The sequence below is a fragment of the Sediminibacterium sp. FW305-C-49 genome, from assembly GCF_058231085.1.
Genome location: NZ_JBIQXS010000001.1, coordinates 1 through 51,322, shown reverse-complemented (window position 1 = coordinate 51,322; position 51,322 = coordinate 1). Strand labels below are relative to the sequence as shown.

The window sequence follows — 51,322 nt, the reverse complement described above, 5'->3', positions numbered from 1 at the left end:
CTGACATTTTGGATTTGCAAGTTAGCACTTTCCCTATATCTATATCAGACATCAGAGATCCTACATCCCACATCACTCCTCCACTCTGATCTTCATTCCTCCGGAGTTTGCTACAAATTCCGGTGCATACATACATTGTATACTAGCATTACCTGTAGAGAACACACCGGTATGGGTAATGAATACAGGATAATCAAACACATAAGTGCCTTTTCTGAGCTGACTGATAAAGAAATTGGTACTGGCATCTTTGGTGCTTTCATAATAGCCCAGTCCATCCTGCCATCTATATCCACTCAATACATTCACCGGCTCCATGGTGGAAGCCCTGGTGTCTTTGAGATGGAGGTATTCCATTTCACGATCGCTTTTGAGCGTTAAACGGATTACTACTTTGTCGCCGGGTTTCAGCACATTGTTTTCGCTAATGGGTTCCAGCACTTTACCGGTATTGCTGTTACGTTCAATGAATAATTGTTTGCTGATGGATAAAGGTGTGGCCGAAGGAGTAATCTTATCCATGTCTTCAAAATATTGCCAGTAAATACTGCCCCATGATGGACTTTGCACTTTCTCTATTCCTTTTGTTTGTACAGTTACGGTAATATTCCCCATGGCTGGTTGTACAAACCTGCCCTCTATTCTTTGCTGGAAATAACCTGTTCCTGCTTCAGTTTTACGATCCTGATTGCTATAACTGTTGTTGCCAAGTTGAATCCTGATATTTTTTTCTGTGTGCAAGAGATCTGAACCAGTCATGAGCAATGCATAACAGGCTTCGGCGGTGGCCATTGTTGTTTTCCAGTTGTTGCTTTGTTTATTGAGTAATAACCAGTTTCTCGCTTCATCAATCGATTTGTTTCCTTCAAACATGGGTTGTCCTTGTTGAAGTTCCTGTAAAAACTGCATCATGGTGGCCTGGTGTTCTATGGGTGTCTGGTACCATGAATAGCTGTACCGGTCTTTCCAATACAAAGTTGACTTTCCATCATCTCTTACTGCATTTTCAAGGATGGCGCTGCGCAGGTTTACGTTTACATAGCGAATTTCATTGTTACGGTAGTATACCAATCCTAGCAATGCACGATGGTAAATAGATTGTTGCTGTATCTGCAACTTACCCCGGTTGTAAAAAAAGTTATAGGCTTCTGCATATTTAGGTAAAGCAATATCTCTGTAGAAACTGCGCATGTAGAGATACTGGATATGTGTACCCGAAATAAGGGTACGTGTCGTATCGAGTTTTGATTTTTTCCAGTACTGGTATTCTTTATTGATGGCTTCATCAAGGAATGCGACAGATTTTTCAATCAAAGACTTGAGGCGAATGGCTACATCTGGTGTAAGTGCACCTATTCTTTTCAGTTTGCCAAGGCCGGTGATTACGTAGTTTGTCATATAACGATCGGCATAACCACCCTTGAACCAACTGAAACTTCCATCAGGCAATTGCATGTCCTGGAGTTTTTGTACCAGCTGATCGGTCTGCTGACTTAATCGGAATACATCAAATAACATGGCAATGTTTTTTTGTTGTTCTTCTTCACTCTGTGCAGCAAATACCCAGGGGGTTTCTTCCAGCATAATTTGTTTGAGTGATTCGTTCAACCGCAATTTGCTTTTGGCAGTAGCTGTATCTTTTAACCAGGATTCAAATACTTTTCTGATTTTCGGATCCCTGTTTACAATATAATTACCCAATGTATTTGCGTAAAAACGGTTAAAAGTCTGTTCCACACATTCATAGGGATATTCCATCAGATAGGGTAGGGCACGTATGGCTTCCCAGATGGGATTGCTTGTATAATTGATGGTGATGGCTTCATGTGTTAAACTCTGACTGCTGGTCTGTATCAGTTTTTCAAAACGGAAAGACTGTGTGGTATCTCTTGTGATCAGTATGGGCAGGCTTTCTGTAACCAGTTGTCGGTTTGTTAGTACCGGAATTGCATTTTCTTCTCCGTCACTATAATTATCGGCCCTGGCTGTAAGCCGCCAGGTAAGCGTTTTATTGAAACTGAATGGAACCTGTACGGGGAATTTAATGGCGGTGCTTTGTCCGGCTGCAGCCGTAAAATACTGTACAGGGAATACATTCTGAAACCATCCATCTACTGAAGTACCTGTAGCAGCATCCACCAGTTCGAGTGTAACCTGACCGGATAATTCTTTCTCACTAAGGTTTGAAATCTTGGCACTCAGTTCCATTTTGTCGCCTTCCCTGATAAAACGTGGAGCATTGGCCTGTACCATCAGTGTTTTTTGGGTGATGATATTAGTACTATTGCTTCCAAAAGCAAGGTCTTTTGTATGTGCAAGGCTCATCCATTTCCATCTCGTTAATGCATCGGGCATGGTAAAGCTGAAACTGTAATTGCCTGCAGTATCTGCATACAGGTGCGGAAAGAAGAAAGCGGTTTCATTGAAATTTTTGCGGATGGTAACAGGAGAAGCATTCTCTGAAGTTGTGATCAGAATGGCTCCATTGGCGCCTGCGGCTCCATATTTGGCTACTGCTTCTTCTCTGGATAAAATTGTTGATGATAAAATTTTATCCGGGCTAATATTGGGCGCACCTGCTATTATTTTTCCATTAACCACATACAATAGACCAGGCGTGTTTAAACTGGAATTACCTCTGATGGAAACATTCGTCATTCTGTCTGTATCATTCATAACTCCCCCAGCTTGTACAACAGCACCTACGGGCACGGGAGCAGCCATGCTTTTGCTCAATTCAGCGGAAACAGATGACCGTGCAACTGCTCTTTTATTATACTCGCCTTCTACTCTGCCGGTTTGAAAATTATACTCAACCACATTCTCCAGCATTTTCTCTACATGCTTTTTCAGTTTATCAGAAATACCTGCGCCTGCATAAGTAATCCAGTTCCTGATATTTCTTTCATAGAGATCATAATAACTTTCTGCTAGGCGATCATATGTGTCAAAAATTTCAGGCAGGTAATCCCATGCAATAATTGGATTATCATAAGCAGCTACACTGGTGAAATTTCTTCCTGCAGTAAAACCATTGGTCAGGTAATGAATGGGCCATAATGATGGGGCATTCAACTGATGGTTTTTGAACTGGTCAAGTGAAGCATCATACATCGTTGTAAGCAGTTCTGATGCCACCTGTTCATTTTTTTGTCCCTTCACCTGTACGGTCCAGGTTTCTTTACTGCCGGGTTCTGTTTTATTTCTATAACTGCTGTATTGAACTGTTAACTGTTTATTGGTCCAGGGAACTTCTATCCTTGTTTGATAACTATATAATCTGTTGTGTAAAACATAAGCTTCTGCTACGGCAAAACCTCCTCTGTCTGCTTCTTCAGCGATAAAACGATTATTTGTAAGTCCGTTTACTCTTTGCTCATAGTGAATGGTAGCTTTCTTATTTTTCCGCTCTGTTTTTTGAATCACAAAGAGGTCTTTTGCATCTGTACCACTGATATAACTGGCAGTATCACCTGGTTCAACTGTTGTTTTCTGATTGAGGTTTAACTGATAAGTTATATAAGGCAATTGGGCCAACTGGCTATTGAATACAGTTGTGTATTGGAAGGCTTTGAGTTCTTTACCATCTTTATCTGTAGTACTTGCTTCTATTTTATACTGACCCGCCGGAAGCGGCTGATTCAATGCCAATGCAGTTATTGTTTTGGTATTGATCGATGTTTCCAGTACCAGCTTTTGAACAGACCATTCTGTTATCTCCGTTTCAGATGCATATTCATCATGGGGAAACAATGCTGTAAATTCCTTTTCACTCATCAGGAACTGATCCGGTTTTTCCCAAAGCCTTTTACGGATAAGTCTTTCAGGTGCTCGTAAAGCATATATTTTTATCGATACAGCAGCCGGTTCTGGTTCATTACTAAGGTTGGTGGTTTTGATGCCGATCTCTTTCAGGTTCCTGCTGTCTGTTAGCTTCGGACTTTCTATGCTAAGTTGTAATGACTGATAGCCAATATTGATTTCAGAACTGGCAGTTCTGGTTTCTCCATTTGCATCTGTAACAGTGGCATTGATGGTGAAAGTAAAAAGGGTATTGGCATTTTCTTCTTTTGTAATGTCGTCAGCATTTGCTTTAAAACGAATGTTGAAATTGCCGGCTGCATCTGTTGTTATATTACCATTACCGATTTCACGGCTATTGTCTGTTCTTGAAGGCCCTCTGCGATACCAGGGATAGATGGTTCTTGTATAACGAGTAATATTGTACACCACTTTGGCTCCATCAATGGTATTACCTGCAAAAGCTTTAGCATTCCCTGTAAGGGTTATACTGTCGTTTAGGCGATAACTACCTTTGGGTTGTTCGAGTGAAACAGCATAGGTAGGACGTTTATATTCTTCTACCGAAAAATAAGAAGCTCCATTTTTTATACTGTTGGTATAAATACTGAAATAGCCAGTTAAAACTTTTGCAGGTAACTGAAATTTTCCACTGAATGAACCAAATTCATTTACTACATAGGGTAGGGAATCAATTCTCTTTCTGTTTACATCCTGTAAAATTACCCAGCCCGAATCTTTCGAAATTAATTTACTGGTTTTGTTTCCATAAGAACGTGTTACGCCTATTCCTTTGAAATACACTGTTTGTCCGGGTCTGTAAATGGATCTGTCAGTAAAAAAGAAAACCTGTCTGGCATCTTTTTCATACCTGATTTGTTGCTCCATATCCGGTTCGATGCTTTCTTCATTTGATACAGAATTTAAATATTCATATTCCCCTTGCTGAAACCTGAGCTGATCATTTTTTGTTTCAAAAAAATAACGGAACAAACCACTGTTGTTTTTTTCTGTGAAACTGAAATATCCGTTTTTATCTGTTGTGGGTTTACTGACAGTCTGGTATTCATTTTTGCGGGTAACAGTATTGTATGTCTGACGTTGTATGGTAACCTGCACATTCGGTAATGGTTTGCCGGTTTCCCTGTGTACAACAAAAAAATCGGAGCCATTTTTTATGTAACTGATATTGGATACAATGAAGGGTAAATACCTGAGATGGCTAAGGCTGTCATGAAAAGACAAATCATTTGAACTAAGCAACGCATAATTACCTGCAGCTAAGCCAGGTAAAGCTATTTCTGTGGCGTGTAATTGGTGATCATTTGTTTTAGGTAAAGCAATCGGCAATGTTTTAACAGGTTTTGACCGGGTAATTTTTTTCCAGAAATTGTTTTCCCAAACCTGTTCTGTAGGTATCTCTTTATCATCCAAACGAAGGATACGGATATAGATACTATCTACATTTCTGAAATCGAGCTTTGCCCTGAATGGCTGATTAATAATATTCACCTGTTCTGTTTTCAGCATCATCTGTTTCTGCTGAATCTGCGATAGCTGGTTCTTCAGTTTTTTTACAGCATGAAACGAGCTGTCAAAGCTGCCAAGGGCTGTCTCAATTATTTTTTTGGCAGTTACATAGGCATAACGGTGCGTGGTATCTGCGAATGGGCTATAAGTATAGGCCCGGTTAATGTACAACTGGGCTAGTTGTGACCAGACTTCAGCGGTAAGTGAATGAGAAGGATATTGCTCTGTTAACAAGCGAAGTGCTGCTTCATACTTTTCTTCCTTTTTTATAAACGAAGCCTGCGAATACACCCAGTTAATTCTTTCCAGATCTAAAAAGAGAAGAAAATTTTTGTCTTTATCGGTGTTGTGATGCGTTAAGATTTTTTTATACAGCATCAGGGTGTTCCAGATATGAGAACTGCTGTCTGTGGTTTGAAAATGAGTCTGAATAAAATCGGGTAATGACCCCAGCGATTTTTCATTGGTAAGTGTGAAAGCCTCTACGGGCTTGCTGGTATAAGTATGCCCTGATTTAAAATATTCAATGGCCTCACGCATCGCTAGATCGTATAAGCTGGTATTGGGGTATCTTTTACTACCTTTTATCAGTACTGCATCAAATTGTTGAATATTGACAGACTGTAATAATTTTTCATGGCTCAGTACATCCAGATACAATGATGAAATTTTGTGATAAAAATCATCCATCGACCAGTTGTCTACTTCTTTTCCGGCACTGGTAGTTGCTTTTTTTCTGCTGTAAATCTGCCAGCGATAATCGTTGAAGTAGTCACTGATTTTTTTAGCCAGTAATAATTGAAGTAATTGCTGAACGACAGGTTCTTTTACAGCTAAAATTTCTTTTGACAGATCATCAATGATTTCTTTTTTTCCTTTTTCCGTAATGGTATTTTCAATAGTATACCGATAGATCAGTGCTTTTATTTTTTGTACGGGTAAATTTCTCTGCACAGCTTTCTGGTATAATTCATTCACCTTTATGAGGGCAGTTTTACTCTGTCCACGTTCAGCGATCAATGTATCAATGGTAAACCATTCTCTGAGGAAGCTGGTATCGGGCTGTTGAGAATAGACAGTAAAACAAAATGAACAAATAAGCAAGGAAAGAAAGAACCTGAATCTCATGTATGAAAATTTAAGTAGGAAAATACGTTCTATTTATTAGGGATGCAAACATCATTCATATTCATACGTTTAAGAATGGATTAACAAAAGTTTAGTAGGCAATCCATCCAAAAAACGAAAGCTTGCGGCTTTCGCCACAAGCTTTACCCCCAATTTGTAGTTGTTTGAATACTCCTTCGAGTCTTTCTTAACAGTATGCAATTTGCGATCTTATCATCATAATGCCTATACCACAAACTCGGTATTTTGGACTGGTAATGATAAGGTAACAAATGAATCAAGAGACAAGTATTAAGTGACTGCAATAAAAAAGCCTGCATTGTTTAGATGCAGGCTTGATGGGATATCCTGTTATTTTATTTTTTGAGGGCAGCGGCCATGGTCTTGCCGATATCGGCAGGACTAGCTACTACATCAATGCCACATTCTGCCATAATCTTCATTTTGGCTTCGGCAGTATCATCGGCACCGCCAATAATGGCTCCTGCATGACCCATGCGACGACCCGGAGGTGCGGTTTGTCCGGCAATAAAACCTACCACCGGTTTTGTTTTATTGTCTTTGATCCAGCGGGCAGCTTCTGCTTCCATGCTACCACCAATTTCACCAATCATGATGATGCCATCGGTTTCAGGATCGTTCATCAGTAATTCTACGGCTTCTTTGGTAGGTGTTCCGATAATAGGATCGCCACCAATGCCGATAGCAGTACTGATACCCAGTCCGGCTTTTACCACCTGATCGGCTGCCTCATAAGTAAGTGTACCACTTTTCGAAACGATACCAATACGACCGGTTTTAAAGATAAATCCGGGCATGATACCCACTTTTGCTTCACCGGCAGTAATTACACCCGGGCAGTTAGGGCCAATAAGGCGCGTTGGTTTACCCAGCATATAATTCTTCACTTTCACCATATCCTGCACAGGAATACCTTCGGTGATACATACGATCAGGCCAATACCTGCATCTGTTGCTTCCATAATGGCATCTGCTGCAAAAGCCGGAGGTACAAATATGATACTCACATTGGCACCTGCTGTTTTTACTGCATCGGCTACAGTATTGAATACAGGACGGTCGAGATGCGTGCTGCCACCTTTGCCGGGTGTAACACCACCAACCACATTGGTGCCATATTCAATCATCTGTGTAGCGTGGAATGTGCCTTCTGTTCCGGTAAACCCCTGAACAATGATCTTCGAATTTTTATTCACTAATACTGCCATGGTAATGGATTCTTGTATGTTGAAATTTGGCGCAAAAATAGGAGAAAATGAACGGATACGGGCCAATGATCCAAAGTTTGTTCATTCAGCCCCAGAATATCAGCGCCCGGAAGAGAAAAAGGAAGAATACTCAAAATTAAGACTGGCCCAATAACTCTGCCAATCTGCTTTAGGGTCGCCGTTTAGCCGCTCCATATAAACGGTACTTACCATAAACGGCCCCGAATACCTTTTTACACTGATGATTCCCCGGTTATTGGTCTGGTATTCTTTCATTTGTATTTTGCTTTTTTCATCGCGGAACCAGGTTTTTATCAGCCAGTTGGCCAGCGGTTTACCTTTAAACAAAACCCTGAATTTTACTATCGGAAGAGAACCCTGGGGGTCCATACCCGGTGAAGCATAAGGATTTTCCAATGGAATAATATCCAATGGGAGATGGGTAGGTGCAGTACAGGCATTGGTTCTTTCATTTCCTACCTGTATAATTGTTTTCACCGATCGCTGGTAATATTCTTTCCCGGTCTTATCATGCTCGCCATTTTTGAGCCGGTACTGAATAGCCTTTTGAAGACCATCTTCTTTGAGATATTCATTAAACTTATCCGCTTCGAGTTCAATATGGGAGTTGGTGCTGTTAAAAACAACCATATGTGTTCCTTCGGTTTGTAAAGGCAGTCTGATAGAATCTCCCTTGTTCATCGATAGCCTGTCAGACAGGTCAGTCATATTACCACTAGGAAGGTAGTGGGAAAGTACTTTTATTTTTTCTTTGTTACCACTCCAGTTCTCACCTGTAAAATTTTCACCTACATGAAAACGGATCGAGGCAATATCGCGGATGGTATAAAAATATTTATCGGGTGACAGCCAGAATTCATGTGCTGTAAGTAAAGTAGAAGAAACAAGAAACAAGATAACAAGTAACTTTTTTTTCATTACCGGAAATTACCGAAATGAAGCCAGAATAAAGCTGTTTATCAGAAAATTGTTAGCCACAGATTCGCAGATTAGTGAATAATAATCTGCGAATCTGTGGCTATAACAATTCAGCCAAAATGTAGTCTATAGTTTGTAAAATAACCGGCTGTCGTTACCAATCGCGCTGGTTACTCTCAGGAAATAAGGACCGGTTTTTAATTCAACAGCCGGTATTTCAATGAAATTATTACCTGAGAGCAGTCCTTTTTTGGTTTTCCATTTGATGGTGCCATAAATATCATAGATACCAATCTCTACTTCAATACCCATTTTGGTCCAGATAGTGGTTACAAAACGCGATACAACAGGGTTTGGATTGATCTGTATGATCTTAATGCGCTGGCTGATAGGATCATTCGCTGTACTGTCTTTTATGTCAAATACTTTACAGATTTCACTCTTACAACCTGCGGCAGTTTTTATCTGGAGACATACGGTATAAATACCTTTCTGACGATATTCTTTCTCAGGGGCCACTACATTACCGCTCAATTCAGTGCCATCACCAAATTTCCATTTACGTTCTATGATACTGTCGCCCTGGATGGCCATTGAGGTACTACTATTGAACCTCATTTTCTTTTGTGCCAGACGTTCATCCGTAAAACGGGCTGTACACTGATTATTCGCCGGCTGAAACTGAACCGTTGCACAATATTTACTCTCGCATCCTTTGCTTGTTTTAATCACCAGACAAACATTGTACACTCCTGCTTTCTGGTATTGATAATATGGATCTTTTCTGTTGCCTGTTAACGGAGCAGAACTATCTCCAAAATACCATGTTCTGCTGATGATACTGTCGCCCTGTGGCACCACAGAAGCCAGGCTGTTGAACTGTATTACCTGTTCTTTTCTTGTAAAACTGAATACTGATTTGCAGTACAGGGGTGGATTAGAAATGGTAGAGTCTTTTACCACAATGCTGCTGCAATACAAAGCTTCGCAGCCTTTGGCAGATTTTATTTTAAGACAGACCGTATAAGTACCAGTGTCTTTAAAAGTTTTTAAAGGATTTATTTCATTGCCATCCATTGTGCTGCCATCACCAAATATCCAGATGCGCTGTTGAATGGTATCGCCACTGGATGCAAGGCTTTTGCTGCTGTTAAAACGAAATGTACGGGTAGCTGTTCTTTCAACAGCATAAATAGCTGTGCAATTGAGCGGCTCTGTAATTTCAACGATAGCACAATATTTACTTTCGCAGCCCCTGGCTGTTTTGGTATACAGACATACCTGGTATTTTCCGGCACGGGCATATTGATATACCAGTTCTTTTGTTTTTGTATCCATTACAGCACCATCGCCCAATACCCAACTGTACTTGATGATGCTGTCATTGTTCATCACTTCACTATTACTTGTCAATATCACTTTTCTTCCCTCTGCTCTTGCAGTAAATTTGGCTTTACAAACTACAGGAGGAATGTTTGATGAATCGCGAACAATAACGGTAATACAGGTTTTGCTTTCACAGCCTCTTTGTGTTTTAATGAGGAGGCAAGCATTATAAACACCTGTGTCTTTGAATTCCTTTAATGGACTGATTTCTTTGCCTTCAAGAACGGAGCCATCCCCAAACATCCATTTCCTGAGTATGATGCTGTCACCAGCAGGAACAATGCTGTTTTTTGAACTGAAGCGGAATGTTTTCCCCTGTAGTTTCTCGTAAGAAAAAACGGCTTTGCATGAAACAGGCTGAACAATTGAATCGCGGACTACAATATTCAAACACACTTTGCTTTCACAGCCATTTTTTGTTTTGATGAGTAAGCAAACATTATACACACCCGTGTCCTTGAATTCTTTCAACGGACTGATTTCTTTGCCTTCGAGAACGGAGCCGTCTCCAAACATCCATTTTCTGAGGATAATACTGTCACCGGTAGGAACGATGCTGTTTTTAGAAGTAAAACGGAATGTTCTTCCCTGTAATCTTTCAAATGAAAATTCAGCTTTGCAGGTAGCTGGTGAAGTGCCGGGTGTGCAGAGTGTAAAATGACTCTCTGCATAATTACTGCTATTGTTGATGTTGGGATAATTGATCAACAGTTTCCCATCGCAATTCTCTACGCTCACTTTTATTTTAGTGATGTTGTAGTTGCAGGTGATGGTATCAATATAATATCCATTCGGATTTGTTTTCACCGTTTTATACTGGTAGCAGGCATTGCTGGTAGTGCTGTCTAGTGAAATGGTTACGACTTTATTTGCTACGGGCTGACCATTGCTATATTTCACGGTGCCTTTTACAATAATGGTATTTGCTAAGCTGCCAATGGGAAGTAGCATCAATAAGATGCGGCAAGCAAATCGTGTAAAATTATCCATAGGTTTATTTTTTGCTCTTTTTAACAGATACCTGATTTTTATATGCCGTTGTCCAGACCTTATATTTTTTTTCACATCTCTACTGTTGAACTATAAAAAATCAGTAAAGGACTCAACGTTAACTCCCTTTCTCCTCTTCTCTTTGTAAAAAAAACTTCAACAACGAACGATACCCGCTTTTTGGAATAGGGTTAACAGGGAGAAGGGGAGAATAAGAGGTGAGCAGAGTCATTTATCGAACAGAAGTTTTCGAAGGCAAGAGGATAAAAAACCTGCTATCAACCCTCTACCATCCCCAAATCCCCCCAATTCCCTACTTTTGCGCCAGAAATAAAGTTTATATGGCAACTACATCAGACATCAGCCGTGGTATGATTTTAAAACTCGACGGCAGTTTATATTCAGTGGTAGAGTTTGGCGAGAACAAAACCGCAAGAGCTGCGGCCAAAGTTTGGGCCAAGCTGAAAGGGGTGGACAATAAGCGTTCCATCGAAAAAACATGGAATAGTGGTGAATCCATTTTCCCGGTACGTGTGGAAAAGAAAGCTTTCCAGTTTCTGTACAAAGATGAAAGCGGGTATAACCTGATGAATAACGAGACTTTTGAACAGATTGCGCTGGCAGAAGAAATGATTGATGCACCCCAGTTCCTGAAAGATGGTTCTGAGGTATTTGTTTTCATCAATACTGAAACTGAACAGCCAATTGGTGCAGAATTACCGGAAAAGATCGTGGTAAAAATTACCTATTGTGAGCCTGGATTACGTGGCGATACCGCTACCCGCGCCCTCAAAGCAGCTACTGTGGAAACCGGTGCTACTGTAATGGTACCCCTGTTTGTGGAAGATGGGGAACTGATCCGTGTAAACACCAAGTCGGGTGATTATGTAGAACGCGTTAAAGAATAAATGAATCTGTACGTATAAAAAAGGGCATCTTCGGATGCCTTTTTTGGTCAATGGTCAATGTGAATAAGGGTAGCTTCTTCTTCACCATTGACCATTCACCATTCATCTCCGGCTCCGGCCAAAAAAATCAAAAAATCCCCTGTTTTTATCAAAAAAAGGCTATTTTGCCCCCCAATTTGACCGAAACTTACCAGTTTTACCCCAAAAATTGCCATTATGGATTTAAAGCAAATTCACGAGTTGATTAAGATCATCAATAAGAGTAATATTGGTGAAATCAGTATAGAAGACAAAGATGGTAAGGTGACCATCAAACAGAAAGAAGAACCAGTAGTAACAGTAGCGGCACCTGCTCCCCAGGTATTCCATACCGCTCCAGCCCCTGCTCCTCAGGCAACCGCAGCTACTCCGGCAGCTCCCGCAGCACCTGCTGCTCCAGCCCCTAAAGCAGATAACCTTATTACCATAAAAAGCCCGATGATCGGTACTTTCTACCGCAGACCATCACCAGATAAACCGATGCTGGCAGATGTAGGTACTGAAATAGCTCCCGGCAAAGTGGTATGTATTATTGAAGCGATGAAGCTTTTCAATGAAATTGAAAGTGAAATAAGCGGAACCATCGTAAAAGTGTTGGTAGACGATGCCAGCCCTGTAGAATACGATCAGCCGTTGTTTTTGGTAGAACCTAAATAATTTGAAAATGGCAGAATTTGAAAATTTGAAAATTGGGTAGCTCCATCTTCTGAATTTTCAAATTTATCTACATGCCATTATTTTCAAATTAGCACATTTTCAAATTTTCAAATTTATCTGATGTTCAAGAAAATACTGATTGCCAACAGGGGAGAGATCGCTTTACGTGTGATCCGCACCTGTCGTGAGATGGGCATTAAAACCGTTGCGGTGTATTCAACCGCGGATAAGGACAGTTTGCATGTAAAATTTGCAGATGAAGCCGTATGTATCGGTAAACCACAGAGTATAGATTCTTACCTGAATATTCCACATATCATGGCTGCGGCCGAAATTACCAATGCGGATGCGATTCATCCGGGTTATGGTTTTCTGGCCGAGAATGCAAGGTTTTCACAGATCTGTGCAGATCATGGTATCAAGTTTATTGGTCCCACACCCGAGATGATCAACAAGATGGGTGATAAGATCACTGCAAAAGACACCATGATCAAAGCTGGTGTACCCGTAGTACCCGGTGGTGAGGGCTTGCTGGAAAGTGTAGAAGAAGCCAAAGTATTGGCAAAAGAAATTGGTTACCCGGTCATTCTTAAAGCTACTGCAGGTGGTGGTGGTAAAGGAATGCGTGTGGTATTTGAAGAAAGTGAAATTGAAAAAGCTTATACCACTGCTCGTACAGAAGCGGCAGCCGCATTTAAGAATGATGGTGTATACATGGAGAAATTTGTGGAAGAGCCACGTCACATTGAGATACAGGTAGCAGGCGACCAGTATGGTACTGTATGTCATATGAGTGAGCGTGATTGTTCTATTCAGCGTCGTCACCAGAAACTGGTAGAAGAATCACCTTCTCCATTTATGACACCTGAACTGCGTAAGAAAATGGGTGAAGCAGCCTGTAAAGCTGCTGCTGCCATTAATTATGAAAGCGTGGGTACCATTGAATTCCTGGTAGACAAGCACCGCAATTTCTACTTTATGGAAATGAATACCCGTATCCAGGTAGAACATTGTGTTACAGAAGAAGTCATCAATTTCGATCTGATCAAAGAGCAGATCAAAATTGCGATGGGAGAAAAAATAAGTGGCCGTAACTACGAACCACAAATGCATGCGATTGAATGTCGTATCAATGCAGAAGATCCATACAACGATTTCAGGCCATCACCAGGTAAAATCACGGTCTTACACACGCCCGGCGGACATGGCGTTCGTGTAGACAGTCATGTGTATGCAGGTTATGTGATTCCTCCTTATTATGATTCAATGATCGGTAAACTCATTACCATTGCGCAAACCCGTGAGGAAGCCATTGATACTATGTATCGTGCATTAAGCGAGTATGTGATTGAAGGTGTAAAAACGACCATTCCTTTCCACCTGCAACTGATGCAGAATGAAGATTTCAGGAAGGGTAATTTTACAACCAAGTTTCTCGAAACTTTTAAAATGAAATAATCGTTGACGATTAGCCAACTGATAAGGCCCGGACAATAAATAGTACCGGGCCTTATTTTTTATGCAATAAAAAAGCTGCACCAACTGGTACAGCTTCACATCGTTTCAGTTCTAATTATTTTCCACCACCGCCACCGCCTGGGCGATTTCTTCTCATTTCTGCATAAAACTCATTTACCGCTTTAATCTGATCGTCAGTTAAAGGAATAGCCTTCATTTTTTTTTCTCTTTCTTCGTTGGTTTCTTTCATTTTTTTAGCGCGGTCTTCTTCACTCAGGTCACGCAAACCACGATTTTGTTGCTGTGCCCAAAGCTGTATTTCCAGTACTTTATCGGCCTGGGCATCAGTCAGTTTGGTTTTCTCCATCAAACCCGGCTTAACACGCTGTTTCATCATTTCGAGCATCTGAGCAGGGTCCATTTGCTGACCACCGCCTGGTTGAGCCATCGCTACTGTCAGGGTGCAGCAAAAAGCAATGGTTAAAAGGGCAATTACTTTTTTCATGTCTTTTAGTTTAGTTTATAAGACAGAAAGTTAAGCTATTGGTTTATTTCGGAAAAATGAATATCGGTGAAAGCTGAATGGTCAATGGTGAATAATCTGCGGTTCTATTCACCATTGACCATTCAGCATTCACTAAAAAGCCCCATACCGGGAACGGTACAGGGCTATGATTGCTCAAGTCAAAAAGAACGATTTATCTTAAAAACAACATCTCACGGTATTTGGGAAGTGTCCATTTTTCGTCATCAACCAGGTGCTCCAGTTTGTCAACATGGTAGCGGATTTCATCGAAATAGGTTGATTTAATAGCCTCATATGAAATAGCTTTTTCACGGGTATCAGCGATATTATTGGCCACTTTGCGGGCTTCTACCATCAGGTTTACTTTATCGTGGATCACCTGGATATGTTCACTCACTTCTTTCAGGAGCGATAACTGGCTCTTATAAGCACTCTCACCTAAACCTGCGGCTTTTAAACCATTCACATTACTCAGCAGGTCGTTCTGGTAAGAAATGGCTGCCGGCAGAATATGGTTGATGGCGAGGTCGCCCATGATACGTGCTTCAATCTGTACTTTCTTGATATATTTTTCCAGTTCAATTTCATGACGGGCTTCCAGTTCGGTATGACTGTAAACGCCATTCGTTTCAAACAGTTTTTTGGCTTTTGCAGTCACCATCGCATCCAGTGCAACGGGTGTTGTTTTGAGGTTGGGTAAGCCGCGACGTTCAGCTTCTTTGTGCCACTCATCGCTATAGCCATCACCTTCAAATAAAACGTTTTTGCTTTCAACAATATATTTCTGGATGACCTGCATGATGGCGATTTCTTTTTTATCACCTTTCTCTATCAATGCATCCACATCGGCTTTGAATTTCTTCAGGGTATCGGCCATAATGGTATTCAGTACCGTCATAGAAATGGCGCAGTTGGCAGAAGAACCCACCGCACGGAATTCAAACTTATTACCGGTGAAGGCAAAAGGAGAAGTACGGTTACGATCGGTATTATCCAGCATCAGCTCGGGAATACTGCGGTGCAGATCGAGTTTCAGAATGGCTTCATCCTGCTCATCGAATTTGGTACTCACCCTTGTTTCAATATCAGACAATACTTTCGCCAGGTACTGGCCTACGAATACTGAAATGATCGCAGGAGGCGCTTCATTGGCACCCAGACGGTGGTCGTTGGGGGCAGAAGCAATCGCTGCACGCATAATATCTGCATAGTCATGAACCGCTTTAATGGTGTTGACAAAGAAGGTCAGGAACATCAGGTTGGTCTTCGGCGTTTTACCGGGAGCCAGCAGGTTTACACCTGTGTCAGTAGCCATGCTCCAGTTATTGTGTTTACCACTACCATTGATACCGGCAAATGGTTTCTCATGTAACAATACCACGAGCTTATGGCGTTTGGCCACGCGGCTCATTACATCCATTAATAGGGTATTGTGGTCAACGGCAATATTTACTTCTTCAAAAATGGGTGCACACTCAAACTGTGCAGGTGCCACTTCATTGTGACGTGTACGCAATGGAATACCCAGTTTATAAGCTTCCTGCTCATAATCTCTCATGAAAGCATACACACGCTCGGGGATGGAACCAAAATAATGGTCTTCCAGCTGTTGACCTTTTGCAGGCGAAGCGCCAAATACAGTACGACCGCATTGTACGAGATCGGGACGTGCAGTGGCCAGTGCCTCATCAATCACAAAATATTCCTGTTCCCAACCGAGGGTAGGGGTTACTTTGGTGACATTTTTGTCGAAGAAATTACATACTTCAACGGCTGATTTATTTAAGGCTTCCAGTGCTTTCAGCAAAGGAGCTTTATAGTCAAGAGATTCTCCTGTATAAGAAACGAAAATGGTAGGAATACATAAAGTTTTGCCCTGTCCGATTTCAATGATGAAAGCAGGGGAAGAAGGATCCCAGGCGGTATAACCACGTGCTTCAAAAGTGGCACGTAAACCACCACTGGGGAAAGAAGAAGCATCAGGTTCCTGTTGAATGAGTGCTGCACCATCAAATTCTTCGATGGCTGTACCATCACCTTTCAGGGTAAAGAAAGAGTCATGTTTTTCAGCAGTGGTACCGGTGAGGGGCTGAAACCAGTGCGTGTAGTGGGTAACACCCTTGCTTTCTGCCCAGGCACGAATACCGTTGGCAATCTGGTTGGCTACACTACGGTCGATTTTTTTACCACCACGAATGCTGGTAACCAGACTTTTATAGGCTTCGTCGCTCAGGAATTCACGGGCTGTTTTCAGGGTAAAAACATTGGTTCCGAAAATACCGGTGATCTTGGTACTGGCCGGAATGGAAGTCTCATTGTTGTTGATGCTGCTGATCGCATTAAAGCGTAAAGACATAGGGTAAGTTTTTTTGACGGCGTAAAAGTAAGGTTATTGTCGCCATAAATTCAATAATTATGAGGTCAAATGGCAAAAAAATGGACATTTTGTGGAAAAATATAAATATGTAATTTTTTATTATTTGTATCAGCCAGACCTTTTATTGCTATCTAAATATTTGAAAAACAAATAATTAACAGATAACCGACTTTATTTTTTTTAATTTCTGTAATCAAAGTCGCAGTTTAGCAACCTATAAATAAAAAGTTTAAATGAAAAAGTTACTTGTAATTGTTTTAGCTGTGATGGGTTCCGCATTTGTTCCGGGTTTGGCCGACTGGAAAACGGTGGATGTGATTGAAAAAGTTAAGGTCAGCATGCCTACTGAACCTGTAGCTGTTGATGCAGCCGGAGGTCCGCAACAAATCCGCAAATCGGTCATGGCAGATTCAACTGAGTTGGGGCTGATTGTTTTGGATTTTACCAAAATGGGTATTACAGAAGAGCAAATTGAAGCTTTAAAGGATACGGAAGAGTTTAAAGAACAGATTAAGCAGGGTATTTCAATGAGTGGCGGAGTAGTTAAAGCAGAATCTGAAGGAAAATATAATAACAAACATCTTTATTATCAATTTGACCTTGAAATCAATAAGGATGGCAAGAAATTCAATAATACTACCCGAATGGTCTTTTATAAACAATATGCTTTTACGTTAACGTATCAGTCGGGTAACGGAGGAGAAAAGAAAGAAATTAAAGACCAGTACTATAATTCATTGGTTATTTCAGAATAAAGAAACTGGTCATCACCAGAAAAGCAGCCCCAAAATGGCTGCTTTTTTTGTAACATTTTTTTTGGAGTCCCGTTTCACTCTCAAAACCACAAATGTTATGAAAAAAATATTACTGATTATAGGCATACTGGTATCACTCAACAGTGTGGCCCAATGGAACTGGTTTAAAGTTGAGGGCAATGGGGTGTATAAAAAAGAAACCCGCGAAGTAGGCAGCTTTTCGGGCGTGGCATCTTCAGGCTCATGGGATGTGATGCTGGCTTATGGAAACAGCAATTCCATTGAAATAGAAGGTGATGAAAACCTCCTGGAGTATATTGAAACCAAGGTAGAGAATGGAAAGCTCCATATCAAAGCCCGAAAAAATGGAAATATCAGGTCTAAAAATAAGATCGTAGTATATGTATCCATTAGCCAGATCAAAGGTTTGTATTTATCTGGTAGCGGCGATATCATTGGAAAAGGTAAATTCTCCCATTCAGGAACCACCAATCTGGCGGTTTCCGGATCTGGTAATATCAAACTCGATTTTGACCGTTTCGACCGTATTGATGCATCTGTGTCGGGTAGTGGTGGCATTATTCTGAATGGCACATCCAACGAAGTAGATGCCCGTATCAGCGGCAGTGGTAATATTAATTGTAAAGAAGTAGTAAGCGATAATGTTACTGCCAGTATCAGCGGCAGTGGCAATATACGTGTGCAGGCCAATACCTCTATCGACGCACGTATAGCCGGCAGTGGTAATGTTTATTACACCGGTGGCGCCAAAAATGTGCGCACCCATAAAGCCGGCAGCGGCAGGATTGTGAAGGGGTAATGGGGATCGTGAATCCTCAATGGTCAATGGTGAATGATGAATCGAATAAATCACTCACCATTGACCATTCACCATTCATGAAATGAATGTTACAAACTTTTACATTCACCCTTCCGTTTTTCAGCGCTCCGTTTCTTACCTTCGCAGCATCATGGAAATTACTGTTCAAACCGCCGAGAAACTGCGTCTTACAGCAGAAGAATTCGAACTCATCAAACAGAAATTAGGCAGAACCCCCAACTTTACGGAGCTATGTGCTTTTAGTGGAATGTGGAGTGAGCATTGCAGCTATAAGAATTCCATCAAGTGGCTCAAAACCCTTCCCCGCGATGGTGGCAGGATGCTGGTAGCAGCAGGTGAGGAGAACGCAGGTCTCATGGATATGGGCAACGGATTTGGCGTTGTATTTAAAATTGAAAGTCATAACCACCCCAGTGCCATTGAACCATTCCAGGGGGCAGCAACAGGTGTAGGTGGTATCCAGCGAGATATTTTTACCATGGGCGCACGTCCGATTGCATCCCTCAACAGTTTACGTTTTGGTAACCTGAAAGATAAAAAAACACAACGCCTCTTAAGCGGTGTGGTACACGGTATTGGTCATTACGGCAATTGCTTTGGTGTACCAACGGTTGGTGGTGAAGTATATTTTGAAGATTGTTATCATACCAACCCACTGGTAAATGCTATGAGCGTTGGTATCATGAAAGCGGGAGATATGATCAGTGCCACTGCCGCCGGTATTGGCAACCCTGTGTTTTTTGTAGGAAGTGCCACCGGTAAAGATGGTATTGGCGGTGCCTCTTTTGCATCGGCTGATATTACGGCTGAAAGTGCAGAAGAATTGCCAGCGGTTCAGGTAGGTGATCCTTTCCAGGAAAAGAAATTACTGGAAGCCTGTCTCGAACTCATTAATACCGGCGCTGTTGTAGGTATGCAGGATATGGGTGCAGCAGGTATCATCTGCTCAACCGCAGAAATGAGCGCCAAAGGTGGTGTAGGTATGCGAATTGATCTTGAAAAAGTACCTACCCGCCAGCAAAACATGAAAGCATGGGAATTGCTGTTGAGTGAGAGTCAGGAAAGAATGCTCATTGTAGTAGAGAAAGGAAAAGAAGCAGCAGTATTAAAAGTATTTGAAAAATGGGACCTCTCGGCCAGCAATATTGGTGAAGTAACCGGTGATGGTTTGCTGAAATTCTATATGCACGGTGAACTGGAAGCAGAAATTCCGGCTTATGAACTCGTGTTGGGTGGTGGTGCACCACAATACACTCGCGAGTATAAAGAGCCTAAGTATTTTGAAAAAATAAAAGCATTTGATGCCAATAGCATTGAAGATGCAAGCGATCTGAAATCAGTTGCTGAGCAACTGGTACAAATTCCCAATATCGCATCAAAACGTTGGGTATATACACAATATGATAGTATGGTGGGAGCTGCCAATACATCCACCAATGCACCAAGCGACGCAACAGTGGTATTGGCTAAAGGAACAGGAAAAGGTTTGGCTGTAACAGTTGACTGTAACAGTAAATATGTATTTGCTGATCCATACACAGGTGGCATGATAGCTGTTGCTGAAGCGGCAAGAAATATTGTATGCAGTGGTGGCGAACCCATTGGTGTAACCAACTGTCTTAATTTCGGTAATCCATACGATCCGGAAGTATACTACCAGTTTGTAAAAGCGGTTACAGGTATGGGTGATGCCTGTCGCAAATTCAATACACCGGTAACAGGTGGTAATGTGAGTTTTTATAACCAGAATCCCGATGGACCAGTATACCCGACACCAACTATTGGAATGGTAGGTATTGTGGATGATGTGGATGCACGTATGACACTCGACTTTAAAAATGAAGGAGATATTATCATCCTTATTGGTACACCGCAGAATGATATCGGCTCATCAGAATACCTGCATAAATTAAAGAAGGTAGAATTTTCACCCGCACCCTACTTTAACATCGATGAAGAATACAATGTACAGCAACTGGTGTCTTCACTAATTAAAAATAAACAGGTGGTGAGTGCACATGATATCAGTGAAGGTGGATTAGCGATCAACCTGCTCGAAAGTGGATTCAACCGTGGTTTAGGTTTTGCTGTCGAAGCCCAAACAGATTTGCGTAAAGATGCATTCTGGTTTGGTGAGTCACAAAGCAGGGTTGTTGTTTCCTGTACAAAAGAAAAAGCTACTGCTGTTACAGAAGCTACAAAAGCTGCAGGAATTAATGCCACCATTCTTGGAACAGTAACCAGTGGTGCTGTTCAGGTAAACGGTGCATCCTGGGGAACCATTGATGGCTGGAAAAACCTGTATGATACGGCCATTGAAAAACTGATTAACCAGTAGCATGTCTGAAAATGCTTCTTATATTATTGTTACAGGTGCCGCAGGTTTTATTGGCTCCTGTATGGTAGAACACCTGAATACACTGGATTGTCGTAATCTGATACTGGTGGATGATTTTGGTGTGGAAGCAAAAAGAAGAAACTGGGAACAAAAAGGCTATGCACACCTTGTTGAACGGTATAATCTGTTCGACTGGTTAGCATTACATGAGCCAACCATTGAATGCATTATTCATTTAGGCGCCAGAACAGATACAACAGAATTCGATTATTCCATTCATGAAGAGCTGAATGTTGAATACTCCAAATCTGTCTGGACATACTGCACTGAAAAACAGGTGCCACTTATTTATGCATCCTCTGCTGCAACCTATGGTGACGGGAACCTCGGATATAATGATGACCATGAAGTGGTTGAAAAACTCCAGCCATTAAATCCCTATGGTATCAGTAAAAATGAGTTTGATAAATGGGCGCTGCAACAAACACATACACCACCGTACTGGGTCGGACTTAAATTCTTTAATGTATATGGTCCGAATGAATACCACAAAGGAAGAATGGCAAGCGTTATCTGGCATGCTTTTAACCAGATTAAAAATGTAGGCTACGTAAAACTTTTTAAAAGTCATCGCTCCGATTTTAAAGATGGGGAGCAGTTACGCGATTTTGTGTATGTGAAAGATGTCGTGAATGTGATAGAGTGGATGAGGAAGAACATGATTCATGGGCAATGGGCCATAGACAAAAATGGGTTGTATAATCTTGGTACGGGCCATGCCCGAACATTCATCGATCTTGTAAAAGCCACATTTTCCGGGCTTGATCTGAACCCTGAGATACAGTATATAGATATGCCCGAAGATATTCGGGATAAATACCAATATTTTACTGAAGCCAATATGCAAAAACTCCGCAGTATTGGATACAGTGCTCCATTTACGTCACTGGAAGCGGGTGTTGACGATTACGTCAGAAATTATCTGAGAACTTTAGGGTAAATTTGAGGAGAAGTGAATGGACTACGGACCATCGGCCATTCACCATCACCGCAAAGCAATCGTCATGAACAAAAAATTAGCCATCATCGGTGGCGGTAACCTGGGTGCCGCTATGGCCGAAGGTTTAATCAAGAGTGGGTTTATTCATCCCGCCCATCTCATTATTACCAAAAGAAATATCGATACACTTAAACACCTGGAACAACAGGGAGTAATGGTGAGTAATAACAATATTGAAGCGGTTCGGTATGCCGACTGGATTTTATTGGCTATTAAGCCCTTTCAGCTAAAAGAAGTACTTGAACAGATACAACCATATCTCAATCCGGATAAACATGTACTGGTGAGTGTGGTTACAGGTGCATGGGTAAAAGATATCCGTGAAGTGGTGGGAGAAGCCATAAACGTTTTTCGTGCCATGCCCAACACTGCCATTGCTATACAGGAAAGTATGACCTGTATTTATGCATCGGGCGCAACTGAAGAACAGGTAACATATGTAACAGCCCTGTTCAACCAGTTGGGTAAAACTGTTTTTATTGAAGAAAAGCTGATGGATGCAGCAACTGTATTGGGCGCCTGTGGAACGGCATTCGCCATGCGATATATAAGAGCCAATATTCAGGGTGGTATTGAAATAGGATTCAGTGCAGCAACGGCATCTCTTATTGCGGCACAAACGGTAAAAGGAGCAGCAGAATTATTGCTTCAGAAAAACACACATCCCGAACAGGAAATCGATAAGGTAACCACACCCAAAGGCTGTACCATCGCCGGCCTCAACGAAATGGAACACCAGGGCTTTAGCTCATCGCTTATACGCGGAGTGGTAACAAGTTATAAAAAGATTGTGAACGATATGTAAACAGAGAAACAGAAGAACAGAGAAATATCCAAGTGGAGTTAATTAATTTGGACATTTCTCTGTTCCTCTGTTGAATATTCCTCTGCTTTTAAAGTCTTTCTTTCAAAAATGCTACTGCCTTGCTATGCGCATCTGCCGCTGCTTCTTTATTAAATACGGGGTTGCTGGGATTAGCGAAACCATGACCAGCGTCGTATTTATGTGTAGTAAGTTTTTTGCCTGCCGCCTGCATATCAGCCTCAAATTTATTGACTGTTTCAGGTGAAGGGCTGCGATCCTTATTGCCAAAGAAACCGATCACATCACAGTTAAGACTTTTTAGTTTTTCAATATTATTTTCCGGGCGGCCATAATACATCACACAACCTGCGGCCTGTTTACCTGCAAGTAAACTGCTTTGTAAACTCCACATACCGCCAAAACACCAACCCACTGTAAAAATTTTTGCGTCAGTGCCTGCATAAGCAACAGCACCCTTAATAATACTTTCCAGTCGTTCAGTTTTAGCAGACTGAATCAGTTTCATTGCACTGTCGGCTGTGGATGCAATCTTGCCATCATATAAATCAAGGGCAATTACATTCACATCTTCACCCAGGTCTTTGTAAAAGGTCTCACTTTCTCTTTTGATATAGTCATTCAATCCCCACCATTCCTGTATCACAAACAACCATTTACTCGATTTCTTCTTACTGCGTATTTCATAACCCATGGCAGTACTGCCGTCGGCGGCTTTAAAACTCACTGGTTTGCCGGCAGCATCAGCGAGTGAAAAAGCTAGAGGATTATCATGCATCATGGCAAAGGAAGTTGTAGCAGCTTCTGCTTGAAACTGGTCCATGATTTCAGTGGTAAAACAACTTACATAGCAGGCTGGTGTAAGCGGTTCAGGAGCAGGGGTTTTGTAACTGTACCCGAGGAACGCTGCAGTACAAAATGCGGCCAATGTAAGAATGACTAATTTTTTCATAACAAATTTTTGAGGATAAAGATGTTCACGTCAAGTTAACACATTCGGCCGGGAATCGTTCAATCACCGACCGGCGTTTTTTTAGATCAGTTTTTTTGCTGTACCTTTGTATGACCTCTGAATTTTTTCACTGCTCATTTACAAGGTCAAATATATTTTTCCGTTATCTGGTTGTATATCAATACAATAGGTATCGGTTTTTTATTGTTATACCTATGCTTTGGTAAGTTGGGTTCATTAGGTGCAATAGAAATATAAAATGGGCAAACAGACGAAAAACGTATAAACAACAGCATATCATGGCCAAGTACATTTTTGTTACCGGAGGTGTAACGAGTAGTTTAGGAAAGGGAATTATCGCAGCATCGCTTGCCAAATTATTACAGGCAAGAGGATTAAGGGCAACCATCCAGAAATTTGATCCCTATATTAATGTCGACCCCGGCACACTTAACCCATATGAACATGGCGAATGTTATGTAACAGAAGATGGTGCAGAAACCGATCTGGATCTTGGTCACTACGAACGTTTCCTGAATATTTATACCTCACAGGCCAATAACGTTACCACAGGCCGTATTTACCAAACCGTTATCAACAAAGAAAGAGCGGGCGATTTTCTGGGTAAAACCGTACAGGTAGTACCACATATTACCGATGAAATCAAACGAAGAATGTTGTTGCTTGGTCAGGATAATAAATACGATATCATTATTACGGAGATCGGTGGAACAGTTGGTGACATTGAAAGCTTACCATTTATTGAAGCAGTGCGACAGTTGCAGTGGGAACTGCCGGATGAAGATGTAATGGTGGTTCATCTTACATTGATTCCCTACCTCCGTGCGGCAAAAGAACTGAAAACAAAACCTACACAGCACAGCGTAAAAATGCTGAGTGAAACCGGTGTTCATCCTGATATTATTGTGTGCAGAACAGAAGAGCCACTGAATGATGATATCAAGCGTAAAATTGCCCTGTTCTGTAATGTAAAAACAGAGGCAGTGATTGAAGCCATGGATGCTTCAACCATTTACGAAGTACCCCTGTTGATGCTGCGCGAAAAACTTGACCTGATTTGTTTGAAAAAACTGAATATCACACAGTTTAGTGAACCCAATCTCGATAAATGGAAAGGATTTATTGATAAACTGAAATATCCAAAAGGGAAAGTAACTGTAGGACTCATTGGAAAATACATTGAACTACAGGATGCTTATAAGTCGATCCTGGAAAGTTTTGTACATGCAGGCGCACTCAATGAAGTAAAAGTACAGGTGGTGAATGTTCACAGTGAATATATTACGCCCGAAAATGTAGCAGAGAAACTGGAAGGACTGGATGGCTTGCTGGTAGCACCCGGTTTCGGACACAGAGGTATTGAAGGAAAGATTGTAGCAGTTCAATATGCCCGTGAAAAAGGCTTACCATTCTTTGGTATCTGTTTAGGTATGCAGATGGCTGTAATTGAGTTTGCCAGAAATATACTTGGATTGAGTGATGCGCATTCAACTGAAATGGATACTTCTACATCGAATGCGGTTATTAATATGATGGAAGAGCAGAAGAAAATTAAGATGATGGGAGGTACCATGCGTTTGGGAGCTTACCCATGTGAAATAAAACCCGGAAGTCTGGCGCATAAAATATACGGGGAAACAAATATTACAGAACGCCACCGCCATCGTTATGAATTCAATAATGATTATTTCGACCAGTTTGAAGCCAATGGTATGATTGCCAGCGGCCGTAACCCGGAAACGGGTCTGGTAGAAATTATGGAAATTCCTACTCATCCATTCTTTATTGGTGTTCAATACCATCCTGAATTAAAAAGTACGGTGGAGAACCCTGCACCACTTTTTGTACATTTTATTGGCGCATCAAAAAAATACAACGAGCAAAGAAGCGCACTCAAAAAAACAAGTTTACAAAGCGAGAAATAGCGCAGGAAAACAACATAGAACTATTCAGGACCCGGTTTTACCGGGTCTTTTTGTGTGCATCAGTTGAAAACAGTATTTTTCAGCAATTAATCAATTCAATCATCACATGAGAAAAATTGCTTCGGGAATATTTTTCCTTTTGTTTTTCTTTATCACCAATGTCTCCATGGCTCAACCACCAAGGGGTATTCACTGGTCAAAAGATGGGACAGGTTATTTTGCGGTAGAAGATGGTAATATCGTATTGACACAATTACCGGGATTTACCAAAGCAACCATCGTAGCAAAAAATCAACTTACACCTGAAGGGACCACTTCGCCGCTAACGGTACGTAACTTTTTCTTCTCTCCCGATAACCAGCAGGTTATAATTTATACCAACAGCAAAAAAGTGTGGCGTTACGACACAAGGGGGGATTACTGGTTACTCGATCTGAATAGTAAAAAGCTTAAACAACTGGGTAAGGGACGGCCAGCCTCTTCACTCATGTTTGCCAAATTTTCTCCTGATGGTAAAAAAGTGGCTTATGTAAGTGAATACAATATATACGCAGAAGATTTGAAAACAGGCACAATGACCGCACTCACCCAAAATGGTAACCGTAAACTCATCAACGGCACTTTCGATTGGGTATACGAAGAAGAATTTGGTTGCAGAGACGGATTCAGGTGGAGCCCCGACAGCAAGCATATCGCCTTCTGGCAAATTGATGCCAAAGCTACCAAGGATTACCTGATGATTAATACCACTGATTCCATTTATTCATTTGCCGTTCCTGTTGAATATCCATCTGCAGGAGAACCACCATCACCGTATAAAATCGGGGTAGTAAATGTAAACAGCCGCCAGAACAAATGGATGACTATTCCAACAGATCCTGTATTACAATCTTATGTGCCAAGGATGGAATGGAGCAATGAAAAGCAGCTTATCATCCAGCACATGAACCGCAAACAAAACCAGACCGATCTGATGTTGTGCGATATAGTAACGGGTGCATCAAAATCTGTTTATCGTGAATCAGATGAAGCCTGGATCAGCACCATTGGTGAATGGGATAGCGATTATGATTATGGCGGATGGGACTGGCTGAACAATGGCAGGGAATTTTTATGGGCCTCGGAAAAAGATGGTTGGCGTCATTTATACAGGGTATCTGTAGATGGTAAAACAGAAACGCTGATCTCCAAAGGAAATTATGATGTGATAGACCTTCATGCCATTGATGAAAAAACAGGGTATGTATATTTTGCCGCCTCACCTGATAATGCTACGCAGAAATATTTGTATCGCACAAGACTCGATGGTTCTGGTACTGCTGAACGGTTAACACCCGCCAATCAACCCGGCACGCATAATTATATTGTATCACCAACAGGTGCGTATGCACAGCATAGTTTCTCGAATTATTATACTCCCAATGCGAGAGAATGGGTAGCGCTGGACGGACATAAACCTATTGATGGCAATAAGGTAAATGATGCACTGGCTAAATCAAACAAATCAGCATCAAACCTAGAATTTTTTAAAGTAACAACGGTAGATGGTGTGGAGATGGATGGCTGGATGGTAAAACCCAAACAGTTTGATCCATCAAAGAAATATCCTGTGGTATTTTTTGTATACACAGAGCCGGCCGGCGCAAATGCAAAAGACCAGTATGGTTCTGGGAGTAATCGACTCTATGCGGGTAATATGGCCGATGATGGGTATATCTATATAACAGTAGACAACAGGGGAACACCTGTGCCAAAAGGGAAACAGTGGCGAAAGAGTGTGTATCGTAAAGTCGGCCTGTTGAATATCCGCGACCAGGCAATGGCAGCTAAGGAAATATTCAAATGGGGTTATATCGATACCAGTCGCGTAGCTGTATGGGGCTGGAGTGGTGGTGGCTCTGCCACACTGAACCTGCTTTTTCAATACCCTGAAATTTATAAAACAGGAATATCTATTGCAGCAGTAGCCAATCAGCTTACCTATGATAATATTTACCAGGAAAGATACATGGGACTACCACAGGAAAACCTGAAAGACTTTGTGGATGGTTCACCTATTACTTACGCTAAAAATCTGAAAGGAAACCTCCTGTATATTCACGGAACAGGTGATGACAATGTACATTATAACAACGCTGAAATGCTGATCAATGAACTGGTGGCACAGGGTAAACAGTTTCAGCTGATGAGTTATCCCAACCGTTCACACGGTATTTCAGAAGGAAAAGGAACTACACAGCATCTGTCTCGTCTGTACACAAATTTTCTCAGACAGTATTGTCCTCCGGGAGGACGATGAAATAAAGAATAAGGAATACGAAATAAGAAATAAGAAACAGAGGAAGTGAGTTATTGATATAAACCTACTTTCTGATTCCTTATTTCCTATTCCTTATTTCTTATTCTCCTCACTCTTCCTGTTGTAACAACATATCTCTTTTCAGGTCTTTCCATGTTTCGTCGAGCGAAACGGTGCTTTCATTTTTCCAGGTACTGATCGATTCTTTCATATTTTGCTTCCGTGCGGTATCGGCTTCTTTCAGTGCATCTTTAATGAATTGGCTATCCTGCTCAAATGCAGATTGGTTATGTAATTCTTTTAAAGCCAGCTCCCGTTCATGGTTTTTTTGCGTTAATTCTTTTTCTAGCACTTCACGAAGTCTTACTTTTTCATCATAACTGCCATCGGGTAATAATGTTTTGGCGATCACGGGCATTAATTCAATCAGCATTAAAATGGCTACCAGCAAATAATACCTGAATGCAACAGAAGTATTGTCATCAACGAGGTGGTTCAATGCTTCAATACGGGTAATAAAACCATTGTTGAGCAATGCTTCAAAATTAGCCTGTTCCAGTTGAATGTTTTTTTCAAGCGTTACTAATTGACTGTCTATTCGGTTGATCTGTGGTTGTGACTGGCTTTCAAGGATTTTATAGTTGGCATCGAGTTGCTGGTATTCTCTTTGTTTGGCTTCTGCAATGTTCTTTAATCCAATTTTCCTGCTTCCACCTGTGCCATCGGTTTCACTTATAAAACTATTACGTGCGGCACTTACTTCAGCATACCTGTTATTGAGTTGTGATTGTAATGCAGTTTTCTGGTCGGTCAATTCTTTTTTGGCTGACGCATAAACAGAATCCTGGCTGGCTCTTTTTTCTTTTTTTCTTTGTTCATTGTCGATGGAGACCTGAACTTTTATCTCTTTGTCGAAAAGGTATAACAAAGCAGGCTGGGCCATAAATAATCCAATGGTTAAGGCCAGTACAGTACGGAAAAGCAATGGAACAGCTTTCTTCTTGTTGTTTCTTGAAATTCCTTTGATCAGGGCCCTGTCTATTGATAGTATAATTCCACCCATAAAAATACCCAGTAGCACAGAAGCTATCAGAGAATTGGTTACGGTAGAGAAAAAATAGGTCCAGGCCAGGGTGGCAAAAAGCCAGGTACCCATAACAGTCATACCAACAATGGCATAGCGGTTTCGGTCGATGACACAGTTTTGGAGCAGTTCTTTTTCGGCAGTGGCCAACCACCATAGAAATTCCTGCCATCGGGTAGGGGCATTCGGCTCCCTATCGGAAAGGGTTTGCGTTTTTTCCAGCATAAAAAGGGTTTGAATCGTGAAATAGGTAGAAGTCGGGAATCCCTGTCTGTGGTTGAGTTGAGAGAGGATAAAGAAACGATCATTTTGTGGTTTTTGTAATATTTTGGCCCTTTTTGTGTCTATTTTAACGCGGGGAAACTTAGCGCACTAATCTTCCCCGCAAATATTACCTTTGCCCCTCAATAAAAAATAGTATGAAGACGGACAAGAATACGGTCATTGGCTTTGTTTTACTGGGTGTTTTGTTCTTTTTGTATTTCTGGTACAGTAATAAGCAACAATCTGCCATACTGGAAATCAAGAAAAAGCAGGAGGATTCACTCGCCCGTGTGAATGCAGCAAAACGACCCGTAGTAGATAGTGCCACCATGCAGTTGGATTCATTGAAAAGAGATTCTGTCAGCAGAACTACACTGGCTGGTGATTTTACAACAGCAGCTATCGGAACAGAATCTTTGATTACTGTAGAGAACAAGCTGATGAAAGTGGTTTTTACCAGCAAAGGTGGTCAGGTAAAATTGGTAGAACTCAAAAATTATAAGAAGCCTGACAGCAGTGCTGTTATGCTTTCCGATAAGGCAAATCTTGGATATACCATTAATACAGGTGCCAACCAGTCGGCGAGTACTACAGATTTATTCTTTACAGCCGCCACACCTGTTCTTAAAGCAGATGGATCGCAGGTAGTAACATTTACACTCTCAGCAAACAATGGTCAGCAGGTAGTGCACCAGTACAGCATTCTTCCTGATGCATATATGATCGACTGGAATGTTTCGTTAACAGGAGCCGATAAATTATTGAGCCAGGGTTTACTGAATATGAAGTGGAATATCGAAACTTCACAGCTTGAGCGTTCTGCCGAATATGAGCGCCAAATGTCGAATATCTGTTTCTCTGAAGCCAATGAGTTTGATTATATCTCAGCCAATAATGAAAAGAAATTTGAAGAGTCTGTGCAGTGGGTAAGTGTGGTACAGCAGTTTTTTAACAGCACGGTTATCGCAAAGAACGGCTTTGCGAATGGACAAGTGAATTGGCAGCGTAAAACAGATTCAACTCATTCACTGGCTACTGCTGAAACGAATTTGCAGATGAAATTACCGGTTGCAGCATCTGTAACGGCGCCATTTCAATTGTATTATGGTCCGAGCGATTATGAGATACTGAAAAAGCAGGCACCTGAAATGGACCGCATCGTGAACCTAGGAAGAGATATGTATTCTTTTGTGCGTCCTATTAACAAATACATCATCATGCCGGTATTCGATTTCTTTGCCGGGTTTGTCACCAATTTTGGATGGGTGGTATTATTGTTGACATTATTTATCCGTCTTGTTACCTCTCCACTTACATACAGCAGTTATTTGAGTGGCGCCAAAATGAAAGCTTTAAGACCTGAACTGGATATTTTAAAAGGAAAGTTTGGAGATGACAAACAAGGTTTTGCGATGGAACAAATGAAATTGTTCCGCGAAGCAGGGGTGAATCCTTTAGGGGGATGTATACCGGCCTTATTACAGATTCCGATCTTCTTTGCATTGTATAGTTTCTTTAATGCAAATATTTCACTGCGTGGACAATCTTTCTTGTGGAGCGATGACCTGTCATCATATGATGTAATTGCAACCCTGCCATTTTCTATTCCATTGGGTTTTGGCGATCATATCAGTTTGTTTACCATTACCGCTGTGGTAACCAGCTTCCTGATCTCCATTTATAATATGAGCATGACACCTACACAGGATAACCCTATGTTGAAGTACATGCCCTATATCTTCCCATTCATGTTATTGTTCATCTTTAACAGGCTTCCTTCGGCGTTAACCTGGTACTATACTGTATCGAACCTGGTAACCCTTGGTTTACAGTTTGTGATCCAGAATTATATTATTAATCACGACCAGATTCTGGCCAAGATCGATGAGAAGAGAAAAGCACCAAAAAAGAAGAGCAAATGGCAGGAACGTTATGAACAAATGATGGAAAGCCAGAAAAAATTGCAGGATCTGAAGGAAAAAAACCAGAAACGAAATAAGTAGTCGTTTTGTTAAATGATCATTTTTTGAAAGCCCTGCACCTGTTGCGGGGCTTTTTTATTAACATTGGCACGGAATTCCATATGTTTATACAAATAGGTTGTATGAAAAAACTAATGATACTCACCACACTGATATTTTTTGTGGGATCAACAATAGCGCAACAGCGGGTGGTAGCTGAGTGCACTGTTGTATACAATATTACACTGGACGATAACAGTGTTGATACAGAAACAGCCGCAACACTGAAAGCAACTACTAAAACAGTGTACATAAAAGGGGTAAACAGCAGAACAGATCTTATGAGTCCTTCTTTCTCACAATCTGTTATTTATAACAAAAACGCTGCTACTGCCACCATACTTCGAAGTATTGGTGCCAATAAGTTTATGACAAAACTCGATCAGGCTAAATGGGTTTCGGAACACACTCGGTATGTAAATATGAAAATGGTAAAAAGTGATGAGACAAAAGTGATCCTTGGGTATGAGTGCAAGAAATTGTTACTTGAACTAACAGATGGGACTTCGCTTACCGTATTCTATGCAGGTAATATTGCCCCATCGGTAAAAGAATTTGAATACCAGTTTAAAGATGTGCCGGGTTTTGTATTGGAATATGAAGCAACAGAGGGGGATGGTAAAAAAATAAAGTATACAGCGGCACAAATTAATTTTAACCCTGTAGCGGCATCAAGATTTGATATACCCACAAGCGGATATAGAATACTAAACTAAAGACACAAGAAAAGTTAGGGTCTAAGGGAGCATATTTTTTTAACGCTGGGCAGGAGCAGGCGTTTTAAACTTCGGAACCTTTACTTTGAATTTGTAAGGGTATACATAAGAGGTATTACCATTGTTGTAGCGCAGTAAAGAAGTTATTTCAATACCATTTTTAGTAGACTGCTGGGTCATGGTTTGAGAACCATTTTTCAGGTGCAGAGAGTATTTAAGCGAAGAATAAGAAACCGCTTTAGCTGAAAGATGGTGCATGTTTTTCAGGCTATAAGTGCTTTCTTTTGCTTTTTTCTCGGTGATGCCCGTAAATGTAAACGCGGCAAAAGCCAGTTGAGTACCCAGTACAAAGAGGGCAACTACAGCTAGTTTTAAGGTATGTTTACGGACTGTCATTTGGACAAAGGTAAAAAAATATTTAATAAAAAAAGAATTCGCACAATATTAACTTAACGTTTAGTTGTAAAAAAAGTTACGGAAAACTTGCAAAAAAAGTTTTTTTACTCTATTTTAGGTAAACCCATTGAAGATGAGAGACAATCCGTACCGCGAAGACAGAGAAGCCCTCAAAGAACTCCTCCAACAGTATCAAAATCTTAAACAAGGTCGTCAACACAGCTTTATTGAGGAAGATGCTTTCGAACGTATTATAGATTATTACGATGAGAAAGACGATATCAATGAAGCACTTGAAGCCGCTGAAACGGGCTTGGAGCAGTACCCGTACTCCTCTCAACTGATGATCAAAAAGGCCGACCTCTTGCTGGCATCCCGCAAATACAAGGAAGCGCTGGACGTGCTCGAAAATGCAGAATTGTTCGACAGCAGTGATATTAACCTCTACATATTAAAAACAGATGCATATCTGGCCCTGGACCAGCAACCCAAGGCTGTAGCCTTGCTTGAAGCAGCCCTCGAGATGTTTGAAGGGGAGGAAAGGCTCGATTTGTTGTTCGAGCTGGCCGATGTGTACGATGATTACGAGGAATTCGATAAAGTATTTGATTGCCTGAAACTCATACTGGAAGAAGATCCTTCCAACGAAGAAGCTTTATATAAAATCTGTTTTTGGACCGATTTTACAGGCCGTAATGAAGAGAGTATCCGTTTACACCAGCAAATCATCGAAGACCAGCCATTCAGCGAACTGGCATGGTTTAACCTGGCAGCAGCTTACCAGGGGCTTAAACTCTATGAAAAAGCCATCGATGCTTACCAGTATGCTGTTGCGATAGATGAAAAATTTGATTATGCCTACCGCAACATGGGCGATGCCTATCTGAGGCTACGTAAATACAAGGAAGCAATTGAAGTATTGGAAAAAGTACTGGAGCTTACCCGCCCCGAAGACGTGATCTATGAAGCCATTGGCCATTGTTACCACCGGATGGGTAATTATGCGCAGGCACGTTTTCATTATAAAAAAGCGGTACACCTCAATCCCGACGATAGTAAACTGCATTACAAGATAGCTGTTACCTATATGCTCGAAGAACAGTGGGGTAGTGCTATAAAGCAACTGGAGAACGCCATGCGTATTCATCGGTCCATACCCGAGTACAACCTGGCCATGGGCGAATGTAAAATGAACCTGCATCAGTATAAGGATGCCATCCAGTATTTTGGTACAGTAGTACGTTATAAAACAAAGAATGTAGCAGGCTGGGAAGCTTTGATCCGTTGCCTCATTAAAGCAGGGTTTCATGAAGAAGCAGTTGAACAGTGCCAGGCAGCTTTAAAAGCAACAGATGGTAAGCCAATATTTCTTTTTTACCAGAGTGCCATGCTTTTTATGATGGGAAAAACAAAAGAAGCATTGTTGAAACTGGAAGAAGGCATGGAAAAAGCACCAAGACTGGTGAAAAAATTTATTGAACTGAATCCTTCCATTCTTCAGAATAACCAGGTGGTAGATATTGTAGCACGTTACAAAAAAGGGAAAAAAATATAAACAAATCCACCCTTTACCCATATTCATGAAAAGGCAGCCCGCAAAATGCGCTGATTAACTTATTTTTGCGTGCGTAAAACAACCTACATGAATTTTAACCTTTCTCAGATTCCTGTCAGAACAGAACAACCTCGTGTTTCCGGATTAACAATGGTAATGGATAAGGGACTTAGTATTAACGAAGTCCATAATTTCATGAGTGTGGGCGGTCCGCATGTAGACATTGTAAAACTGGGTTTTGGTACTTCATTTGTTACACCAAACCTGCGTCAGAAAATAGAAACCTACCAGTCGTATAATATTCCCATTTATTTTGGCGGTACTTTATTTGAAGCCTTTCTGATCCGTAACCAGTTTGATGATTATATCAGCGTATGTAAAGATTACGGTATTCATTATATGGAAGTGAGTGATGGATCCATCAGTATTCCGCATGCAGAGAAGTGTGGCTATATTGAAAAACTAACCAAATATGGCACTGTATTAAGTGAAGTAGGTAGTAAAGATGCTGCACATATTATTCCTCCATACAAATGGATTGAATTGATGCGTGCAGAACTTGAAGCTGGTTCATCTTATGTCATTGCAGAAGCACGTGAAGCCGGTAACGTTGGTATCTATCGTGGAAGTGGTGAAGTACGTGAAGGACTTGTACAGGAAATCCTGACACAGATACCTGAAGAAAAAATTATCTGGGAAGCACCTCAGAAAGCACAACAATTATATTTTCTTGAATTAATTGGCTGTAATGTAAACCTCGGAAATATCGCACCACACGAAATACTGGCCCTCGAAGCCATGCGTATTGGTTTGCGTGGTGATACTTTTGAGTTGTACCTCAATAAAGCATAAGATGAAACGCTACGGTCTCATCGGGTACCCGCTCAGTCATTCTTTTTCACAGCGATATTTCTCGGAAAAATTTGCCAAGGAATCAATTGAAGAGGCTGTGTATGAGAATTACTCAATTCCGCAGATTGATGAACTGAAAACGATATTAGCGCAGAAGCTTGATCTCTGTGGTTTCAATGTAACCATTCCGTATAAAAAAGAAGTGCTGGCATTTTTGTCATCATCTTCGCCTGTTGTTAAAGCAATGGGTGCTTGCAACTGTGTGAAAATTGAAAATGGGCAGCTCATCGGCTATAATACAGATGTAGTGGGTTTTGAGCAATCTCTTTTGCCATACCTGAAAGACCATCATCGTCGTGCGCTGATTCTGGGAACCGGCGGAGCAGCCGCTGCTGTTGCGTATGTATTTAATCAGCGGGCCATTCCCTTTCAATATGTATCGAGAAAAAGATCGGCTACATCACTTGCATACGAAGACCTTGATGAAACAACAATGCAGACACATACACTGATCATTAATACTACACCGCTTGGTATGTCACCGATGGTTAATGAATATCCTTCCATTCCTTATCAATGGATCAATAACCAGCACCATTGTTTCGACCTGATTTATAACCCTGCTGAAACATTGTTTTTACAAAAGGCAAAAGCTGCAGGAGCCAGCACGCAAAACGGTGCAGAAATGCTGCTGATACAGGCAGAAGAAAGCTGGCGTATCTGGAACGGGGGAAAATAATGAATGTCGAATACTCAACTTCGAAGTTGGACATTGGATATTCTATATTCATTATTGAACAGTCATATTTCCTTTGAGCTTAATGTCTCTCGATGATGAACCAATCATCAACCTGAAATCTCCTGGTTCAATTACTTTTTTCATGTCTGCATTAAATAGAGAAAGATGTTCTGGTAATACTTTGAAAATCACCTTTCTGCTTTCGCCGGCTTTCAGGTGAATGCGTTCAAAGCCTTTTAACTGCATAACAGGTTGTGAAACGGACGACAATATATCGCGGATATACAATTGTACAACCTCATCTCCATCTTTTTTTCCTGTATTGGTAACGATACAGGAAACGGAAGTGCTGTCTCCTCTTTTCAAAGTTGCATGTTCAATTTGAAGATCTGAAAATTGAAAGTTGGTATAACTTAAACCAAATCCAAATGGAAAAAGCGGAAGACCACTCAGGTTATTATAGTCATCACCACGACCTGTTGGTGCATGGTTATACACCAACGGTAGCTGGGCTTCTGAAAGCGGAAATGTAACGGGTAATTTACCGGACGGGTTATAATCGCCCATTAATACCTCTGCAATCGCATGTCCGCCCTGTTCACCGGGATACCAGGCTTCTACTATTGCATCCACCTGATCGATCCAGTTGGTCATGGTAACGGCGCTGCCACCAATCAGCACCACAATGATTTTCTTTCCTGTTTTTACCAGTTCCATGATAAGCTTTTCTTGTAATCCGGGTAATTGCAAAGAAGCACGATCCCTGAATTCACCTTCTTCAATTCCGGCTACAACAATTACAGCATCTGTTTCTTTTGCAACTGCTGCTGCCCGCTGAATGGCAGCGTTATGATTGTCGATTACATCCCAGTTCCATATGAGCCTAAGGCCCGCATTACCATTGGTTTCTTTAAACTCAATGCGAATGGCATACTCTTTATCTTTCTCTAACTGAACCGGTACCATCCGGCTATGATAACTCTGCTTCTCCCACTGGTCAATGATGAGCTGATGATCGAGGTATAAACGAAAACCATCATTGCCTTCAAGCCCTATCATAACATTCCCGCTGGCCGGTGCCCGCAAATTACCAGTCCATTGAACGCTGTAAAAATCATTGGGTAATTGCTGGTCGGGCCCATACAAAGTCCAGTGAAAGTCGATGGTTTTATCTGTGCGTTCCACTACGGGTGTTCCGGAGAGATCAATGCTCTTGTAATAAGATCCTTTCAGCCCGTTTATTTTTTGACCGCCACTTGTATGCGATAATACAGTTTCCGGAATAACCGTGGATAATGTTGTATTCCTTGGAACACCTGCACTGTAGCTGATCTTTGTTCCCGGTAGTAATGACTGAAGACCTTGCAGAATATTGATTTTGTTATTCCCTGCACCACTGTAACCTCCCAGTCTTGCTTCAGTTGCATCAGATCCTATCAATGCAATAGATCGGATAGTTTTTGAAAGCGGCAGTGCATTTTTGTTGTTCTGTAATAATACAATTGATTCGAGAGCGGCCTGTTTAGCCAGTAGCTGGTGTGTCTTATGATAACTCGTATCAACAGCCGATTGTTCATCAACATAAGGCTGTTCAAATAACCCCAGTTCAAATTTGGCAGTCAGTACCCTGGCTACTGCATCATCTATTCTTTGTGGTGGAATACGGCCATCAAGAAAAGGAGGTATAAAAAGGTGATGGTGTTCAATCTGTGTCTGAAAAATCACATCCAGTCCATTACTGATCGATTGTTTACCTGCATCAGCATAATCTTTGGCGGTAAAGTGTAGAACATTAGCACCGCCTACTGCACTGGCATCTGAAATAACAAAACCAGTAAAGCCCCAGTCTTTTTTGAGGATTTCGGTCAGCAATTTTTTATGGGCAGTAGCAGGACTTCCATCTACTGTATTGTAAGAAGTCATAATAGACCTGGCGCCTGCTTTTTGAATGGCTTCTATAAAAGGAGGGTAGTGAACTTCCTGTAATAGTCTTTCATTAAAATAAATGGGATAACTATCGCGACCGCCATCGCCTACATTGGCAATAAAATGTTTGGGTGTGGTGATGATATTTTTTTGTTCGAACGATCGGATGAATGCACTACCCATTTTTGCACTCAGGAAAGGATCTTCACCATAGGTTTCTTCGGTACGTCCCCAGCGTACATCCGATGCAATATTAATCACTGGCGATAATACCTGTCTGATGCCCCGAATGGTTGCTTCTTTTGCAATAGCGGCTGCTATTTTTTCCATTAACGGCGTGTTCCAGGAAGCAGCCATGCCAATACTTTGCGGGAAAACAGTGGCTCCTTCACGAACCAAACCATGTAAGGCTTCATCGAATGGGATAATGGGAATGCCCAGTCTGGTTTGTTCTACAAAATAGCGTTGAAGGGTATTGATTTTTTTTGCAAGACTACCTGCATTCTCTTTTGTATTGTATTGCAGCATCTGTTGCGCCACATTACCATCTGTAGAACCGGCACTTACCTGAAAGCCAAATAAACCATGTTTGTATTTTCCCTCTTCTCCTTTTTTAATGTCACCAGGTATCATGAATAGTTGGAAAAATTTTTCTTCCGGGGTCATTCTTGAAAGAAGGTCTTTTACTCTTTCTGGTATGGGTAATGTTTTGTTTTTATAGGCAGGGACTTGCGCAATACTGTAAATGCTTAAACAAGCACTTGCTATTATAACAAGAAAGAAAGAGTAAAAACATTGCCGCTTCATGTGTTCTTTTCTTATGTATGGGTAAGTTTAGCAACAGCTTCTTCAGGTATGCTTACTTTTTTCTTCGTTGCATAATCATAACAGATCATGCCTGTTTTGGCTTTCGCAGCCAGGGACCAGCCCTCATCTGTTGACAGTTCTATTTTGTAAAAAAGATCAAAACCAAGTTTGTCAAGATCGGCTGCAGCTACTGAAATGCGTATACGATCGAGGTGATTGAGTTCTCTTTTATACTCCAATGCCATATCGGCCATGATTAGTCCAACGCCAGCAAAGGAAAGTTCTTTATAACCCAGTGAAAGCAAATATTGCTGACGGGCTTCGTGTATCAGGGAGAGAAACACATCATTGCCTACATGTCCGCCATAATTCAGGTCAGTAATTCTGATGACCAGTTCAGTTGAAAAGTAAAAACTTTCAGGAAGTGTCAGTTTAATTCGATTCATCCGTATACTGTTTTAAAAAGTCGACCAATTGTACAATGGCTTTTTTCCGATGACTGTATTTGTTTTTTTCTTCCATCGACATTTCGGCAAAACTTATGGATGCACCTTCAGGTACAAAAACAGGATCATATCCAAAGCCCCCATTACCCGATTGCGAGGTGGAAATGGTTCCTTTACAAATACCTTCAAACTGGTATTCCTGGTTATCCCAGATCAGCGAAACTACGGTTCTGAATTGTGCTGTACGATGATGTTTGTCCTGCAAATTGAAGAGGAGTTTATCAATATTTGCCTGAAAATTCTTTTGATCACCTGCATATCGGGCACTTTTCACTCCCGGCTCACCGTTCAGGGCGAATACTTCCAGCCCTGTATCTTCACTAAATACATTTTTCCCGGTTAAGCGATGAATGGTAACAGATTTTTCAGTGGCATTTGCTTCGAGCGTCGGGTGTGGTTCAGGTATATCAATATCAATACCTGCATCTTGTAAAGTGATAACATGTACCTGATTACCAATAACGCTGCTGATTTCATCAACCTTATGTTGATTATTGGTGGCGAATATGAGGGTTGGTTTGCTCATTAGATGTTGAACATGTTTTTGAGGCTGAGCCATAATTTACTTTTCTCGAGTTTGGCTTCCCTTGAATCGTCTGTCATCAGACTCAGTGAAGGAGCAAATAGCATGGCACACTGGTCATAAGCCTGAACCTGGTAATTGGGTAAATCAAATGGCAGTTGTAAAGAGGCGGCCGGAATATCAAAGACCAGTAAATACCGGGGTTTTAACCAGGACTTCAGTGCAGAAAAATCGAAAACGTTGGTGTGAAAATTAACAATGGCCACATCCCCTAAATTAAGTTTGCAGGCTGCAAGAATGGCCGATAAAAATTGTAAAGAATTGTCGTTTAAATACACAGCCTGGTCATCTTTAACAAGGATGCATATATTTTTTCTGTTGTCCCCTAAAAATTCAGGTTTTGCAGGTGCTTCAGACTGCTTTTTTTGCGGTAAATTGCTGTCAATTGTTGATTCATTAATCACCACCAACTGTGTCTTGTACAAGTCAGACAGTACAAAATCTGGAAGCTGAATGTTGGGTGGGTTCATATAATGTTAAATATTAACAGTTGTTAGTTTTTAATTTTTTCGTTTCTTTGCGCCAAATATAGAACTATGACAGCAGCACTAGACATAAACATCTCGAAAGTTGAGACAAGTAAGTTACACGAAATGACTTTGGAAAATATTCCTTTCGGGAAATATTTTACAGATCATATGCTGGAGGCAGATTATGAAAATGGTGAGTGGAAAAATGTGGAGATCAAGCCTTATCAGCCCTTGTTGATGGAACCTTCTGTTGCTGCTTTGCATTATGGCCAGGCTATTTTTGAAGGTATTAAAGCCTACAAAGACCAGGATGGCAATGTGGCTATTTTCCGCCCGCAAGATAATTTTAAACGATTCAATATTTCTGCTGAACGTATGCAGATGCCAACCGTTCCGGAAGAAATTTTCATGGAAGGTATGCGCATGTTGATTGATCTTGATAAGAACTGGGTACCGTCGATGAAGGATCATTCATTGTATATCCGTCCCTTCATGTTTTCATCTGATCCTGTTATTGGTGTTAAACCTTCAGAGACCTATAAATTCATGATTATTTTAAGTCCTACAGGGCCATATTACACAGCTCCCATGAAGATTTATGTGGAAGAAAAATATACACGAGCTGCTCCCGGAGGTGTTGGGTTTTCTAAAAATGCCGGTAACTATGGTGCCAGTATGCTCGCAACAGCGCAGGCTAAAAAAGCGGGTTACGATCAGGTACTCTGGACCGACGCATTCGAACACCGTTACCTGCAGGAAGTAGGAACCATGAACGTATTCTTTATCATTGGAAACACTGCGGTAACACCTTCTCTGGAAGAGGGAACCATTCTGGCAGGTGTTACCAGGGACAGTGCCATAGAAGTGCTGAAAGACATGGGCTTTGAAGTCATTGAGAAGAAAATCAGTATCGATGATCTGATAGATGCACATCGTGCAGGGTTATTATACGAAGTATTTGGAACCGGTACTGCTGCTACCATTTCACTCATCAAAGAATTGCGTTACAAAGATTATGTCATGCATTTTGATACGGATAAATGGAAGACAGCCCCTGAATTAAAAGCACGTCTTACCGATATCCGCGAAGGAAGAGCTGCTGATACACACGGTTGGATGTATAAAGTATAATTTTCGTATAGCATATATGCAAAAGGGCCCGCGATTCGCGAGCCCTTTTTGTTATAATTTGATGAAGGTTTTTGCAATCACATATTTCCCTGCATGAACTTCCACGATATAATGACCTTTGAATAATCCTGCGACGCTGATGTGTTGAGTGAATGTTTGTTGTTCTCCCATCGATCTGTTAATTAATACCTGTCCCTGTAAATTCCTGATCAATATGGTAGTAAGTGCTTTTTGTTTCGCCTCTATCGCTACCACCAGGAAATCAGCAGTTGGTACAGGATAAAGTTGAAGTGTGAGAACTTCTTCCGGTGGATCAGGTTGTTGAGGTGATCGGATGACAAACCTGTTTCTTCCAGAACTTGCGGCATCAGAAGTAATGTTGAACTGGTAAGGTTTATTCGTATCGATTTTTATTTTATTTCCCGTATACAGATCATGCAACTCCAGATCAATACCTGGCTTTAGCCATACACGGGAAAATTTAAGTATAAACTGGCCATTGACTTTTGTATCAATGCCAATGGGAATATAAGTTCTGTTTGTCATCCACCTTGCATCAATGGATAATGGAATGGTATCTGCGCTAAGGCTATACAGGTTTGATTCGGGATTGATTATTTTTTCTGCATCTGCTGCGTCATACCTGGTTCTTGCAGAGTCCACATCGAGTATCAATAATTGATCGTGAATCTTATGGTCTTTTAATAAAACTACTTCAAGCTGGTGTGTGTTTTCAATAACAGCTTCCAAGGAATCTGGGATAGCTGTAACCAGTTTTACCTGTTCTGCATAAGATAATAATAAACGATTGCGTGATGTTGATTTGATAATAAAACCTTCAAATTCTTGTATCGTATTATTGGATGAGAATGATTTACTGCGGTAGGCGCCATGTGTTGCAAAACCTGTATCCCAAACCCAATAATGGTTTCCGATTCCTTCACTTCTGTTAATGTGTTTAGCATTAACAGGCGACAGGTATGGGTTGCCTGTTAATAAATAACTGCTGTCCAAATTTGTAGCAAACGCAAGTACTACATCTCCTGTAAAAACTGACCCGTTTAGCAGAAACGATAAAGAATCTTTTGTCTTCAGCGGCACACCTGGTTTTGATAGAACAATTCCATTTAATGATGGCCATTGCATGTTGTTGTTTGCGATAATTGGTTCCCACACAATACCTGGCTGATTTTTATTTGCTGGTTGGGAGCCATGAATCGTATAAATAGTATCAGTAATGCCCTGAACAGGTAAATCATCCCTGAAAGGATGATGCAATAGCATTTCTTTTTCCCTACCTGTAAAGTATTTGCTTTTTGACAGAGTTCCTTTTAAAGAAATACCAGATGCATTCGGAAAATTTACCGCTTTTTGTTTGAGGTAAAGTTTATCGTTGGTATTAAATATTCCTTTTTGAATGGAGAAATAATCGCTGATATGCAAACTGTCGTTGAGTTCAAGTTCAAGCCCAGCAACAATTAAACGAGCCAGTGATTTATTAAATAATACTTTCGTTTCTAATAGTTGTTTTTCCTTTCCTGCAGAAATAAGTGTACCATTAGCTGCATTGATGTTATTGAATCCGGATAATGTACCTGTAAACACAAGTGGGGCATTCAGCATGATTAATCTCGAACTATCTACAAACAACGATTTGCATATTGCACTGTCATTCACCAGGATGATTTTTTGATTGTCGGTACGACCGATAAAAACATCTGTCTGACGATCCGGCACCAGCCCCCCACACCAGTTTGAGCCGGTATTCCAGTGATTGGATTGGTTGCCCAGCCATAATCCATTTTTCCGCACTTCAACGATTATATTATCAGATGTGTCTGCGCAGTTACCTGATGATACAATACGCCTGAATTTTGTACTGGTATGTAAATTCAATGAGTGATATATTTCCTGATCATGAACACCAGTGGCTGTTTCGTAACTATTGTTGCTGTTTGATTGCCAGGTGAATTGATAAATACCATTTCCCCCTTTTAGTTGTTTGCCCTTCAGGGGTTCTGCAGAAAAACCTGCACAGATTATTTGATCTGGAAAGATATGGTTATCAACAATTCGCGGATTGATTCGAATTTTTATTTTCTGCAATGATTTATTCACGCCATCAGATACCTGTATAATACATTCATCGAATCCTGCCTCCGCAAGGGTAGGGGTGTAAATGATATTTGATGATAACAAATTGTCAACGGTCCATCTGCTGCTTAACGGCAAACCAATGATACTGCCTTTGGCAGGGGCTGAAAAAATGATCCAGCTTAATATTTCATTCTGTTCGGCCATATCGAATTTTATCGCATCAACGAGTCTGAGTGATTTGTCTGCACAAACTTCTACTGATACAACACTGTCTTTAAAAGTTGGTGCCATGCCATCAATCAATACACCGCTTAAACTTCCTATGCTTTTTAAGGTTGGTTCTATTTTGTTTCCGCTACTGTCTGAGATGAGCTCACTACTCAACAGAATATTCCTGATGTTGATGCCATTTTTATCTGATGTTTCTTTTTGTACGATCTGGAAAAATGTGAGTGGATTATTAGTTCCCGGAAAATGGTTTACCTGTTGTACTGTATTGCCCACTGTTATTTCAAGATAAGGCGACTGCTGTTGTTGGGGAAGGATGAGCGATTCTGAGACAAATACATGAAAAAATAAGGTATCGCCGATACCATATGTTCTGGCAATAGGGGTGATTACATGGGTAATAAACGGGGCAACAGCATCAATTTTTATCGTACTGAACACACCGGCATTGGGAATATTATTGATGAAAAGGTTGCCAGCTATATCTGTAATGATAGCATTGTTGAGTATAATACTGTTGGCTACACGGAGACCGTCCATATCAAGTTCATCAGGCTGTATCATGTAGCAAAAAGTAAATAGTTTATTGTTTTGTGTACGTAATAAAAAAAGGTTCCTGATTCTGGTTCCGATTGTAACAGATAAAAGAGGCGCACCATTTGTACTGTCTAAAAAAACAGCTTCACTGAATTGTAAACTGAGCAATAAACTATCTCCGGACTTATATAAAGTTTTATCCGGAAGAATGATTCGTTCTGCAAGCGGTCTTGTCAGGTCAATGGCATCATTGTTTTGTTTTGTGCTGAATAAGGATTGCTTATTTTGATTACCTGCTTCATCAGCAAGCAGTATGGTTGTTTCGATATCGTTCTCGCCCGGCATTTCACGCCCGCCATTTTTGATCACACAAAAAGCCTTCCAGGTGCTGTCATTGATGCTGGTGAACTGTTGTAAAGGATAGCCGAGTAAATTCCCATCAATCATTTTCAGTAAACCTTTTTCAACGGTGGTGCTTACAAATAGGTGAATTGTGTCTCCTGATTTGTACGGGCGATTAACCCAATGAATGGAGTGAATGACGGGCTCCGTTTTATCAATTTGAGTTGTATTTGCAATAGATGGAGCATTGAAAACATTTGGTTCATATGATGAGGATGCAAGAAAAACGGGTGCAATATTTCCGTTTGTGTTTCCGGTATTGATGACGATCTGCCAGGATAAATCTTTTTCTATCAGTTGAACAATACCGGCAGTGGAATTGGTATCTTTCAATAATTGAAAATGATCTGTTGTAATGCCTTTGACTTTGTCTTTGAATTGTAATTCATATACAATCGTATCATTGTTGGAAATAGCTTGTCCATTTCTTTTAAAACTCCTAATGGTTGTTGGTGTAAACCAGGAAAGAACATTTCCGTATGCGATGCCTGCTGAATTCTTACAATAGCTTCTAAAGAAAATTTTTGTGCCGGAAGAAAGCTGGTGAATGTCAGCAGAAAAAATGTAAGCATTGTCTGCAATAAGAATGCTGTTCTGGTGAATGGTTGGCAAAGAATCGGTACCCCAACAGATACCTCTTTCCTGTATCAGATCACCACCATTTGATTTGACTGAGCCGAAAACAGTACAACTATTGCTACTTGTCTGTACAAGAGAATCGGTCTGTACAATAGCCAGATCGGGTTTTGTGATGAATTGTTGAATGGTACTATAGCGAATGCCCTGCTGATTTTCTGCAACAAAACGATAATAATATTTTTTTGAAGGTAGCAGGTCATCAATATGCGCACGCGCCCATACATCTCCAGCGCCTGCAGGAATTGAAGACGGAATAATATGCTGTACAGTTTGTGCGGTCTGGAAATTTTCGGTGGTATCAATTTGTAATTCCACAGTAGTATTCAACAATTGATCATTTATTGCAGCCCTAAGTATGGCATGTCGGGAACCAATGGTATCTGGATCGGCAACTCTGATGGTAGGTGCAGCCACCTGCTGATATGCTTTGAAACGAAAATCATCGATGGCCATGGCATCGTCACTGCCTGGTTCATCAACATCAGACCATTGTAAAAGCAATTCCTGGCCGGGTAGCCAGCGAATATTTGAAATACTGTCTTCCATCCAGACCTGGTTAACGGGTAAATGTCCGTTCAAAGTAGCTGCACCGGAGCTGGAATGCAAAGATGAAAGATCGAATCTGCTGTTTTTGATTAAGCTATCTGTTGCTGGTTTAACCGAATCTCCATGCTGGTAAGCAAAGAGCCAGGTATTTTTGTTAGCCGATCCGCCTTTCCGCCATTGAGTGGCCAGGAAACGAATTTGGATGCGGTTAAGGATCATGCCGGTCTCATTTTTCAGGATCAATCCAAAAGCATAAGTGCCGGTGCCTGCTGCAAGCGACCCCAAGGCCCGATTCTGGTTACCGCTGGTTCCATAGCTATAGGTTCCGCTTCCAGTGGCGGATCCGGTGCTAGTGGAAAAATTCGTATTTGGTTGGCTGCCGGTTATTTGTACAATATACCAACCTAGCATGGCGGTAGTGGCAAGTGTTGGATGGGCAAGGGTGAAAGGCCCTTTTCCGGTGAGCGTAAAACTTCCAGTAGCTGGCAGCCCGTTAAATGATTGTTCAAGGGTAGTACCGGCTTGCTGATAGGGAAGAGGGGATACCTGGGCATTCAAGAATTTTGTGGCGGCTACCAAAGAAGAGCAAAAAAGTAGATATTTAATCATGGGTTCAGGCTTTACAGCTTAAACCTAAGGTGGGAAAAGACTGAAAAGGCGGAGCCTACCTGAACCGCGTATTAATACATGATTTCTGATGGTATTTTTACCTGTTTTTTAAAAAAAGGGTTGTTCTTTTGGTTTAATCTGCCCGGTTATGGGCATCAGAAATGGCTTTTTAGGAGAGATTATCCACAGTCTCTCGTAAAAATTTTGAAAACTTTTTGAAGTTTGCGATGCAGCCATTACCTTTGCCGTCCGAAATTTTAAACGGTAAAGAATGCCTACAATACAGCAATTAGTTAGAAAAGGTCGCGAAATTATCAGGGCCAAAAGTAAATCAAGGGCTTTGGATGCTTGTCCGCAGCGTCGCGGCGTGTGTACCAGGGTATACACTACCACACCAAAGAAACCGAACTCAGCTCTGCGTAAAGTAGCGAAAGTGCGTCTGACCAATAAAGTAGAAGTTATCGCATATATCCCGGGTGAGGGTCACAATTTACAGGAACACTCCATCGTATTGATCCGTGGTGGTCGTGTGAAGGATCTTCCGGGTGTACGTTACCACATTGTTCGTGGTAGCCTCGATACTGCCGGTGTAAAAGACCGTAAGAAGAGCCGTTCTAAATACGGAACCAAGAAAGAAAAGGCAAAAAAATAACCTAATAATCTGTTAATCAGCTAATTACTATACGTCATGCGTAAAGCACAAGCCAAAAAATTACCCTTAGCGCCAGATGGTCGTTTCAATGACAAACTGGTAACCCGTTTTATTAATAACCTGATGTGGCAGGGTAAAAAAAGCACTGCAATCAATATTTTCTATGATGCAGTAGACAAAGTAACCAAGATGACTGGTGAAGATGGCTATGAAACCTGGAAAAAGGCGATAGCCAATGTTACACCTGCTGTTGAGGTTAGAAGTCGCCGTATTGGTGGTGCTACTTTCCAGATTCCATCTGAAGTACGTGCCGATCGTAAGATTTCGCTGAGCATGAAATGGTTGATCCGTTATAGCCGTGAGCGTAATGGTCGTACCATGGCTGACAAGCTGGCAAATGAGATTGTTGCGGCCAGTAAAGGTGAAGGAGCTGCTTTCAAAAAGAAAGAAGACACACACAGAATGGCTGAAGCAAATAAGGCCTTCTCTCACTTCAAAGTATAAATTTTATATTTTTTATATAAAAGCCCCTTTAGGGGCTTTTTTTATGTATATTATAATTCGCTTAAAATGACTTCGTAGTTGAATTACTACACGCTTATCGTGTTATATTTGCATTACAATATCCAATCCTACTAAGCACCGCGCTTTTAATCCGCACCTTGAATCCCTAAAATGAGTTTAATCCGCTCATTTTCAATCCTTAATCCAGTCCCTGAAAAGCTGTATTAATTCTATGCGAACAAGTTGATGATCAACGAGTCGCAAATCAAAATCCTGATTCTCTGAAGAAAGCGTCTTATCCACGCCGAATCCTGTAAGTCAAGCACTTGCATCCAGTCCAAACCTGTGAAACCAAACCAATCCAATCCATCCACGGTTTTTTGATCTGTCCGGTGTTGCCGTTTTTTCCAATAAACCGCCCCGCACAGAAGACAAACGATCGTCATCCTCTGCAGGCCATGCTGTTCAGAAAGCATCGATTTCTGAAATAACCAAGCAAAATAATCTGGAAATCAACAAAAGATGAAACTGACTAAAAAAATGCAAGCATTTGTTTTGACAGCCCTATTGGCGTCAGGTGCTTTCTTTTTTACTGGTTGCAGTAAAGATCCTGTTGTTCCTAAATCGCAGCATGAACAGATGTTCGATTACCTGACCAGTGAGTTGGGTAATAAGCAATGGTTTCTCAAAGCGATATATGTGAACGGGGTATTACAGCCGCTGACCGATGCCCAAAAGAAATATTATAAGACCTACACCAGGTCGCTTAACGCTGTTTTTACCGCGACTTTCCTGGATGACGATGGTAACAGAGGCACAGCCCGTTTGTTAAGCCAGCTTCAATTAAAGGAAACTATAACAAATGGTCCTTTAGGTGGTCTGGTGAGAGATTACATCATTCTTGAATTAAAGGAGAAGTCAATGGATCTGGAAATCAGTAACCCTCCGGGTTACCCTTCACAGATTGTGAGAGAAGTGTATTATGCCAATTAAGAAACTTACATATATCATCGTCTTTTTGGTGCTTGCCTGTGTTTCAGGTAAAGCCCAGATGAGTATTAGTTTCCTGAGTACCAACAGTGGAATCATATCTACCCCCTCTGCAAACATCGGAGGTTCGTCTAAGTGCCTGGTAATAGGTGGTTCCGCGTCTACTTTGAACATTGCCAACAATGGTACCGGTGCATTTGACCCGACCTGTCAGGAAAAGCCACCGGTAGCAGATACTATGCGCTTTTCTCTGTCGTTAAATGTGTATCCAAATCCTACCCGTGGTTCTACCATGTTAAAAGCATCAGGTGAATTTGATCAGAATCTCTTTTGTCAGGTAAAAGTGATCACACTGGAAGGGAAGGTATTATTGGGTCAGAATGTGGCTATGAGTAAGATAAAAGCAGGTTATATGATCGACGCCAGCCATTGGGCACAGGGAACATATACAGTGGTAGTAGAATTGATGAATAAACGCTATGCTTTAAGATTGATTAAAATATAGTCCGTTTTATTAATAGGTTGATATAATGGGTAGTTTTGCAAGTTAGGATTATCGTAACTTACTGAATACCTTGAAGATATAAGAGAGACATCGACATATCCTATGAAAGACCATTTTTTAAAAGTCTTGTCCTCTGAGCAACTAGGGTTTTGAAAGCCGTATCCTATGGAAAACCATTAAGTCTGAACTTAATTGTTAACCGTATATAATTAACCGTGTATGAAAAACACAACGATCAAACTGGGTATTCTGTTGCTGTTAGTTTTTCTGACTGAAAGCCTGATTGCCCAGCCGCCACCATTCTGGTTCTTACAAAATGTGGCCAAGGATAACCAGGGAAACCCTGCGCGTAACCGTACGATTCATATTCGTAGTGCGATATACCATGGAACGCCAGTTGGGGGTACATTGGTGTATGAGGAATCGCATCAGGTACAATCAGACAATGATGGGGTATTTGGGTACACCATGGGTAGAGGTATACGATCTACCAACCCAGCCCTGAAAGACAGTTTGAATAAAATAGATTGGGGGAATGGCCCTTATTTTATCAATACAAAAATTGCCGTAGCCCCTTCTATACCTGCTCCATGGTGGATAGCCGCGAATAATTACATTGATATTGGCACATCTCAGATCATGAGTGTGCCTTATGCATTGTATGCAGGAAATGCCAGTGTAACAAATGTGAGTACAAATATTGCACCGGGTGACCCCAATACTTATTTAATAACTGATAGTTCTGGAAAAGTAAGTTGGACAACACCAAAAGCAACGCAAGCAAGTATTACACAGGTAACCAATATAACCAGTGGTACTACTTCGGCGCTTGGAGCAGATGCTGAAATTGGGCCCAATACCAGTACGGTAATTACACTCAAAGTAGAAAAAGCTAAAGCGGGAGATGCTATTTTGATTACGGCCTTAGAAGATTATGTTGATTGGACAGTCTATAGCGCCTGGTGCAAAGATGATGGGGAGATAAAGATACGTTTTGGCAATTTTACCGCCAAGCAGGTAAATGTAAGAGGTAGCCAGTATAAAATAGTAATTGTAAAATAATTTTTATTAGTGAGTTTTATTCATCGCATAGTGAGAAAAGTTACTGTTATACCTAAAGGGGTGATCATCCTGGGATTGGTATTATTGTCATTTGTGTCAAATACCAATGCGCAGAAATTTGGAGACAACCTGGGTAATCATATTGCAACTGATACTTTGCGTATGAATGGATTCCGTATTGTGAATGCACAGGGCATTGCTATAGGTACGGCTAGAATTCTCAATAATAATATTGCTTTACAAATTGATGGTTTAGATAAAGCCCTTTTATTACCACGTGTAACTGATACATTGGCTATACCGGATGCTAACGCTGTGAATGGTATGCTGGTCTATAGTTTGGTGGATGATAAATTTTATTTCAGACAAAATGGAATCTGGGTAAATTTTGGAACCCAAAATAATAATACAGGTGTTGTTACATTCAACGGCCAGGTTGGTGCAATAACGATGAGTGGAGATGAAACGACAGGTATTAAAGTAACAAATGTAGCAGGAACGAATGAATGGATTGTTGCTGCCATGAATACGGCTGCATTGTGGAATGCCAGTAGATTGATGAGTAGACAGATTTCGGGTACGGCTCCAACAAATGGACAGGCATATATATGGGATGCTGCATTGAATGCATGGGTTCCAAAAAATGTGGGCAATCTCGCTGCGCCTACTGTTACGGGTCAAAAAACAGATTCGATAGTAACTACGATTAATGGTACACTCAGAAAGATACCATCGTCTCATTTTCTTTTTATAACTGATACTGCCGCTATGCTTAGCGGTTATGTTCGTGAGCAAAGGTTCTTAGATTCATTGGCTGCTATTAGGGCTAGTATGGCACAGTTAAAAGTGAATGTAGATACATTGCCTAATCTCGTAGTAACAGGCACTATTACAGGTGGAACTTACAGTGGTACACTTGCGCCAACTGCTCAGGCGAGTATTACCAGCCTTGCGAATATCAATTCAATTACTGCTACCAATGCAAAAATAACCAATGCCGATATTGCCAATCTTACTGGATTGGCGAATTTGAGTGCAACTGGTACGATACAGGCAAGCACACTAAGTGCAACCAATGCAACAATTACCAATTTAAGTGGATTAACGAACCTGAGTGTAAGTAATACGATACAGGCCGGATCTGTAAGTGCTACAAATATTACAGGTTCCTCTGGTATTTTTGATAATATTACTGTAACAGGCAATATCGTAGGTGGTACGATCAGTGCAACACTGAATGCTGGGACACAAAACACGATTACAAATCTTGCTAATATTCAAAACATAACAGCAAGTGGAACAATTGCAACAAGTGTAATCAGTGCAACTACCGCGAACATTTCAAATCTTACTGGTGTAAATAACTTTAGTGTAACGAACACTATTCAGGCAGGAACAGTAAGTGCTACGAATGCGAATATCTCTAACTTAAGTGGTCTTTCTAATTTAAGTGTAACCGGTACCGCACAGGTAGGAACATTGAGTGCTACAAGTGTAACTGGTGGCTCAGGTACCTTTG

The 51,322-nt window shown here is 41.1% G+C and carries 36 protein-coding genes; 22 read left to right on the top strand and 14 right to left on the bottom strand.

Annotated features, from left to right (window positions below):
• Positions 1-72: 72 nt before the first annotated feature.
• The 4 genes from ACH3Z1_RS00180 to ACH3Z1_RS00165 all read right to left on the bottom strand — a co-directional run bounded on the left by ACH3Z1_RS00180 (position 73) and on the right by ACH3Z1_RS00165 (position 11,003).
• A complete protein-coding gene (locus tag ACH3Z1_RS00180; RefSeq protein WP_490819790.1) occupies positions 73-6,459 on the bottom strand; it encodes an alpha-2-macroglobulin family protein in 6,387 nt (2,128 codons plus the stop codon).
• Positions 6,460-6,815: 356 nt separating this feature from the next.
• Positions 6,816-7,688, bottom strand: a complete 873-nt coding sequence (gene sucD, locus ACH3Z1_RS00175) for a succinate--CoA ligase subunit alpha (RefSeq protein ID WP_490819788.1) — start codon at positions 7,686-7,688, stop codon at positions 6,816-6,818.
• A gap of 99 nt (positions 7,689-7,787) precedes the next feature.
• Positions 7,788-8,627, bottom strand: a complete 840-nt coding sequence (locus tag ACH3Z1_RS00170) for a DUF4198 domain-containing protein (protein ID WP_490819786.1) — start codon at positions 8,625-8,627, stop codon at positions 7,788-7,790.
• A gap of 126 nt (positions 8,628-8,753) precedes the next feature.
• Positions 8,754-11,003, bottom strand: a complete 2,250-nt coding sequence (locus tag ACH3Z1_RS00165; RefSeq protein WP_490819785.1) for a PKD domain-containing protein — start codon at positions 11,001-11,003, stop codon at positions 8,754-8,756.
• Positions 11,004-11,344: 341 nt separating this feature from the next.
• On the opposite strand from ACH3Z1_RS00165, the gene efp reads away from it, so the two are divergent.
• From efp to accC, 3 genes are all read left to right on the top strand, one after another.
• Positions 11,345-11,911, top strand: a complete 567-nt coding sequence (efp, locus tag ACH3Z1_RS00160) for an elongation factor P (RefSeq protein WP_490819783.1) — start codon at positions 11,345-11,347, stop codon at positions 11,909-11,911.
• A gap of 216 nt (positions 11,912-12,127) precedes the next feature.
• Positions 12,128-12,607 carry an acetyl-CoA carboxylase biotin carboxyl carrier protein gene (gene accB, locus ACH3Z1_RS00155; protein WP_490819781.1) on the top strand — a complete coding sequence of 160 codons (480 nt, stop codon included), beginning with the start codon at positions 12,128-12,130 and terminating at the stop codon, positions 12,605-12,607.
• Positions 12,608-12,727: 120 nt separating this feature from the next.
• On the top strand, positions 12,728-14,065 hold the full coding sequence (accC, locus tag ACH3Z1_RS00150; RefSeq protein ID WP_490819780.1) for an acetyl-CoA carboxylase biotin carboxylase subunit: 1,338 nt from the start codon (positions 12,728-12,730) through the stop codon (positions 14,063-14,065).
• Between the two features lie 115 nt (positions 14,066-14,180).
• On the opposite strand, the gene ACH3Z1_RS00145 is transcribed toward accC, so the two are convergent.
• Positions 14,181-14,570 (bottom strand): hypothetical protein, encoded by a 390-nt coding sequence (locus tag ACH3Z1_RS00145; RefSeq protein WP_490819779.1) that lies wholly within the window; start codon positions 14,568-14,570, stop codon positions 14,181-14,183.
• Positions 14,571-14,763: 193 nt separating this feature from the next.
• Positions 14,764-16,947, bottom strand: coding sequence for a glutamine synthetase III family protein (locus tag ACH3Z1_RS00140; protein WP_490819777.1), 2,184 nt, complete (start codon positions 16,945-16,947; stop codon positions 14,764-14,766).
• Between the two features lie 254 nt (positions 16,948-17,201).
• Between ACH3Z1_RS00140 and ACH3Z1_RS00135 the strand changes: the two genes are divergently transcribed.
• The 5 genes from ACH3Z1_RS00135 (at position 17,202) to proC (ending at position 22,767) form a co-directional block, all read left to right on the top strand.
• Positions 17,202-17,723 carry a hypothetical protein gene (locus ACH3Z1_RS00135; protein ID WP_490819776.1) on the top strand — a complete coding sequence of 174 codons (522 nt, stop codon included), beginning with the start codon at positions 17,202-17,204 and terminating at the stop codon, positions 17,721-17,723.
• A gap of 97 nt (positions 17,724-17,820) precedes the next feature.
• Positions 17,821-18,543 carry a head GIN domain-containing protein gene (locus tag ACH3Z1_RS00130; protein WP_490819775.1) on the top strand — a complete coding sequence of 241 codons (723 nt, stop codon included), beginning with the start codon at positions 17,821-17,823 and terminating at the stop codon, positions 18,541-18,543.
• Between the two features lie 151 nt (positions 18,544-18,694).
• On the top strand, positions 18,695-20,902 hold the full coding sequence (gene purL, locus ACH3Z1_RS00125) for a phosphoribosylformylglycinamidine synthase subunit PurL (RefSeq protein WP_490819773.1): 2,208 nt from the start codon (positions 18,695-18,697) through the stop codon (positions 20,900-20,902).
• Position 20,903: 1 nt separating this feature from the next.
• A complete protein-coding gene (rfaD, locus tag ACH3Z1_RS00120) occupies positions 20,904-21,902 on the top strand; it encodes an ADP-glyceromanno-heptose 6-epimerase (protein WP_490819772.1) in 999 nt (332 codons plus the stop codon).
• A gap of 64 nt (positions 21,903-21,966) precedes the next feature.
• The gene (gene proC, locus ACH3Z1_RS00115; protein ID WP_490819771.1) at positions 21,967-22,767 is read left to right on the top strand and encodes a pyrroline-5-carboxylate reductase; all 801 of its coding nucleotides are present in this window, start codon (positions 21,967-21,969) and stop codon (positions 22,765-22,767) included.
• A gap of 88 nt (positions 22,768-22,855) precedes the next feature.
• Here the strand turns inward: proC and ACH3Z1_RS00110 are convergent, their stop codons facing one another.
• Positions 22,856-23,737 (bottom strand): dienelactone hydrolase family protein, encoded by an 882-nt coding sequence (locus ACH3Z1_RS00110; RefSeq protein WP_490819770.1) that lies wholly within the window; start codon positions 23,735-23,737, stop codon positions 22,856-22,858.
• A 299-nt stretch (positions 23,738-24,036) separates the two neighbouring features.
• Here ACH3Z1_RS00110 and pyrG point away from each other — a divergent pair, with 299 nt between their 5' ends.
• Together pyrG and ACH3Z1_RS00100 are read left to right on the top strand one after the other, a co-directional pair.
• On the top strand, positions 24,037-25,683 hold the full coding sequence (pyrG, locus tag ACH3Z1_RS00105; protein WP_490819769.1) for a CTP synthase: 1,647 nt from the start codon (positions 24,037-24,039) through the stop codon (positions 25,681-25,683).
• Positions 25,684-25,789: 106 nt separating this feature from the next.
• Complete coding sequence (locus tag ACH3Z1_RS00100) at positions 25,790-27,982, top strand: S9 family peptidase (RefSeq protein ID WP_490819768.1); 2,193 nt, start codon at positions 25,790-25,792, stop codon at positions 27,980-27,982.
• A gap of 109 nt (positions 27,983-28,091) precedes the next feature.
• On the opposite strand, the gene ACH3Z1_RS00095 is transcribed toward ACH3Z1_RS00100, so the two are convergent.
• Positions 28,092-29,291, bottom strand: coding sequence for a DUF4407 domain-containing protein (locus tag ACH3Z1_RS00095; protein WP_490819767.1), 1,200 nt, complete (start codon positions 29,289-29,291; stop codon positions 28,092-28,094).
• Between the two features lie 194 nt (positions 29,292-29,485).
• Between ACH3Z1_RS00095 and yidC the strand changes: the two genes are divergently transcribed.
• Complete coding sequence (yidC, locus tag ACH3Z1_RS00090; protein ID WP_490819766.1) at positions 29,486-31,333, top strand: membrane protein insertase YidC; 1,848 nt, start codon at positions 29,486-29,488, stop codon at positions 31,331-31,333.
• 101 nt (positions 31,334-31,434) lie between these two features.
• Positions 31,435-32,067, top strand: a complete 633-nt coding sequence (locus ACH3Z1_RS00085) for a hypothetical protein (RefSeq protein ID WP_490819765.1) — start codon at positions 31,435-31,437, stop codon at positions 32,065-32,067.
• A gap of 39 nt (positions 32,068-32,106) precedes the next feature.
• On the opposite strand, the gene ACH3Z1_RS00080 is transcribed toward ACH3Z1_RS00085, so the two are convergent.
• Positions 32,107-32,463 carry a hypothetical protein gene (locus ACH3Z1_RS00080; protein WP_490819764.1) on the bottom strand — a complete coding sequence of 119 codons (357 nt, stop codon included), beginning with the start codon at positions 32,461-32,463 and terminating at the stop codon, positions 32,107-32,109.
• A 133-nt stretch (positions 32,464-32,596) separates the two neighbouring features.
• On the opposite strand from ACH3Z1_RS00080, the gene ACH3Z1_RS00075 reads away from it, so the two are divergent.
• The 3 genes from ACH3Z1_RS00075 to ACH3Z1_RS00065 all read left to right on the top strand — a co-directional run bounded on the left by ACH3Z1_RS00075 (position 32,597) and on the right by ACH3Z1_RS00065 (position 35,609).
• A complete protein-coding gene (locus ACH3Z1_RS00075; RefSeq protein WP_490819763.1) occupies positions 32,597-34,018 on the top strand; it encodes a tetratricopeptide repeat protein in 1,422 nt (473 codons plus the stop codon).
• A gap of 87 nt (positions 34,019-34,105) precedes the next feature.
• Complete coding sequence (locus ACH3Z1_RS00070; protein WP_490819762.1) at positions 34,106-34,870, top strand: phosphosulfolactate synthase; 765 nt, start codon at positions 34,106-34,108, stop codon at positions 34,868-34,870.
• A gap of 1 nt (position 34,871) precedes the next feature.
• The gene (locus tag ACH3Z1_RS00065; RefSeq protein WP_490819760.1) at positions 34,872-35,609 is read left to right on the top strand and encodes a shikimate dehydrogenase family protein; all 738 of its coding nucleotides are present in this window, start codon (positions 34,872-34,874) and stop codon (positions 35,607-35,609) included.
• Between the two features lie 51 nt (positions 35,610-35,660).
• On the opposite strand, the gene ACH3Z1_RS00060 is transcribed toward ACH3Z1_RS00065, so the two are convergent.
• The 4 genes from ACH3Z1_RS00060 to ACH3Z1_RS00045 are packed head-to-tail and all read right to left on the bottom strand — an operon-like array spanning position 35,661 to position 39,901.
• Positions 35,661-38,342: a glycoside hydrolase family 3 N-terminal domain-containing protein gene (locus tag ACH3Z1_RS00060; RefSeq protein ID WP_490819758.1), complete on the bottom strand. Its 2,682-nt coding sequence runs from the start codon at positions 38,340-38,342 to the stop codon at positions 35,661-35,663.
• Between the two features lie 11 nt (positions 38,343-38,353).
• Positions 38,354-38,788, bottom strand: coding sequence for an acyl-CoA thioesterase (locus ACH3Z1_RS00055; protein WP_490819756.1), 435 nt, complete (start codon positions 38,786-38,788; stop codon positions 38,354-38,356).
• Positions 38,775-39,374, bottom strand: a complete 600-nt coding sequence (rdgB, locus tag ACH3Z1_RS00050) for an RdgB/HAM1 family non-canonical purine NTP pyrophosphatase (protein ID WP_490819755.1) — start codon at positions 39,372-39,374, stop codon at positions 38,775-38,777. Before rdgB ends, ACH3Z1_RS00055 begins: the two co-directional genes overlap by 14 nt.
• Positions 39,374-39,901: a hypothetical protein gene (locus ACH3Z1_RS00045; RefSeq protein WP_490819754.1), complete on the bottom strand. Its 528-nt coding sequence runs from the start codon at positions 39,899-39,901 to the stop codon at positions 39,374-39,376. Before ACH3Z1_RS00045 ends, rdgB begins: the two co-directional genes overlap by 1 nt.
• 66 nt (positions 39,902-39,967) lie before the next feature.
• On the opposite strand from ACH3Z1_RS00045, the gene ACH3Z1_RS00040 reads away from it, so the two are divergent.
• On the top strand, positions 39,968-41,032 hold the full coding sequence (locus tag ACH3Z1_RS00040; RefSeq protein ID WP_490819753.1) for a branched-chain amino acid aminotransferase: 1,065 nt from the start codon (positions 39,968-39,970) through the stop codon (positions 41,030-41,032).
• Positions 41,033-41,083: 51 nt separating this feature from the next.
• On the opposite strand, the gene ACH3Z1_RS00035 is transcribed toward ACH3Z1_RS00040, so the two are convergent.
• Positions 41,084-46,090, bottom strand: coding sequence for a T9SS type A sorting domain-containing protein (locus ACH3Z1_RS00035; RefSeq protein ID WP_490819752.1), 5,007 nt, complete (start codon positions 46,088-46,090; stop codon positions 41,084-41,086).
• Positions 46,091-46,361: 271 nt separating this feature from the next.
• Between ACH3Z1_RS00035 and rpsL the strand changes: the two genes are divergently transcribed.
• From rpsL to ACH3Z1_RS00005, 6 genes are all read left to right on the top strand, one after another.
• Positions 46,362-46,742, top strand: coding sequence for a 30S ribosomal protein S12 (gene rpsL, locus ACH3Z1_RS00030; RefSeq protein ID WP_026767866.1), 381 nt, complete (start codon positions 46,362-46,364; stop codon positions 46,740-46,742).
• Between the two features lie 36 nt (positions 46,743-46,778).
• A complete protein-coding gene (gene rpsG / locus ACH3Z1_RS00025; RefSeq protein ID WP_133475846.1) occupies positions 46,779-47,246 on the top strand; it encodes a 30S ribosomal protein S7 in 468 nt (155 codons plus the stop codon).
• A 540-nt stretch (positions 47,247-47,786) separates the two neighbouring features.
• On the top strand, positions 47,787-48,239 hold the full coding sequence (locus tag ACH3Z1_RS00020; protein WP_490819750.1) for a hypothetical protein: 453 nt from the start codon (positions 47,787-47,789) through the stop codon (positions 48,237-48,239).
• Complete coding sequence (locus ACH3Z1_RS00015) at positions 48,229-48,741, top strand: T9SS type A sorting domain-containing protein (protein WP_490819748.1); 513 nt, start codon at positions 48,229-48,231, stop codon at positions 48,739-48,741. The genes ACH3Z1_RS00020 and ACH3Z1_RS00015 overlap by 11 nt, the downstream gene beginning before the upstream one ends.
• Before the next feature lie 219 nt (positions 48,742-48,960).
• Positions 48,961-49,803: a hypothetical protein gene (locus ACH3Z1_RS00010; protein ID WP_490819746.1), complete on the top strand. Its 843-nt coding sequence runs from the start codon at positions 48,961-48,963 to the stop codon at positions 49,801-49,803.
• A 30-nt stretch (positions 49,804-49,833) separates the two neighbouring features.
• Positions 49,834-51,322: beta strand repeat-containing protein (locus ACH3Z1_RS00005; RefSeq protein ID WP_490819744.1), on the top strand; the 1,489-nt coding region annotated here is incomplete at its 3' end.

Coding starts and splice junctions, on each gene's coding strand:
- ACH3Z1_RS00130 (WP_490819775.1), top strand. CDS start 17,821: ATGAAAAAAATATTACTGATTATAGGCATACTGGTATCACTCAACAGT.
- ACH3Z1_RS00035 (WP_490819752.1), bottom strand. CDS start 46,090: ATGATTAAATATCTACTTTTTTGCTCTTCTTTGGTAGCCGCCACAAAA.
- purL (WP_490819773.1), top strand. CDS start 18,695: ATGGAAATTACTGTTCAAACCGCCGAGAAACTGCGTCTTACAGCAGAA.
- ACH3Z1_RS00135 (WP_490819776.1), top strand. CDS start 17,202: ATGAAAAAGTTACTTGTAATTGTTTTAGCTGTGATGGGTTCCGCATTT.
- proC (WP_490819771.1), top strand. CDS start 21,967: ATGAACAAAAAATTAGCCATCATCGGTGGCGGTAACCTGGGTGCCGCT.
- accB (WP_490819781.1), top strand. CDS start 12,128: ATGGATTTAAAGCAAATTCACGAGTTGATTAAGATCATCAATAAGAGT.
- ACH3Z1_RS00055 (WP_490819756.1), bottom strand. CDS start 38,788: ATGAATCGAATTAAACTGACACTTCCTGAAAGTTTTTACTTTTCAACT.
- ACH3Z1_RS00165 (WP_490819785.1), bottom strand. CDS start 11,003: ATGGATAATTTTACACGATTTGCTTGCCGCATCTTATTGATGCTACTT.
- ACH3Z1_RS00010 (WP_490819746.1), top strand. CDS start 48,961: ATGAAAAACACAACGATCAAACTGGGTATTCTGTTGCTGTTAGTTTTT.
- rdgB (WP_490819755.1), bottom strand. CDS start 39,374: ATGAGCAAACCAACCCTCATATTCGCCACCAATAATCAACATAAGGTT.
- pyrG (WP_490819769.1), top strand. CDS start 24,037: ATGGCCAAGTACATTTTTGTTACCGGAGGTGTAACGAGTAGTTTAGGA.
- ACH3Z1_RS00020 (WP_490819750.1), top strand. CDS start 47,787: ATGCAAGCATTTGTTTTGACAGCCCTATTGGCGTCAGGTGCTTTCTTT.
- ACH3Z1_RS00080 (WP_490819764.1), bottom strand. CDS start 32,463: ATGACAGTCCGTAAACATACCTTAAAACTAGCTGTAGTTGCCCTCTTT.
- accC (WP_490819780.1), top strand. CDS start 12,728: ATGTTCAAGAAAATACTGATTGCCAACAGGGGAGAGATCGCTTTACGT.
- rpsG (WP_133475846.1), top strand. CDS start 46,779: ATGCGTAAAGCACAAGCCAAAAAATTACCCTTAGCGCCAGATGGTCGT.
- ACH3Z1_RS00075 (WP_490819763.1), top strand. CDS start 32,597: ATGAGAGACAATCCGTACCGCGAAGACAGAGAAGCCCTCAAAGAACTC.
- ACH3Z1_RS00100 (WP_490819768.1), top strand. CDS start 25,790: ATGAGAAAAATTGCTTCGGGAATATTTTTCCTTTTGTTTTTCTTTATC.
- ACH3Z1_RS00040 (WP_490819753.1), top strand. CDS start 39,968: ATGACAGCAGCACTAGACATAAACATCTCGAAAGTTGAGACAAGTAAG.
- ACH3Z1_RS00140 (WP_490819777.1), bottom strand. CDS start 16,947: ATGTCTTTACGCTTTAATGCGATCAGCAGCATCAACAACAATGAGACT.
- efp (WP_490819783.1), top strand. CDS start 11,345: ATGGCAACTACATCAGACATCAGCCGTGGTATGATTTTAAAACTCGAC.
- ACH3Z1_RS00060 (WP_490819758.1), bottom strand. CDS start 38,342: ATGAAGCGGCAATGTTTTTACTCTTTCTTTCTTGTTATAATAGCAAGT.
- yidC (WP_490819766.1), top strand. CDS start 29,486: ATGAAGACGGACAAGAATACGGTCATTGGCTTTGTTTTACTGGGTGTT.
- ACH3Z1_RS00015 (WP_490819748.1), top strand. CDS start 48,229: ATGCCAATTAAGAAACTTACATATATCATCGTCTTTTTGGTGCTTGCC.
- ACH3Z1_RS00180 (WP_490819790.1), bottom strand. CDS start 6,459: ATGAGATTCAGGTTCTTTCTTTCCTTGCTTATTTGTTCATTTTGTTTT.
- ACH3Z1_RS00070 (WP_490819762.1), top strand. CDS start 34,106: ATGAATTTTAACCTTTCTCAGATTCCTGTCAGAACAGAACAACCTCGT.
- ACH3Z1_RS00095 (WP_490819767.1), bottom strand. CDS start 29,291: ATGCTGGAAAAAACGCAAACCCTTTCCGATAGGGAGCCGAATGCCCCT.
- ACH3Z1_RS00065 (WP_490819760.1), top strand. CDS start 34,872: ATGAAACGCTACGGTCTCATCGGGTACCCGCTCAGTCATTCTTTTTCA.
- ACH3Z1_RS00170 (WP_490819786.1), bottom strand. CDS start 8,627: ATGAAAAAAAAGTTACTTGTTATCTTGTTTCTTGTTTCTTCTACTTTA.
- ACH3Z1_RS00110 (WP_490819770.1), bottom strand. CDS start 23,737: ATGAAAAAATTAGTCATTCTTACATTGGCCGCATTTTGTACTGCAGCG.
- ACH3Z1_RS00085 (WP_490819765.1), top strand. CDS start 31,435: ATGAAAAAACTAATGATACTCACCACACTGATATTTTTTGTGGGATCA.
- rfaD (WP_490819772.1), top strand. CDS start 20,904: ATGTCTGAAAATGCTTCTTATATTATTGTTACAGGTGCCGCAGGTTTT.
- ACH3Z1_RS00045 (WP_490819754.1), bottom strand. CDS start 39,901: ATGAACCCACCCAACATTCAGCTTCCAGATTTTGTACTGTCTGACTTG.
- sucD (WP_490819788.1), bottom strand. CDS start 7,688: ATGGCAGTATTAGTGAATAAAAATTCGAAGATCATTGTTCAGGGGTTT.
- ACH3Z1_RS00145 (WP_490819779.1), bottom strand. CDS start 14,570: ATGAAAAAAGTAATTGCCCTTTTAACCATTGCTTTTTGCTGCACCCTG.
- rpsL (WP_026767866.1), top strand. CDS start 46,362: ATGCCTACAATACAGCAATTAGTTAGAAAAGGTCGCGAAATTATCAGG.